Origin of the sequence: Streptomyces asoensis, from assembly GCF_013085465.1 — a bacterium.
GTDB classification, from domain to species: domain Bacteria; phylum Actinomycetota; class Actinomycetes; order Streptomycetales; family Streptomycetaceae; genus Streptomyces; species Streptomyces cacaoi_A.
On record NZ_CP049838.1, the window covers coordinates 741,126 to 798,421 of the forward strand.

General features: G+C 72.8%; 50 protein-coding genes and 1 pseudogene (2 of these 51 cut by a window edge). 36 read left to right on the forward strand and 15 right to left on the reverse strand.

The window, feature by feature from the left end; all coding sequences use genetic code 11:
- From G9272_RS03390 to G9272_RS03445, 12 genes are all read left to right on the forward strand, one after another.
- A protein-coding gene (locus tag G9272_RS03390; RefSeq protein ID WP_171395127.1) for a beta-galactosidase crosses the window boundary here: on the forward strand, positions 1-813 show its 3' end. Its footprint begins 1,323 nt before the window's first position; only the last 813 of its 2,136 coding nucleotides appear in the window; its start codon lies beyond the left edge, outside the window; its stop codon occupies positions 811-813.
- A gap of 100 nt (positions 814-913) precedes the next feature.
- Positions 914-2,665 carry an RICIN domain-containing protein gene (locus tag G9272_RS03395; protein WP_171401821.1) on the forward strand — a complete coding sequence of 584 codons (1,752 nt, stop codon included), beginning with the start codon at positions 914-916 and terminating at the stop codon, positions 2,663-2,665.
- Positions 2,666-2,983: 318 nt separating this feature from the next.
- Positions 2,984-3,358 (forward strand): hypothetical protein, encoded by a 375-nt coding sequence (locus tag G9272_RS03400; protein ID WP_028806388.1) that lies wholly within the window; start codon positions 2,984-2,986, stop codon positions 3,356-3,358.
- Positions 3,359-3,570: 212 nt separating this feature from the next.
- Complete coding sequence (locus G9272_RS03405; RefSeq protein ID WP_171395128.1) at positions 3,571-3,939, forward strand: ArsR/SmtB family transcription factor; 369 nt, start codon at positions 3,571-3,573, stop codon at positions 3,937-3,939.
- A 104-nt stretch (positions 3,940-4,043) separates the two neighbouring features.
- Positions 4,044-5,360 (forward strand): DUF3500 domain-containing protein, encoded by a 1,317-nt coding sequence (locus G9272_RS03410; RefSeq protein ID WP_253267693.1) that lies wholly within the window; start codon positions 4,044-4,046, stop codon positions 5,358-5,360.
- Between the two features lie 159 nt (positions 5,361-5,519).
- Entirely contained in the window at positions 5,520-5,987 is a 468-nt protein-coding gene (locus tag G9272_RS03415; RefSeq protein WP_171395129.1) for a hypothetical protein, read from the forward strand.
- Positions 5,988-6,250: 263 nt separating this feature from the next.
- Positions 6,251-7,693, forward strand: a complete 1,443-nt coding sequence (locus G9272_RS03420) for an ATP-binding protein (protein ID WP_253267694.1) — start codon at positions 6,251-6,253, stop codon at positions 7,691-7,693.
- A complete protein-coding gene (locus tag G9272_RS03425) occupies positions 7,690-8,112 on the forward strand; it encodes a roadblock/LC7 domain-containing protein (RefSeq protein ID WP_171395130.1) in 423 nt (140 codons plus the stop codon). The genes G9272_RS03420 and G9272_RS03425 overlap by 4 nt, the downstream gene beginning before the upstream one ends.
- Positions 8,109-8,474: a DUF742 domain-containing protein gene (locus G9272_RS03430; protein WP_171395131.1), complete on the forward strand. Its 366-nt coding sequence runs from the start codon at positions 8,109-8,111 to the stop codon at positions 8,472-8,474. The genes G9272_RS03425 and G9272_RS03430 overlap by 4 nt, the downstream gene beginning before the upstream one ends.
- On the forward strand, positions 8,443-9,069 hold the full coding sequence (locus tag G9272_RS03435) for a GTP-binding protein (protein WP_171395132.1): 627 nt from the start codon (positions 8,443-8,445) through the stop codon (positions 9,067-9,069). Before G9272_RS03430 ends, G9272_RS03435 begins: the two co-directional genes overlap by 32 nt.
- Positions 9,066-10,310 (forward strand): cytochrome P450, encoded by a 1,245-nt coding sequence (locus G9272_RS03440; RefSeq protein ID WP_171395133.1) that lies wholly within the window; start codon positions 9,066-9,068, stop codon positions 10,308-10,310. Before G9272_RS03435 ends, G9272_RS03440 begins: the two co-directional genes overlap by 4 nt.
- Positions 10,307-11,530, forward strand: coding sequence for a cytochrome P450 family protein (locus tag G9272_RS03445; RefSeq protein ID WP_171395134.1), 1,224 nt, complete (start codon positions 10,307-10,309; stop codon positions 11,528-11,530). Before G9272_RS03440 ends, G9272_RS03445 begins: the two co-directional genes overlap by 4 nt.
- A 115-nt stretch (positions 11,531-11,645) precedes the next feature.
- Here G9272_RS03445 and G9272_RS03450 read toward each other — a convergent pair whose 3' ends face one another.
- Complete coding sequence (locus G9272_RS03450; RefSeq protein WP_171401823.1) at positions 11,646-13,181, reverse strand: helix-turn-helix domain-containing protein; 1,536 nt, start codon at positions 13,179-13,181, stop codon at positions 11,646-11,648.
- A 68-nt stretch (positions 13,182-13,249) separates the two neighbouring features.
- On the reverse strand, positions 13,250-13,489 hold the full coding sequence (locus G9272_RS03455) for a hypothetical protein (protein WP_216377798.1): 240 nt from the start codon (positions 13,487-13,489) through the stop codon (positions 13,250-13,252).
- Between the two features lie 273 nt (positions 13,490-13,762).
- On the opposite strand from G9272_RS03455, the gene G9272_RS03460 reads away from it, so the two are divergent.
- The 4 genes from G9272_RS03460 to G9272_RS03475 all read left to right on the forward strand — a co-directional run bounded on the left by G9272_RS03460 (position 13,763) and on the right by G9272_RS03475 (position 17,400).
- Positions 13,763-14,416 (forward strand): TetR/AcrR family transcriptional regulator, encoded by a 654-nt coding sequence (locus G9272_RS03460; RefSeq protein WP_171395135.1) that lies wholly within the window; start codon positions 13,763-13,765, stop codon positions 14,414-14,416.
- A gap of 9 nt (positions 14,417-14,425) precedes the next feature.
- Entirely contained in the window at positions 14,426-15,046 is a 621-nt protein-coding gene (locus G9272_RS03465) for an L-threonylcarbamoyladenylate synthase (protein ID WP_171395136.1), read from the forward strand.
- Positions 15,047-15,190: 144 nt separating this feature from the next.
- The gene (locus G9272_RS03470; protein WP_171395137.1) at positions 15,191-15,946 is read left to right on the forward strand and encodes a dienelactone hydrolase family protein; all 756 of its coding nucleotides are present in this window, start codon (positions 15,191-15,193) and stop codon (positions 15,944-15,946) included.
- Positions 15,947-16,209: 263 nt separating this feature from the next.
- Positions 16,210-17,400, forward strand: coding sequence for a glycoside hydrolase family 64 protein (locus G9272_RS03475; RefSeq protein ID WP_171395138.1), 1,191 nt, complete (start codon positions 16,210-16,212; stop codon positions 17,398-17,400).
- A gap of 89 nt (positions 17,401-17,489) precedes the next feature.
- Here G9272_RS03475 and G9272_RS03480 read toward each other — a convergent pair whose 3' ends face one another.
- Positions 17,490-19,895 (reverse strand): M4 family metallopeptidase, encoded by a 2,406-nt coding sequence (locus tag G9272_RS03480; RefSeq protein ID WP_171395139.1) that lies wholly within the window; start codon positions 19,893-19,895, stop codon positions 17,490-17,492.
- A 369-nt stretch (positions 19,896-20,264) separates the two neighbouring features.
- Between G9272_RS03480 and G9272_RS03485 the strand changes: the two genes are divergently transcribed.
- Positions 20,265-21,113: a class I SAM-dependent methyltransferase gene (locus G9272_RS03485; RefSeq protein WP_171395140.1), complete on the forward strand. Its 849-nt coding sequence runs from the start codon at positions 20,265-20,267 to the stop codon at positions 21,111-21,113.
- Positions 21,114-21,309: 196 nt separating this feature from the next.
- Entirely contained in the window at positions 21,310-22,137 is an 828-nt protein-coding gene (locus tag G9272_RS03490) for an MHYT domain-containing protein (RefSeq protein WP_171395141.1), read from the forward strand.
- On the opposite strand, the gene G9272_RS03495 is transcribed toward G9272_RS03490, so the two are convergent.
- Both G9272_RS03495 and G9272_RS03500 read right to left on the reverse strand, forming a co-directional pair.
- A complete protein-coding gene (locus G9272_RS03495; RefSeq protein ID WP_171395142.1) occupies positions 22,097-23,497 on the reverse strand; it encodes an NtaA/DmoA family FMN-dependent monooxygenase in 1,401 nt (466 codons plus the stop codon). The two genes, G9272_RS03490 and G9272_RS03495, sit on opposite strands and share 41 nt — an antisense overlap.
- Positions 23,494-24,603: an LLM class flavin-dependent oxidoreductase gene (locus G9272_RS03500; RefSeq protein ID WP_171395143.1), complete on the reverse strand. Its 1,110-nt coding sequence runs from the start codon at positions 24,601-24,603 to the stop codon at positions 23,494-23,496. Before G9272_RS03500 ends, G9272_RS03495 begins: the two co-directional genes overlap by 4 nt.
- A gap of 311 nt (positions 24,604-24,914) precedes the next feature.
- Between G9272_RS03500 and G9272_RS03505 the strand changes: the two genes are divergently transcribed.
- Complete coding sequence (locus G9272_RS03505; RefSeq protein ID WP_171395144.1) at positions 24,915-26,420, forward strand: metallophosphoesterase family protein; 1,506 nt, start codon at positions 24,915-24,917, stop codon at positions 26,418-26,420.
- Between the two features lie 69 nt (positions 26,421-26,489).
- Positions 26,490-27,524, forward strand: a complete 1,035-nt coding sequence (locus G9272_RS03510; protein ID WP_171395145.1) for an LLM class flavin-dependent oxidoreductase — start codon at positions 26,490-26,492, stop codon at positions 27,522-27,524.
- Between the two features lie 6 nt (positions 27,525-27,530).
- On the opposite strand, the gene G9272_RS03515 is transcribed toward G9272_RS03510, so the two are convergent.
- Positions 27,531-28,526, reverse strand: a complete 996-nt coding sequence (locus G9272_RS03515) for a TauD/TfdA dioxygenase family protein (RefSeq protein WP_171395146.1) — start codon at positions 28,524-28,526, stop codon at positions 27,531-27,533.
- 201 nt (positions 28,527-28,727) lie between these two features.
- On the opposite strand from G9272_RS03515, the gene G9272_RS03520 reads away from it, so the two are divergent.
- A complete protein-coding gene (locus G9272_RS03520) occupies positions 28,728-29,558 on the forward strand; it encodes an aldo/keto reductase (RefSeq protein WP_171395147.1) in 831 nt (276 codons plus the stop codon).
- Between the two features lie 63 nt (positions 29,559-29,621).
- On the opposite strand, the gene G9272_RS03525 is transcribed toward G9272_RS03520, so the two are convergent.
- From G9272_RS03525 to G9272_RS03535, 3 genes are all read right to left on the reverse strand, one after another.
- Positions 29,622-31,970, reverse strand: a complete 2,349-nt coding sequence (locus tag G9272_RS03525; RefSeq protein WP_171395148.1) for a SpoIIE family protein phosphatase — start codon at positions 31,968-31,970, stop codon at positions 29,622-29,624.
- A gap of 124 nt (positions 31,971-32,094) precedes the next feature.
- Complete coding sequence (locus tag G9272_RS03530) at positions 32,095-32,562, reverse strand: peroxiredoxin (protein ID WP_301272116.1); 468 nt, start codon at positions 32,560-32,562, stop codon at positions 32,095-32,097.
- Entirely contained in the window at positions 32,559-32,957 is a 399-nt protein-coding gene (locus tag G9272_RS03535) for a DoxX family protein (RefSeq protein WP_171395149.1), read from the reverse strand. The genes G9272_RS03530 and G9272_RS03535 overlap by 4 nt, the downstream gene beginning before the upstream one ends.
- Positions 32,958-33,109: 152 nt before the next feature.
- Between G9272_RS03535 and G9272_RS46355 the strand changes: the two genes are divergently transcribed.
- On the forward strand, positions 33,110-33,607 hold the full coding sequence (locus G9272_RS46355) for a DUF7336 domain-containing protein (protein ID WP_437184249.1): 498 nt from the start codon (positions 33,110-33,112) through the stop codon (positions 33,605-33,607).
- Between the two features lie 113 nt (positions 33,608-33,720).
- Here the strand turns inward: G9272_RS46355 and G9272_RS03545 are convergent, their stop codons facing one another.
- From G9272_RS03545 to G9272_RS03555, 3 genes are all read right to left on the reverse strand, one after another.
- Positions 33,721-34,239 (reverse strand): MarR family winged helix-turn-helix transcriptional regulator, encoded by a 519-nt coding sequence (locus G9272_RS03545; RefSeq protein WP_171395150.1) that lies wholly within the window; start codon positions 34,237-34,239, stop codon positions 33,721-33,723.
- 146 nt (positions 34,240-34,385) lie between these two features.
- The gene (locus G9272_RS03550; RefSeq protein ID WP_171395151.1) at positions 34,386-35,438 is read right to left on the reverse strand and encodes a FecCD family ABC transporter permease; all 1,053 of its coding nucleotides are present in this window, start codon (positions 35,436-35,438) and stop codon (positions 34,386-34,388) included.
- Positions 35,435-36,460, reverse strand: a complete 1,026-nt coding sequence (locus G9272_RS03555; RefSeq protein WP_171395152.1) for a FecCD family ABC transporter permease — start codon at positions 36,458-36,460, stop codon at positions 35,435-35,437. Before G9272_RS03555 ends, G9272_RS03550 begins: the two co-directional genes overlap by 4 nt.
- 143 nt (positions 36,461-36,603) lie before the next feature.
- On the opposite strand from G9272_RS03555, the gene fes (G9272_RS03560) reads away from it, so the two are divergent.
- From fes (G9272_RS03560) to G9272_RS03590, 8 genes and pseudogenes are all read left to right on the forward strand, one after another.
- Positions 36,604-37,947: an enterochelin esterase gene (gene fes, locus G9272_RS03560; protein ID WP_171395153.1), complete on the forward strand. Its 1,344-nt coding sequence runs from the start codon at positions 36,604-36,606 to the stop codon at positions 37,945-37,947.
- Between the two features lie 56 nt (positions 37,948-38,003).
- The gene (locus G9272_RS03565; RefSeq protein WP_171395154.1) at positions 38,004-38,981 is read left to right on the forward strand and encodes an ABC transporter substrate-binding protein; all 978 of its coding nucleotides are present in this window, start codon (positions 38,004-38,006) and stop codon (positions 38,979-38,981) included.
- Entirely contained in the window at positions 38,978-39,757 is a 780-nt protein-coding gene (locus tag G9272_RS03570) for a 2,3-dihydro-2,3-dihydroxybenzoate dehydrogenase (RefSeq protein ID WP_171395155.1), read from the forward strand. The genes G9272_RS03565 and G9272_RS03570 overlap by 4 nt, the downstream gene beginning before the upstream one ends.
- Positions 39,758-39,791: 34 nt before the next feature.
- Complete coding sequence (locus G9272_RS03575) at positions 39,792-40,988, forward strand: isochorismate synthase (protein WP_171395156.1); 1,197 nt, start codon at positions 39,792-39,794, stop codon at positions 40,986-40,988.
- Positions 40,985-42,613: a (2,3-dihydroxybenzoyl)adenylate synthase gene (locus G9272_RS03580; RefSeq protein ID WP_171395157.1), complete on the forward strand. Its 1,629-nt coding sequence runs from the start codon at positions 40,985-40,987 to the stop codon at positions 42,611-42,613. Before G9272_RS03575 ends, G9272_RS03580 begins: the two co-directional genes overlap by 4 nt.
- A gap of 15 nt (positions 42,614-42,628) precedes the next feature.
- Positions 42,629-43,258: pseudogene (locus G9272_RS03585) on the forward strand (isochorismatase family protein); the annotation flags it as partial.
- 6 nt (positions 43,259-43,264) lie between these two features.
- Complete coding sequence (locus G9272_RS45065; RefSeq protein ID WP_253268161.1) at positions 43,265-43,495, forward strand: phosphopantetheine-binding protein; 231 nt, start codon at positions 43,265-43,267, stop codon at positions 43,493-43,495.
- Complete coding sequence (locus G9272_RS03590) at positions 43,492-47,391, forward strand: non-ribosomal peptide synthetase (RefSeq protein ID WP_171395159.1); 3,900 nt, start codon at positions 43,492-43,494, stop codon at positions 47,389-47,391. The genes G9272_RS45065 and G9272_RS03590 overlap by 4 nt, the downstream gene beginning before the upstream one ends.
- Here G9272_RS03590 and fes (G9272_RS03595) read toward each other — a convergent pair.
- On the reverse strand, positions 47,372-48,643 hold the full coding sequence (gene fes, locus G9272_RS03595) for an enterochelin esterase (RefSeq protein WP_171395160.1): 1,272 nt from the start codon (positions 48,641-48,643) through the stop codon (positions 47,372-47,374). The two genes, G9272_RS03590 and fes (G9272_RS03595), sit on opposite strands and share 20 nt — an antisense overlap.
- A gap of 96 nt (positions 48,644-48,739) precedes the next feature.
- Between fes (G9272_RS03595) and G9272_RS03600 the strand changes: the two genes are divergently transcribed.
- Complete coding sequence (locus G9272_RS03600) at positions 48,740-50,452, forward strand: hypothetical protein (RefSeq protein ID WP_171395161.1); 1,713 nt, start codon at positions 48,740-48,742, stop codon at positions 50,450-50,452.
- Positions 50,453-50,555: 103 nt separating this feature from the next.
- A complete protein-coding gene (locus G9272_RS03605; RefSeq protein WP_171395162.1) occupies positions 50,556-51,605 on the forward strand; it encodes a Vgb family protein in 1,050 nt (349 codons plus the stop codon).
- A 79-nt stretch (positions 51,606-51,684) separates the two neighbouring features.
- Here G9272_RS03605 and G9272_RS03610 read toward each other — a convergent pair whose 3' ends face one another.
- Together G9272_RS03610 and G9272_RS03615 are read right to left on the reverse strand one after the other, a co-directional pair.
- Positions 51,685-52,404, reverse strand: a complete 720-nt coding sequence (locus G9272_RS03610) for a response regulator transcription factor (protein WP_171401825.1) — start codon at positions 52,402-52,404, stop codon at positions 51,685-51,687.
- A 76-nt stretch (positions 52,405-52,480) separates the two neighbouring features.
- A complete protein-coding gene (locus tag G9272_RS03615) occupies positions 52,481-53,002 on the reverse strand; it encodes a MarR family winged helix-turn-helix transcriptional regulator (RefSeq protein WP_171395163.1) in 522 nt (173 codons plus the stop codon).
- 327 nt (positions 53,003-53,329) lie between these two features.
- Between G9272_RS03615 and G9272_RS03620 the strand changes: the two genes are divergently transcribed.
- The 4 genes from G9272_RS03620 to G9272_RS03635 all read left to right on the forward strand — a co-directional run.
- Positions 53,330-54,262 (forward strand): SGNH/GDSL hydrolase family protein, encoded by a 933-nt coding sequence (locus G9272_RS03620; protein WP_171395164.1) that lies wholly within the window; start codon positions 53,330-53,332, stop codon positions 54,260-54,262.
- A 126-nt stretch (positions 54,263-54,388) separates the two neighbouring features.
- A complete protein-coding gene (locus G9272_RS03625) occupies positions 54,389-55,429 on the forward strand; it encodes a zinc-dependent alcohol dehydrogenase (RefSeq protein ID WP_216377799.1) in 1,041 nt (346 codons plus the stop codon).
- Between the two features lie 113 nt (positions 55,430-55,542).
- The gene (locus G9272_RS03630) at positions 55,543-56,694 is read left to right on the forward strand and encodes a sensor histidine kinase (RefSeq protein ID WP_171395165.1); all 1,152 of its coding nucleotides are present in this window, start codon (positions 55,543-55,545) and stop codon (positions 56,692-56,694) included.
- A gap of 200 nt (positions 56,695-56,894) precedes the next feature.
- On the forward strand, positions 56,895-57,296 hold the 5' end (the start) of the coding sequence (locus G9272_RS03635; protein WP_171395166.1) for a sensor histidine kinase. 855 nt of this gene lie beyond the right edge of the window; 402 of the gene's 1,257 nt are visible here — the first part of the coding sequence; its start codon is at positions 56,895-56,897; its stop codon lies off the right edge, out of view.

The window sequence follows — 57,296 nt, forward strand, 5'->3', positions numbered from 1 at the left end:
CCGGCCGCCTACCACCGCCTCTTCGACCCCTTCTACCGCGGCGCGTTCGAGGCCGGCCGCCAGGTGCGCATCGTGCACGCCCGCCAGCTGCACGACCCGCGCGGCGAGAGGGAGGGGCTGACGCCCGAGGAGGCCGTCCGCCGTCATCCGGTGCTCGTGGTGCCGGCGTTGTACCTCGCGGCCGACTCGACGCTCGACTGGCTCGCGGCCTACGCCGAGGCCGGCGGCCATCTCGTCCTCGGCCCGCGCACCGGCTACGCCGACCACGAGGCCCGGGCCCGGCACGAGGCGGCCCCCGGCCGGCTGACCGACGTCGCGGGCGTCCGGTACGACGAGTTCAGCAATCTCGTCGGGGAGGTTCCCGTGCGGTCGGCGTCCGGGGGCCCGCTCGACCTTCCCGAGGGTGCGACGGCGACCCGCTGGGCCGACGGCCTGACCGTCACCGACGCCGAGGTGCTGGTCACCTACGACCATCCGCATTTCGGGCGCTGGCCCGCGGTCACCAGCCGTCGGCACGGCGCGGGCCGGGTCACGTACGTCGGCACCGCGCCCGGACGCGACCTCGCCCGGGCGCTGGCCGAATGGCTCGCGCCGGCCGCGCGTCACGCCTGGCGCGACCTGCCGGCCTCCGTCACCGCGACGACCGGCACCGCACCCGACGGACGACGCGTCCACATCGTCCACAACTGGAGCTGGGAGCCCGCGGGCGTCCACGTCCCGCTGGCCCTCTCCGACGTCCTGACCGGCGCCTCCGTCCCCGCGGGCGCCACCCTGGACCTCGGCCCCTGGGACGTACGCGTCCTCGTCGTCTGACCCGACCCCCACGGACATCGCCGTGGCCGTCCCCCGAGGAGGGGCTGTGCAGAGAAGAAGAACAGGCCGAGTGCTGGGAACCGTCGTCGCGGCGTCCGCGATGCTGGCGATCCCCATGACCGGCGCGCAGGCGTACAACCCGACGGGCGGGATCCTCTACCAGCTCGGCAGCGAGCCGTGCCTGAAGGGGCGGGGCAACTGCGCGATCTACCCGAAGTCGGCGGAGCTGCCGGGCGGACGTCTGGTCGCGTCCTTCGAGAAGTCCACGGTCGTGACGGCGACGGGCAGCGCCGACCGGCAGACCCTCCCGGTCTACAAGAGCGACGACCACGGAACGACCTGGCAGTCGCTGTCGGAGGTCAAGGCTCCGGCGTATCTGTCCGGCGATGCCAAGTACGCGAAGTACACGAGCAACTGGACCAACCCGTACCTGTACGTCCTTCCGCAGGACCTCGGGAATCTGAAGGAGGGCACGCTGCTGCTCGCGAGCGTCGTGTCGGGCGACGACTCCTACTACAAGGAGCACAAGGCGGCCGACCCGAACTGGACGCCGACCAACGACGGCGACCGCAAGGACCTGGCGATCGCGCTGTACTCCAGCACCGACGACGGTGCGACATGGAAGGTCGAGAACGTCGTCGCCACCGGCGGCTGGCAGGGTGGCAGCGCGGGCGCGGTGGGCCAGAACATCGCGGCCGCGAACACGAGCCGACAGGTGGATCCCGTCTGGGAGCCGTATCTGATGGTCCACAAGGGCAAGCTCGTCTGCTACTACTCCGACGAGAACGACTACACCGGCTTCAACGCGACCACCGGTGTGCCGACCCTCGACCCCGCCAACGACACCGCAACCGACTCTCAGGGCCAGATCCTCGCCCACAAGACCTGGGACGGCACCGGTGCCCAGTGGAGCGCCCCCGTCGTCGACGTCGCCGGACTGACCCAGAACATGGGCGGCGGCAAGACGGAGATCGGCGGCGGGCGGCCCGGTATGGCGAACGTCGTCCGGACGACCGACGGCAAGTGGCTGCTGACCTTCGAGTACTGGGGCGGAGGCGTCAACACCAAGTACGTGCTCGGCGACGACCCGCTGAAGTTCTACACCGGCTCCGCTACGGGCACGGGCGTCACCGCCCTGCCGCTCGACGCCGGTTCCCACGCGCTCGCGACGGGCGGCAGTCCGGTGCTCGTCAGGCTGCCCGGTGGCCGCCTGGTCTACAACGCCGCCGGCAGCGGCAACGTCTGGGTCAACGACAGCGGACGGAGCGACAGCACCTGGAAGGAGTACCAGACGACCTCACCGGCCGGCTACAGCCGCGACCTCCAGTACGTCGAGGGCACCGGCCGCATCGCGATCCTCAACAACCAGGGCACCTCGACGATCGCCTATGCCGAGGTCGACCTCGGCCACTCGGACGGCGCCTACTACCAGTTGGTGAACCGCAGGACCGACCAGGTGATCGGCACCGGGAACAAGACCAACGACGCGAACATCGGCAACGCGGACGTGCCCGATGTCCGGCTCGAGGCCCCGGGCTCGGCGGCGAACGCGGACACCCAGTACTGGCACGTGACGACCGAGCCGAACGGCGGCGTGAGCCTGCTGAACAAGTCGGGCGGCCGGGCGGCGGCCATCTGGACCGGCAATGCCACAGCCGGCCAGAAGATCGGCCAGTGGGTCGACAACAGCGCCACCGGCAGCTGGAACCTCGTCAGGACCGCCGACGGGTTCTACAAGCTCCAGTCCGTCAGGAACACGAACCTGTACCTGACGGGTGCGTCCGCCGGAACGCAGCTGACCCTCCAGAACGCGCTCACCGACGGCTCACAGGACTGGGAGCTCGTCCCGTAGGGGGTCAGGCGACGCGGGCGGCCGGGACGGCTCCCGACTCGCCGTCGGCGGACACAGCGCGGGCGCCGACCTGACCGCCGGGATTCGAACCCGGGAACACCCGGGAACGACGAGAGGGGATCACGCGTTCCCGCAAGCGCCGCCGATCCGCTCAACTCCCGTACGCGCACGATCAAAAGGGCGCAGGGATCCTCCCGTTCCGAAGTTCCTCGGGCCAGTCCCGAAGCGCGTCACCCCGTCGGGGGACGGGCTCCGTACGTTCGAGTGACCAGCGGGGCCGGAGGAGCCCGACCCCGCGCGAGCGGCAGGAGAAGCGCCGTGGCGAATCTGGAGATCTCTATGAAGGAGACGATGACCGCGATCGAGGGGGCGGTGGGGGTCGCCGTCGTGGACTACACGAGCGGCATGGCACTCGGCACGCTCGGCGGAGGCAAGGACCTCGATCTGAACGTCGCCGCGGCCGGCAACACCGATGTGATCCGCGCCAAGGTCCGCACCATGGAACACCTGGGGCTGAAGGGTGAGATCGAGGACATCCTGATCACGCTCGCCAGTCAGTACCACCTCATCCGGCTGCTCAAGGGCCGGGGCGGCAGCGGGCTGTTCCTCTATCTCGTCCTGGACCGCGGCCGGTCCAACCTGGCCATGGCCCGCCACCAGCTCAAGCGGATCGAGGCCGAGCTCGAGGTGTAGCCGACCGGACTGCCCGCGGCTTCGCACACCCTCGAATTGAAGGTTTCTTCATCTCGACACATCCAGATCAGCGCATCACACGGGTGTGCGGAGCCCGCAGCCACCAGGATCGTGACGCAGCACGTGGCGCGCGGCGGCGTACGGCCGGCCGGGCGGGCCGCCGCGCCATCGCGCACCACGCACCGTACGCGGCAGGGAGCGAGCGAGAGACCATGCAGGTTCCCCTCTACCAGGCCAAGGCCGAGTTCTTCCGCATGCTCGGGCACCCGGTCCGCATCAGGGTCCTCGAACTGCTCCAGGGCGGCCCCGTCGCCGTGCGGGACCTGCTCACCGAGATCGAGATCGAACCGTCCAGCCTGTCCCAGCAACTGGCGGTGTTGCGCCGCGCCGGGATCGTGGTGTCGATCCGGGAGGGCTCGACGGTCAGCTACGCGCTCGCGGGCGGCGACGTGGCCGAGTTGCTGCGGGCCGCCCGCCGCATCCTCACCGAACTCCTCGCGGGGCAGAACGAGTTGCTGGCCGAGCTGCGCCAGGCCGATCTGCCGCTGCCGGTTCCGCAGGGCGGCACCGGACGAGCGTGACGGGGACGGGAGGAGGGCGGGGACGGGACGGGGACGGGGACGGGGACGGGGACAGCGGAGCCGGTTTCAGGTTTCCTTCAGGTAGCTCCTGAAGTTTGGGGCCCATGCACGGACACCGACCACGTACCCCCGCATCCGAACGCAGCCGTCGCTGGTTCATGAACAAGGCGCTGCTCGCCGGCGGTGTCGCCGCGATGGCGACCATGACCGGCTGCTCCTCCGGCTCCTCCTCCGACACCGCGGGCGCCGCCTCGTCCTACGGCGGCCCGGGCGGGATGCCCTCCGGGGGGCCCGGCGGCGGCGCCGGCGGAATGGGCCCCGGAGCCAGCGAGGTCAAGTACGCGGACTTCGTCGGCGTCACCACCGACGGCAAGGTCACGGACGACCTGTACTCGATCCACGCGACGGACGTCTCCACCGACAAGGTCGTCAAGGCCGCCCAGGCGTTCCTGGACGGGCTGACCGCCAAGGAGCGCAAGGCCTCCGTCTTCGAGGTGGACGACGACGAGTGGCTGGCCTGGAGCAACGTCGACGGCTATCAGCGCGAGGGCGCCCGGATGGGCGACCTGACCGACAAGCAGCGCGACCTCGGTTACGCGCTGCTCGGGGTCGCCCTGTCCGCCGAGGGGCTCACCCAGACCCGCAACATCATGAAGCTCAACGCCTTCCTCGGCGACTACAGCGGCGGCAACCGGGACACGCTCACCGAGGGCGCCTACTTCTTCACCTTCATGGGCACCCCGTCGACCACCGCACCGTGGGGCTTCCAGTACGAGGGCCACCACGTGGCCATCAACTACTTCGTGCTCGGCGACCAGGTGGTCATGACGCCCACCTTCATGGGCTCCGAGCCGACTTCGGCCACCTACGACGGCGAGAAGATCACCCTCTTCAAGAAGGAGACGACGGCCGGCCTCACCCTGCTGCGGTCGCTCACGGACGCCCAGCGGAAGAAGGTGATCTCCTCGGAGACCAAGGCCGGGGACAACCTGAAGGCCGGCGCCAGGCAGGACAACCTCGAGCTCGCCCACCAGGGCCTCGTCGCCTCCGGGTTCACCGCCGCCCAGAAGACCGGTCTGCTGGACCTGGTGCGCGTCTACGTCGGCAACATGGACGACGGGCACGCCGAGGTGAAGATGAAGGAGGTGGAGGAGCACCTCGACGACACGTACTTCTACTGGATCGGCGAGACGAAGGACTCCTCGGCCTTCTACTACCGCGTGCACAGCCCGGTCGTCCTCATCGAGTACGACGCCCAGTCGCCGCTCGCCTACGGCAACAAGGACAGCAACGGTGGCGGCGGCATGGGCGGACCGGGCGGGACCCCGACCCAGCAGCACATCCACACCATCATCCGCACCCCCAACGGCGGTGACTACGGCGTGGACCTGCTCAAGCTGCACCTGGAGAACGACCACTAGGGGCAGGCCGGCGGCGCGGGTCCGAACAGCAGCTCGGGTCTCGAACGAAACACACCGAAACGCCACGGTTCGCCACCCCTTCCGCCATGTAGAAATATCTACCAGCATGCATATGCCCGATCGGCATGCGGCCGGGGGCGGACGTGACACGGAGCCGACATGAGCGATGTGATGTGGACGCGCGGCGTGGAGTGGCTCGCCGCCGCCGCGACGGACCCGCGGCTGTGCAAGCGGGAATGGGACCAGGGCGACGGGATCGCCCTGCTGGAGGCGGGCCGTTACTGGGATGTCCTCAGCGTGCCCGACCGGCTGGGCCTGCTCACCCTGGATCTGCTCTGGCAGGCGTCCCGCCCCGTCCCGGGACCCACTCTCGTGGACACCGCGGCACACCGGGTCGGGTTCTTCCTCCCGCCGGATCCCGGCACTCGGTGGATCGGCGCGGGGCTGAGACGCGCGGGCCGCGGCTCATGGGTGGCGGTTCCCCCGCCCTACCGGGCCGCACGGTACCTGGAGTGGCTGGTCCCGCCGGACGGGACCGGCATGCTGCACGCGCCCGCCACGCTGGAGCTGGCCCTGCGACAGGCCAACGGCACACTGGCCGTACTGACCCCGATGTGCGGCCGGTAGCGCGTCACGGGCGGAACGTGCCGTCCTCGTCGCGGCAGAGGCGGCGAACCGAGCCGTCCAACTCACTTATAACGAACGGCAATTCCGACAGTCGACGCAGAAGTGAACAGATACCGAGCACTTTGGGAGGCAAGTCTCGCTCAACCGTGCGGGATCGATCGATGACGGTGTGTACTGTGCTGCGAGTGCCCGGTCCGAGCCCATCGGATCCGCCCCTGCCCTGAGCACCGAGACGACGCCCGACCCTCCCTGGAACCGAATCGATGATGGAACTACCGGACCTGGTGGCCGGCGGCCTGGCCGCCGGCACACTGTCCGCGCTCGCCCTCGGCAGCGGATTGCTGCGACTACGCCGGCAACAGACCCGGCAGCGGGCCGAGATCGCCGCGCTGCGCACCCAACTGGACGGGTCCTTGCGGGCGGTCACGGCGGAGGTCGAGCATCTGGCCGGTCGGCGGGTGCCCGCCGCGGCCCGCCAGGTGGCCCATCCGCACGTGTCCGAACCGGGCCCGCTCCAGCCGCTGACCACCGGCACCCCGCTGGGCATCGCCCTGGAGAACGTGGTGCTGGCGCTCCAGTCCGAGGTGGCCGCCCAGCGCACCCGGGTCGACGCGGCCGCGCAGGCCGGGATGCGCGGCGCCACCCGGGAGATCCAGGCGGCCCTGTACCGGCTCCAGGACGCGCTGCGCGGACTCCAGCAGCGTTACGACGACCCGGAGTTGGCACAGACCCTGTTCCGGCTGGACCACGAGAACGAGCAGTCGCTGCGCCGCGCGCAGGTCACCGCCGTGGTGTGCGGGGCGTGGGTCGGGCTGGCGCGCGAGGAGTCACACCTGGTGGACGCGGTGACCGGCGGCCAGGCCCGGCTCGCGGGCTACCACCGGGTCCAGGTCCACAACCACCTCGAGACCGGTACGGCACTGGTCTCGCACGCCGTCGAGCCGGTGGCCATCATCGTCGCCGAGCTGCTCGACAACGCGCTCAGGCACTCCGCCCCGGACACCGACGTCGTGGTGAGCCTGGAGCACGTCCACCACGGCGTGTGCGTCACCATCGACGACGCCGGTCTCGGCATGACGCGGGACGAACGCGACCGCGCCCAGCGGCTGGTGGCCGGCGACGACCTCATCCTGCTGACCGACCTGGGCGATCCGCCGCGCATGGGCCTGGCCGCCATCGGCCGTCTCACCAGGCAGTTCGACCTCGGCGTCGATGTCTCCTCGGCCTCGCCGTACGGCGGCGTGCGCGCGGTGCTGCGGGTCGACAGTCATCTCCTCAGCCGTCTCGACCCGGTCGACCGGCCGCCGGCCGCGAGCGCGCCGCGCACCACACGGAAGGCCGCGGCCGACCGGCCCGCGCCCTCCCATGCGTACGGCACGGAGACCGGCGCCCCCGAGGCGCCACCGGGGCATCACGAGCTCTCGGACACCGACGGCCTGCCGCAGCGCCGTCGCCGTACCCGGGCCGCCGCACCCGAAGAGAGCCCGGCACAAAGACCCGCGCGACGACCCGCGCGGAGACCGGAGGAGGCAGCGGCCGCGCTCGGCGCACTCCAGTCCGGCACCGCGGCGGCCCGCGCGGCCGCCGAGTACGCCGGAGCCGACGGCCACGGGAGCACCCCGGCCGACCGGATCGACCACACCGGCGAGCCCGACGACACGGACCACACCGACCACACCGACATCGAGGGGGAAGCGGCGAGATGACCAGCCGTAATACGGGCGACACGGCATGGGTGCTGGAACCGATCCTGCAAGTGCCGCACGTGCTGGCCGCCGTCATGCTGACCCGGGACGGACTGGTGACGGGCTATACCGACGCCCTGTCGCAGCCGTCGGCCGAGCGGGTGGCCGCCATCACCAGCACCGTGCAGGGGGCCTGCCGGACGGCGGCGGCCGCGTTCGCCGACCGGGAGCGGGCCGAAGTACGCCAGATCGTCATCGAGTCCGACCACGGCTATGTGCTGATCGTGCCGACCGACCACGGCACCTGCGTGGCCGCGTACGGCGACGGCGAGATGCGGCTGGACCTGCTGGCGCACCGGGTCCACTCCCAGGTGGCGCGACTGGGCGAGAAGGCCATGGCGGCCGCGCCCCGAGGAGCCGACGACAACCCGCCGGCATGACCCGCCGCCCGGCCGGCCGTCCCCTCGTCCCCGCGTATCTGTCGACCGGCGGTGTGGCCCGGCCCAGCCGGCCCCACCTGGAGCGGCTGTCGGTGCTCGCCCGCAGCGAGGAGCCGCTGCCGGCCGGCCTGCCGGCCGCCGAACTGGCCCTGCTGGACACCCTGGAGGGCGGCTCGCTGGCGGTGGTGGAGGCGGCGGCGCTGCTCAGACTGCCGGTCTCCGCGGTACGGGTGCTGGCGGCCGACCTCGTCGACCGGGACCTCGTTCTCGCCCGCGCGCCGATCCCGCCCGCCGAACGGTTCGACCCCGACCTGCTGAAGAGAGTGGCCGATGGCCTCCGCGCCCTCAAACACCACACCTAGCGCCGGCGCGCCCGGCGCCGTCCACCGCCCCGACACCGCCCGCGACCTGGTCAAGATCCTGGTCGCGGGGCCGTTCGGGGTGGGCAAGACGACCCTGATCGACTCGGTGTCCGAGATCCGGCCGCTGCACACCGAGGAACACCTCTCCGAGGCGTCCGCCGAGGTGGACGACCTGGCCGGGGTGCGGGAGAAGTCGACGACGACCGTCGCCATCGACTTCGGGCGGATCAGCCTCCCCGGTGATGTCGTGCTGTACCTGTTCGGCACGCCCGGGCAGGAGCGCTTCCGCGCCCTGTGGGACGACATCGCCTACGGGGCGCTGGGCGCCCTCGTCCTCGTCGACAGCCGCCGCCTCGACGCGTCGTTCGACGTGCTGGGTCTGGTGGAGGAGAGCGGGCTGCCGTACGCGGTGGCCTTCAACGCCTTTCCGGACGCGCCCCGCCACTACGGTACGGACCGGCTGCGCCAGGCGCTGGACCTGGAGCCGGGGACACCGATGGTGACCTGCGACGCGCGGGACCCCAACTCCTCGATCGACGCGCTGCTCGCGCTCGTCGACCATCTGATCGGACGTGACCCCGTGGAGGCCCGGTGACCATCCATCCCCCGGACCGGCGCGACTTCGCGCGCTCCGCGCCCGTGCGGCTGTGGGACGAGAGCTTCGCGGCCGACCCGCTCCGCCACTACCAGGCACTGCGCAATCAAGGGCCGGTCGGCTGGGGCGAGTTGGCGCCCGGGGTACCGGCATACGTGGTCACCGACCGGCGCGCCGCGCTGGACGTGCTGCACGACGAGGAGACGTTCTCGCACGACCCGCGCGCGTGGGAGTCGACCGTCCCCGACGACTCTCCGGTGCTCGGCATGATGCGGTGGCGGCCCAACGCCCTGTTCGCCGACGGGGCCGCGCACGTCCGCTACCGCACCACCCTCATCGACGTCTTCGACCTGGTGGAACCGCACGACCTGCGGGGGCGGGTGCACCGGGCGGTGCGGCTGCTGGTGGGCCGGATCGGGCCGAGGGGCGAGGCCGACCTGGTCGGCGACTTCGCCGAGCCGCTGATGGCGCTGGTCTTCAACGACCTGTTCGGCCTGCCGGAGAGCCAGGGCGACCGGCTGCACTCGGGCGTGGGCAAGATGATGGAGGGCGGCGACCGGGCGACCGTGGGCGAGGCGGAGTACGCCCAGTACGTACTGGACCTCATCGCCGCCAAGAGCGCACGGCGCGGCGACGATCTGCCGAGCCGGCTGCTGGACCACCCGGCGGGGCTGACCCGGGAGGAGGTCACCTGGCAGGTGTTCCTCACGCTCGGCGCCGGATACGGGCCGACCGCCAACCTGCTGTCCAACACGCTGTCGAGGATCCTCGGCAACCCGCTCTACTACTCCACCCTCACCGACGGCGCCCGCCCCGTCATGGACGCGGTGGTCGAGGTGCTGCACCACGAGACGCCGCTCGCGAACTACGGCATCTACTACGTGCGCCGGCCCGTGGCCTTCCACGGGGTGTGGCTGCGCGAGGCGGTGCCGGTGGTGGTGTCGTACGGGGCACTCGGGATCCTCGCCGAGCGGGAGGTCACCGAGGGCCGGCACCCCAACGACGCCTCGCATCTGTCGTGGGGAGCGGGAGCGCACGCCTGCCCTGCGAAGCAGCACACGCTGCTGCTGGTCACCGAGGCGATCGAACGGCTCACCCAGTGGCTGCCCGACCTCGATCCCGTCGTGCCCCGCGACCGGCTGACCTGGCGGCCCGGCCCGTTCCACCGTTCGCTGACCGCGCTGCCCGTCCGCTTCAGCCCCCGCTCCCCCGCTTCCGAACCCTCAGGAGTCCGTTCGTGACCGTGACCGACCGCATCGTCCTCGACCCGTTCGGCACCGATGTGCACGCCGAGAGCGCCCGGCTGCGCGCCCTCGGCCCGATCGTGCCCGTGGAACTGCCCGGCGGCATTCCGGCCTGGGCACCCACCGGGTACGACACCCTGAAGGCACTGATCCTGGACCCGCAGGTCAGCAAGGACCCGCGGCAGCACTGGCGGCAGTGGGCGGAACTCGGCGAGCACCCTTCCTGGGGCTGGATCCTGGGCTGGGTCGGCGTGATCAACATGCTCTCCACGTACGGGACCGACCACGCGCGGCTGCGCAAACTGGTGGCGCCGAGCTTCACCCACCGGCGCACCGAGGCGCTGCGCACCCGGGTGGAGGCGATCACCGCGGAGCTGCTGGACACGCTGGAGAAGGGCGGCGACGCGGTCGATCTCAAGGCCACGTTCGCGCATCCCCTGCCGATGCAGATCGTCTGCGAACTGTTCGGGGTGCCGGACGACCTGCGGGAGGCCAATGTCCGGCTGGTCGCGGCCATCATGGACACCACGGACCCGACGCCGGAGCACGCCGCCAGCGTCCAGGAGCAGATCGGCACGGTGCTGGGCGGGCTGATCGCGTACAAGCGCGAGCACCCCGGCGACGACATGACGACCGAGCTGATCCGCGTGCGCGACGAGGAGGGCGACCGGCTCAGCGACGAGGAGCTGCTGTACACGCTGCTGCTGGTCATCGGCGCCGGTTTCGAGACGACCGTGAACCTCATCGGGAACGCCGTGGTGGCGCTGCTGCGGCGGCCCGAGCAGCTGGCGGCCGTCCGCCGGGGCGAGATCGGCTGGGACGCGGTCGTCGACGAGACGCTGCGGCTGCACCCGCCGATCGCCACGCTGCCGCTGCGGTTCGCCGTCGTCGACATCACGGTGGGGGACGTGACGATCCCGGCCGGGGACGCGATCATCACAACGTACGCGGCGGCGAACGTGGATCCGGCGCACTACGGGGCGGACGCGGACGTGTTCGACGCGGCACGCGCGGCGGACGACCAGCTGGCCTTCGGGATCGGTGTGCACCGGTGCATCGGGGCTCCGCTGGCCCGGATGGAGGCGCTGACGGCGCTGCCCGCGCTGTTCGACCGGTTCCCCGGGCTGCGGCTGGACACCGGGGCCGGAGAGCTGCGGCAGGTGCCCTCGTTCATCGCGAGCGGCTGGCAGGAGATCCCGGTCCGCCTGCGGGACTGAAGCACGGGGGTGCGACCGGTCCCCCGTTCCGGTCGTACCCCCGCCGCTCCTCGAAACTACGTGCCCGGCGAGCGGCTGGGAATCGTGTCGATGCCCGCTCCGGCCGCCGGAGGACTCACCTGTGCACAGGTGAGTCCGGATGGCCCGATTCCGTCCGCTGGGCGGATTCGTGCAGGTCGGGCTGGTCCAGGTCGCCCGCCGCCACATGGGCCAGGACGACCTCGTACAGGTCGCTGCCGGCCGCGAGAAGCTGGCGTTCGAGGACGGGTTCGGCGCTGCGGACGTGTTCGCGGACGGTCTGCGCGTGCACCCCGAGCAACTGGGCGGCGCGTTCGGCGTTGCCGCCGGCGGCGATCCAGGCGCGCAGCGTGCCGCGCAGGTCCCGGCCGTCGGAATCGAGGCGGGCCAGCAGTTCCCGCGCCCAGGCGCGCAGGGCCGGGCCGCCGAGCAGCTCGCCGAGCCGGGCGGGGGCCGCCGGGGTCCCTGTCAGGTGCCCGGCTATGGCGACCTGGGTGTGGAGTGCGAGGTGGACCGCGGCCCGGACGGTGAGGTCGGAGAAGTCCGCGCGCAGCAGGATCTCGACGCGCTCCATGCGGGCGCGGACGGTGTTGCGGCTGACGCCGAGCACCTTCGCCGCGTTGACGGCGGTGAACTCCAGGCCGAGCCGGGTGGTGGCGAGGAGTTCGGCGCGGGTGTGGTGCGGGAGGGTGTCGAGGGGGCGCAGCAGCCGGGTCGTCCAGGTACGCAGGACCTCGGGGTCCATCAGGCGTTCGGGGTGGGTGCGTTCGGCGTAGACAGCCGTCTTGTCGGGGCGGAAGCGGGCGACGGCGAGGGCGCTGACGGCCTGTCCGTAGGCGGTGGCGGTGCGGGCGAGGCTCTGGAGGGCGCTGCCGCCGAGGAACGCGCCGGCGTGCCGGTCGCACAGGGCACGCAGTGCACGGCCCGCGGTGTCGTTCGGGACGACGACGATGACATGGCCGTCCATGGCGGGACAGCGCACCACGAGAGCCTCGTCGTGGGTCGCCGCCACGCAGGCCGCCGCGAGACGGTCGCGTTCCTCGGGGCTGGTCTCGACCACGTAGACACAGGCGGTGTCGGTGTCGAGCAGACCGGGCCACAGGCCGGCGGCGACGCGGCGGGCGGCGACGGTGTCCTCGACCATGAGCAGCTGGAGGATGGCCAGGCGCAGGTCGGCGGTGGCGCGGGCCAGCCGGTGTCCGGTCGCGGCGGTCTCCTGCGCGCGCAGCAGGAGTTCGAGGACGCCCACGGTGTGCGTGACGATGGCGGCGGCGCGCCGGTCGAAGGGACTCGTCCGGGTCACGGCGAGCACGCCCGACGAGACCGGGCGCGGGAGTTCGACCCTGATCAGGCGCACGAACCTGCCCTCGCCCTCCCAGGCGGCGGAGGCGAGCCGGCCGCCGGTGACGGCGGCGACCAGGCTCTCGTCCAGCGGGGTGAGCGGACCGGCGACCGCGGCGCCGGTCTCGTCGCGCAAGGAGACCGTCGCGTCGAGCGTGTCCGCCAGCCAGTCGAGGACTCTGCGGAGGTCGCCGCCGGTGGGGCGCAGATGTCCGAGGAGTTCCTGCGCCCACGCCGAGTCGGCGTCGTCCGCCGCGTCGGTGTGGGGGTTCCCGTCGTCCCGGCCGGCCATCTCGGCGCTCTCCTCGTCCCTCACGGCCCGTGCGGGCCGAACCAGTCATATCGGTCGGGGACGTTACCTCACGCGGGGCGCAACGGCCGCCCGCGGGACCGGGGTGCCGCGGGTGGATCCGTGGCGGTCAGTCGGCGGCGGGCCGACTTCCTGATGCCGACGGCGGCCAGGACGCCTCCCGCGACGCACAGCGGGCCGGTGACCACGGAGGCGGCATGCAGGCCGTTCATGAAGGCCCGGCCGCTGCCCTCGACGACGGCCGCCCGCAGCTGCGCGGGCCTGGCGTCCGAGCCGGGCGCCACGCCCATCGCGAGGGCGTCCGTGGCCTCCTCCAGGCCTGGAGGGCCGTACCGAGCGGCGTGCAGAACAGAAACGGGCGCCGAACCGGCCGGTGGGCGCGGTGCCGAGCGGGGAGGTGTCCCGTCATACCCCTGTCGAACGAGGTACCCGTCTGCCGCCCGTGCCGTCCCCTGCCGCCCCCTGGCCGAAAAAGCCCGGTGTCGTACGATGTGAGCGTCCACCGGGGGGCGCGACCTCGCAGGTCGGCGGCCCCTTCGCAGTCGACCGGGAGGCAGTCTGACGTGGCCGGTCTGCGCGCCGCCCAGAAGGAGATGACCCGTCGGCTGCTGCTGTCGACGGCGTTGGAGCTGTTCGAGGCGCGGGGCTACGCGGGCACGACGGTCGACGACATCGCGAAGGCCGCGGGCACCACCCGGGTGACGTTCTACGCCTATTTCCCCTCGCGGGCGGCGCTGATGAAGGCCCTCGTCGCGGAGCTCGACGAGCTGCTGAAGCGCGGAAGCCCGGCGGAGCCGGGGCTGCCGACCGCACCGGCCCTCGTCTCCGTCGTACGGGCGGGCGAGCGGGCGGGATTCGAGGCGTGGCTGCGCGACACCTCCCGCCGGTGGCCGCGGATCCGTCCCTACGTGCTGGCCGCGCACGAGGCCGCGGCGGTCGAACCGGAGCTGCGCGAGCTGGTCGACCAGTGGTTCGACGAGGTCGTCTCCGCCGTCGAGGCGGGCCTCGAACAGGCCGGCCGGTTCGACCCGGGCTCCCGGCGACTGCGTGGTTTCCTGGCGCTGACCCAGCTCGACCAGCTCGCCCGGCGCTGGATGCGCCACGGCTGGGAGACCGACCCCGCGACGGCACTGGGGCTGCTCACCGACAGCTGGGAGTTCCTCCTCGGCGAACCGCACGGCGGTCCTGCGGGGCCGCCGCCCCGTGGCACGGCATAAGCTCGGCCAATGGCGAAGTACTACGACGTGCACCCCGACAACCCCCAGCCGCGCACCATCACCCAGGTCGCGGCCGCCATCCGGGCGGACGCGCTGATCGCGTACCCGACGGATTCCTGCTACGCGCTGGGCTGCCGGCTGGGCAGCAAGAACGGCATCGACCGGATCCGGGCCATCCGCGAGCTGGACGACCGGCATCACTTCACTCTCGTGTGCCAGGACTTCGCGCAACTCGGCCAGTTCGTACGAGTGGACAAGGACGTGTTCCGCGCGATCAAGGCGTCGACTCCGGGCAGCTACACCTTCATCCTCCCGGCGACCAAGGAGGTGCCGCGCATGCTCCAGCACCCGAAGAAGAAGACGGTGGGCGTGCGCATCCCGGACCATGTGGTCACCCAGGCCCTGCTCGCCGAACTCGGTGAACCGCTGCTGTCCAGCACCCTGTTGCTGCCCGGCGAGGACGAGCCGATGACCCAGGGCTGGGAGATCAAGGACCAGCTCGACCACGTGGTGGACGCCGTGCTGGACTCCGGGGACTGCGGCACCGAGCCGACCACGGTCATCGACTTCTCCGACGGCGAGGCGGAGATCGTGCGGCACGGGGCGGGTGACACCTCCCGGTTCGAGTAGGGCCTTCCGCACCCCGGCACCCTTGCCCGGGGGTCCCGGAGGGCAGGTGGATGGTGCATGCAACGATGGTCGCTGCCCGGCCCCCACCGGGCCGGTCGATCGCTCGCCCGCTCGCCGTAGTGCACCGCGCAGAGAGGCACCCCCATGACCTCCGTACAGGGAACAGCCGTGGACATCCCCACCGAGGACGGCGTCGCCGACGCCTATCTCGCGCATCCCGGTGACGGGACACCCCGACCGGGCGTACTGCTCTACCAGGACGCCTTCGGGCTGCGTCCGCACCTGCGGGCGATGGCCGACCGGCTCGCCGAGGCCGGCTACACGGTGCTGGTCCCGAACGTGTTCTACCGGCACGGGCGCGCCCCCGTCGTGGAGTTGCCCGAGTTCATCGACCCGGGCGCGCGTCCGGAGCTCTTCGCGACCCTGGGTCCGCTCATCCAGTCCCTCACCGCCGACTCGGTCGTGCGGGACGCCGGCGCCTACCTGCGGTGGCTGGCGGAAAGCCCGCTCGTCACGGACGGCCCGGTGGCGCTGACCGGGTACTGCATGGGCGCCCGGCTCGCCCTGTGGACCGCCGGCGGGCATCCGGACCGGGTCGCGGCGGCGGCCGGCTTCCACGGCGGTCGGCTCGTGACCGACGCGCCGGACAGCCCGCACCTGGCGGTCGAGCACATCACGGCCGAGGTGTATTTCGGCCACGCCGACAACGACCACTCCCTGCCGCCCGAGCAGATCGAGCGCTTCGAGGAGGCCCTCACGGCTGCGGGCGTCCGTCACACGTGCGAGGTCTACGCCGGCGCCGAGCACGGTTACACGCAGGCCGACACCACCGCGTACGACGAGGAGAGCTCCGAGCGGCACTGGGCCGCACTGCTGGAGCTGCTGAAGCGCACCTTCTGAGCACCGGGACCGAGCAACGGGCCGGGCAACGGGCCGAGCAACGGGACTGAGCAACAGGACCGGGCAACGGGACGCCCCTGGCACGAGTCGTGCCGAGGGCGTCCTTTCGTTTTCTGTCTCCGCCTCTGTTTCTGTCTCCGCCTCTGTTTCTGTCTCCGCCTCTGTCCACGTTGTTGACATGGGCACAACCTCGATGCGACTTTGAGAGCGCTCTCAACATGGTACGGACCAACCCCACAGGCCTACCCGCACGGAGGTGGAGAGTGCTCTCAAGGATCACGCTCACACTCAGAATCGCCGGAGCCGCCGCTCTCGTCGGCGCGCTGCTCTCCCTCGGCCCCCCGGCCCAGGCGGCCGTCCCCGACACCATCCCGCTGAAGATCACCAACAACTCGGGGCGCGGCGAAGCCCTCTACGTCTACAACCTCGGCACCCAGCTGACGACGGGCCGGCAGGGCTGGGCGGACGCGAACGGCACCTTCCACGCCTGGCCCGCCGGCGGCAACCCGCCCACACCCGCGCCCGACGCCTCGATCGCGGGCCCGGCCGCCGGACAGTCCGCCACCATCCGGATGCCCAAGTTCTCCGGCCGGGTCTACTTCTCGTACGGACAGAAGCTCGACTTCAGACTGACCACCGGCGGACTCGTGCAGCCGGCCGTGCAGAACCCGACCGACCCGAACCGGAACATCCTGTTCAACTGGTCGGAGTACACGCTGAACGACTCCGGGCTGTGGCTGAACAGCACTCAGGTCGACATGTTCTCCGCGCCGTACGCGGTCGGCGTGCAGCGTGCCGACGGGACCACCATCAGCACCGGGCACCTCAAGTCGGGCGGCTACAACGGCTTCTTCAACGCCCTGCGCGGACAGCCCGGCGGCTGGGCGAACCTCATCCAGACCCGGTCCGACGGCACGGTACTGCGGGCTCTCGCCCCGCTGTACGGGGTGGAGACGGGCGCCCTCCCGGCGAACGTCATGGACGACTACGTCAACCGCGTCTGGCAGAAGTACGCGACGAGCACGCTGACCGTCACCCCGTTCGCCGACCAGCCGGGCACCAAGTACTACGGCCGGGTCTCGGGCGGGGTCATGAACTTCACCAACTCCTCCGGCGCGGTCGTGACCAGCTTCCAGAAGCCGGACGCGGCCAGCATCTTCGGCTGTCACGGGCTGCTGGACGCGCCGAACGACGCCGTGCGCGGACCGATCTCCCGCACCCTGTGCGCGGGCTTCAACCGCTCCACACTCCTGGTCAACCCCAACCAGCCGGACACCACGACGGCGAACTTCTACCAGGACACGGTGACCAACCACTACGCCCGCAAGATCCACGCTCAGATGGCAAACGGCAAGGCGTACGCGTTCGCCTTCGACGACGTCGGGCAGCAGGAGTCCCTCGTCCACGACGGCTCGCCGAGCCAGGCGTACCTGACGCTCGACCCGCTGAACTGAAGTGAACTGAGCGCGCACGACGACGTCCCGCACGCGGAGGGAGCCCGCGTGCGGGACGTCGTCGGTCGGAGCGGATCAGCCGGTCGTGATCAGCCGGTCGTGACGGCGGTGTCGTCCACGACGAAGCTGGTCTGGAGCGAGGAGTCCTCGACGCCCGAGAACTTCAGCGCCACGGTGGAGCCCGCGAAGGATCCGAGGCTGAAGGACTTCTGGACGTAGCCGCTGGCGGCATTGAGGTTGGAGTAGGTGGCCAGGGTGGTGGATCCGGCGGTGACCGTCAGCTTGTCGTACTGCGTGCTGGTGGTGGTCTCGGCCGTGTCGACGTGCAGGTAGAAGGTGAACGTGGTGTTGGTGCAGCCGCTCGGGATCGTCACCGACTGCGTCAGCGTGTCGGTGTGGGTCGATCCGTAGCCGTCGAGCCAGGCCTTGTAGGAGCCGGTGCGGGCCGCCTGGCTGCTGGAGTTGGTGATCACACCACTCGTCGCCGTCCAGGTGGTGTTGCCCGACTCGAAGCCCGCGTTGCCCAGCAGCTGCGTGGCGGTGCAGGAGCCGCCGCCACCGGAGGAGCTGACCGTCCAGGTGAAGGCCGCGGTACCGGTCGCGCCGGTGCTGTCGGTCACCGTGACGGTGGTGCTGGAGGAGCCGGCCGTGGTCGGCGTACCGGAGATCAGGCCGGTCGAGCTGCTGATCGACAGACCGGCGGGCAGACCGGTCGCGGCGTACGTCAGCGAGCCGCTGTTGGTGCTGCTGGCGGAGATCTGGAGGCTCACCGCGGTGCCGACCGTGGCGGACTGGCTGCCCGGGTTGGTCACCGAGACGCCCGTCGACGGGACGGTGATGTGGCTGCCGACGTTGATGCCGGCGAAGGCGTTGCCGACCCCGGCGTACTGGGTGGAGCTGGAGCCGTACAGCGCCGTGGCCGCGCTGAGGGCGGCGGTGCGGGCGCCCGCGTAGTTGGTGCTGGACGTCATGTACGTCGTCAGCGCCTTGTACCAGATCTGGAGGGCCGCGGCCCGGCCGATGCCCGCGACGGCGACGCCGTCGGAGGTCGGGCTGTTGTAGGTGACGCCGTTGATGGTCTTGCTGCCGCTGCCCTCGGAGAGCAGGTAGAACATGTGGTTCGCCGGGCCCGAGGAGTAGTGGACGTCGAGGTTGCCGACGCCGGAGTACCAGCTGTCGGCGGAGCCGCCGTCCTTGTCGGGCTCGTCCATGTACCGCAGCGGGGTGCCGTCCCCGTTGATGTCGATCTTCTCGCCGATGAGGTAGTCACCGACGTCGGAGGAGTTGTTCGCGTAGAACTCCACGCCCGTGCCGAAGATGTCGGAGGTCGCCTCGTTCAGACCGCCCGACTCACCCGTGTAGTTGAGGTTCGCGGTGTTGGAGGTGACACCGTGGCTCATCTCGTGGCCGGCGACGTCCAGCGAGGTCAGCGCGTGGGTGCTGCTGGTGCCGTCGCCGTAGGTCATGCAGAAGCAGTCGTCGTCCCAGAAGGCGTTGACGTACGCCGTGCTGTAGTGGACGCGGGAGTAGGCGGCGACGCCGTCGTTCTTGATGCCGCTGCGGCCGAAGGTGTTCTTGTAGAAGTCCCAGGTCGTCTGGGCACCGAAGTGCGCGTCGACGCCGGCGGTCTGCGTGTTGGAGCCGGAGCCGGTGCCCCACGTGTCGTCGGCGTCCGTCATCAGGGTGCCGGTGCCGGACGTGCCGTTGTTGAGGCTGTACGTCTTGTGCGTGCCGCGCGTGGTGTCGTTCAGCTGGTACGTCGAGCCGGACAGCGTGGTGCCGATGGTGACGGTTCCGCTGTACTGGCTGTTGCCGGTGCCGGTCTCGATGCCCTCGAACTGGGAGAGCTTCGCGCCGGTGGCGGCGTCGGTGATGACGTGCAGCTTGCTCGGCGTGCCGTCGTCCTGGAGGCCGCTGACCACGGTCTCCCAGGCGAGCTTGGGCGTGCCTTCGCCGGCCCAGATCACCTTGCGCGCGCTCTGTGCGGCGGGGCTCTCCGCGTCGAGCGCCTTGGCCGCCGTCAGGGCCTTGGTCTCGGCGGCCGCCTTGCTGTACGTGGCGGTCGTGGACTTGACCGAGACGGTGCGGCGGTTGTTGTTGAAGGTCGTGCTCACCGTGCCGGCGGCCAGCGAGGCCGGGGGCGTGTGCACGACGAGGTCGCCGCCGAGGACGGGCAGACCGGCGTAGGTCCGCTCGTAGCGCGTGTGCAGGGTGCCGTCGTTGTCCTTCACGACGTCCTTGACGACCAGCTTCTCCTGGGCGCCGAGGCCGAGGGACTCGGCCGTGTCCGTCGTCTTCGCCTCGGCGCTCCTGATCAGCGTCGTGCGCTGGGCGGGCGTGAGGTCGGCGGGCAGACCACCGGCGCGCACGGGGCTGGGGTGGGGGGCTGCGGGCAGCGCGGTCGCCGGAACCGTCTGGACACCGAGGGCCACGAGTGCGGCGGTGGAGAGCAGGGCCGCTCCGACCGTGGTCCGCTTGCGGGGGTTGGGTCTCACTCGTTCTCCTACTGCGGCGGCCGCGGGGAACGGCCGGTGACAGACCGGGCAGACGGGTGTGCTGTCCGGGACGAGCTGAGTTGTGCGGGACCGTGAGCATGGGAAGACAACTTGCCGCTGGTGCGCGGTAGTTGGGTGGGAGAATGGCAGGCTTGACAGTGGCATGTCAGCCAAAGCCGGACGCTTCGAGGGTTATCCCTCGGTGCCGGGCGGAGACGGAGCCCCCACCCCCCGGCCCCGCTGTGAGAACCCTGTGCGCGGGCTGTCCCGACGGCCGAGGGGCGGGCCGCTCGGGCCGGTGCGCGCCGCCCCGGCCGTGAGATCATCGGCAACCGGAAAAAGGGGATCTGCGCGAGGACGGTGGGCGGCGTGGTGGCCGGGTGGGAGTGGGACGAGACGTTGTTCGCGGGTACCGCCGCGCACTACCGGCGCGGACGGCTCCCCTATGCCCCCGGGCTGGCGGACGCGCTCGCCGAGGCGCTGCGTCTCGACGGACGGGGGCGGCTCCTCGACGTGGGATGCGGACCGGGCATCCTCGCGCTGACTCTGGCCCACCTGTTCGGCGAGGTCGTCGGCGTGGACCCGGACCCGGAGATGATCGCCGAGGCGCGGCGTGAGGCGGCCCGAGGCGGAGTGGCCGGGAAGGCTCGGTGGGTGCGGGCCCGGGCCGAGGAACTGCCCGCGGGTCTGGGCCGGTTCACCCTCGCCACCTTCGGCCAGTCCTTCCACTGGATGGATCGCGAGCTGGTGGCCGCGACCACCAGGGACATGCTCCTGCCCGGCGGGGCGCTGGTGCACATCTCCGACCTGAAGACCGAGACGCTCACCGTCGACGGTCTTCCCCGTCCGGCGGTGCCCGGTGCGGTGATCGAGGAACTGATCAGGCACTACCTCGGGCCGGTCCGCCGGGCCGGCCGGGGCGTGCTGCCGCAGGGCACGCCCGGCGGTGAGGCCGCGGTGCTCACCCGGGCCGGATTCTCCGGCCCGCAGCGCCATGTGGTGCCTGGCGGACAGCCGCTCGAACGGACGGCCGACGACGTCGTGGCGGGGGTGTTCTCGATGTCGTTCTCGGCTCCGCACCTGTTCGGCGCGCGCCGCGACGCGTTCGAGGCGGACCTGCGTCGACTGCTGCGGGAGGCCTCCGCGTCGGGCCGCTTCTCCGAACGCCGGCCGAGCACCGAGGTCTTCGTCTGGGGAAAGAGCGCCTCGCCACGGTGATTGGGCTAGGACCCGGTGGGCACGCCCCTGTCCGCCGTCACCGGCGAGAACAACCCGGCGATGACGGCGGCGGGCTCTCCCGCGCCGGTGTTCACACGGACGTGACCGTCGACTCTCAGGAAACGCTTGCTTTCGCCACTCCCTTACCCGTAGACACGTTCTTCACGAACAGTCGTGACTTCGGGGGGAGTTGATGATGGAAGGCACGATAGACGGATTCCGGTACGGGGTGGTGACCCCCGTGGCGGCTTTTGTGATGGCCTGCATGGGGGGAGCGTTAGGACTGCGCTGCATCGTGCGGACGCTGCTCAACAGCGGCTCGTGGAAGCCTGGTTGGCTGGCGCTGGGGGCCGCGTCGATCGGCTGCGGCATCTGGACGATGCACTTCATCGCCATGATCGGCTTCCAGGTGGAGGAGACCCGGATCGGCTACCACGTCGGTCTGACCGTGCTCAGCCTCGCGGTCGCGATCGTGGTGGTCGGCATCGGTGTGTTCATCGTGGGCTACCGGGGCGCCGGCCGGGCGTCGCTGTCGCTCGCGGGGGTCGTCACGGGCATCGGGGTCGCCGCCATGCACTATCTGGGCATGGCGGCCCTCCAGCTCAACGGCGCCATCGAGTACACGCCGAGCACGGTGGCGCTCTCGGTGCTGATCGCCGTGGTGGCCGCGACCGCCGCCCTGTGGGCGGCCGTCACGATCCGAGGGTTCCTGACGAGCCTGGGCGCCAGCCTGGTGATGGGCGTCGCCGTGTCCGGGATGCACTACACGGCGATGGCCGCGGTCAGCGTCCATGTGCACGGCGCGACCTCGTCGTGGGCCGGCGACAGCCCCACCTCGCTGCTGCTGCCGATGCTGATCGGGCCGGTGATCTTCCTGCTGCTGGCCGGGGTGGTGGTGATGTTCGATCCGCTGCTCGTGCTCGGCGACGGCGAGTGGAACCGGCCCGCCCGGGCGGGGCGGGCCGGTACGGCGGAGGAGGCGGTCAGCCCGCCTGCCGTCCGTCGGTCGTGGAGCGGTGGGTGAGGGGCTCGCGCAGGCCCAGGTGCTCACGGAGCGTGCGGCCCGTGTACTCGGTGGGGTAGACACCGCGTTCCTGGAGTTCCGGGACGAGCAGGTCGACGATGTCGTCGAGGCCGTCCGGGATGAGGTACGGCGTCACGTTGAAGCCGTCGACGGCGCCGTGCCGCACCCAGTGGGCGAACCTGTCGGCGAGTCCGGCGGGGGTGCCGACGTGCCCGCGCTGCGGTCCGAGGGCGATGACGGTCTCGCGCAGCGACCAGCCGTTCGCCTCCGCCTTCTCGCGCCACTCGGCGACCACCACGCGTGGGTCGGCGACGCGCCGGGCGCCGAAGGAGCCGTCGTTCTCGGCGACGACCGGGTCCTCCTTGGGCAGCGGCCCGTCGGCGTCCCGGTCCGAGAGGTCGAGACCCCACAGCAGACCGGCGACACCCAACGCCGTTGCCGGTGTGACCTGTTGGAGGCGGATCCAGCGCTTCTTCTCCAGCGCCTCGGCCTCCGTCGCCCCGATGATGATCTCCGTGCCGGGGAGGATGCGCAGGTCGTCCTCGGGCCGGCCGACGGCGAGCAGCCGCCGTCGGAGGTCCTCGGCGAACGCGAGCGCGTCGTCGAAGTCGTTGCCGTGCGCGGAGAAGACGACGTCGGCGTTGCGGGCCGCGAAATCGCGTCCCTCGCCGGAGTCGCCGGCCTGGAAGATCACCGGATGGCCCTGGCCGCTGCGGGGCAGGGTGGGCGCGAGGTCGACGTCGAACTGCGTTCCCCGGTGCCGGACCCGGTCCACGGCTCCTGGCGCCGCCCAGGCGGGGGCGCCCACGGCGCCGGAGACGGCCCCGTCGGCCCAGCCGTCCCACAGGGCGCGGGCCACGGTGAGGAACTCCTCGGCGCGCCGGTAGCGGTCGGCGTGGTCCAGGTAGCCGCCGCGCCGGAAGTTGGCGCCGGTCCAGGCGTTGTCGGTGGTCACCACGTTCCAGCCGGCGCGGCCCTCGGAGAGCAGGTCGAGGCCGGAGAGCCGGCGGGCCAGGTCGGCGGGTTCGTTGAAGGTGGTGTTGGAGGTGCTGACCAGGCCGATCCGGTCGGTGACCGCGGCCAGCGCGGCGAGCTGGGTGATGGCGTCGGGCCGTCCGGCGACGTCGAGTTCGTGGATCAGTCCGTCGACCTCGCGCAGTCGCAGCCCCTCCCCCAGGAAGAACGCGTCGAACAGGCCCCGTTCGGCGGTCTGCGCGACCCGCCGGAAGTTCGCGGGGGCGATCTGGGAGCCGCTGGCCGGGTCGGACCAGATGGTCCAGTGGTTGACGCCCTGGAAGAAGACACCGAAGTGCAGCTGGGCGTCCGGCCGGGGGACGTCGAGGGGGTCGGTGCGGGTCATCGGGTCTCCTGGAGGGCCTCGATGTCCGGGCCGGCGGCGTAGCGGTTGGCGGGGCGCTCCAGCCCCAGGTGGGTGCGCAGGGACGCGCCGGGCAGCGGGCGCACGGCGAGGCGCCGTTCGAAGAGGTGGGGCAGGACGAGCCGGGACAGCTCCGGCAGATCCTCGTCGAGCACGAGCGGATGCAGGCGTACGCCGTCCACGACGCCCCGCAACCGCCCGAGCAGGACGGCGAGTCCGGAGGCGGAGCCGATGTGGCGCAGCCGTCCGCGGTCGGTCCAGGGCGCGTGCTGTTCGAGGTCGGCGACGCGCTCCTCGGCGGTGGCGTGGGCCGTGTCGAGGGCGACCTCGATCTCGGCGAAGGTGCGGGGCGTTCCGGCGCCGGCTGCGGCCTCGGCGACCGCGGCGAGGTCGCGGCCCTCGACGAGGGCGACATCGAGCTGCCCGGCGGGGACGCGGTCGGGCCGGCCGAGGACGACGAGCTGTCCCTGGGGCGGCCGCGGCACGATGGCCGGGCCCTTCACCGCATAGGCGTCGCCGGTGAAGTCGACGTAGTGCAGCCGGTCGCGGTCGAGGTATCTGCTGGTGGCGACGGAGCGGATGACCGCGTCGTCCTCCCAGGAGTCCCACAGGGCGCGGACGACCTCGACTCCGTCGCGGGACTCCCGGGCACGGGCGGCCTCGCCGTCGACGTGCGGACGGCCCCAGACCCGGGCCGCCTCGGGACGTTCCTCCTCGCCCACCACCCAGCCGCCGCGCCCGACCGAGATGTGGTCGAGGGACGCCAACTGGCTGGAGACGTGGAAGGGTTCGGCGTACGTGACCGGCACGACGGGCGCGATCCCGACGACGCTGGTCGACGCGGCGAGGAACGCGGCCCGCTCGACCGCGCCGATGCGGCCGACGACGTCGGGGGTGCCACCGGGCGGCAGCGCGCCGTCCTCCAGGGTGATCAGAGTGAACCCGGAGTTCTCCGCGGCGGCGGCGACGCGGGCCACCCGGCGTGGGGTGAGCAGATGGTCGGGCGAGTGGGCGGCGCGGCGCCAGGCCGCGGGGTGGGCGCCGTCACCGTCGAGTTCGACGGCGAGCCGCAGGGCGGGACCGGACAACGGGAGTTCCTTCCGGAGGCACGACGAGTCGACCGGCCCGACGGGCCGGCGGGGGTCAGCGGCGTGCGGAAGGACAGACGGCGGAGGCGGTACGGCAGTAGTCGACATGCCGTCGGGTGATCAGCCGCGTGCCCGTGCCGACACCGTGCGGTGTCGTGCCAGGTGCGCGCATCGGGGGCCTCCACCCTTCGTGACAGATCGCTTCAACCTACGTGGTCGGCCCCGGAAAGTGTCAAGGGCATTAGATGCCGGTGCATGAACTCGGCCGGGTGGGCTGCTGCCGCGTTGTGGATCATTGCTACGGTGCACCGGTGTCTGACTCCTCACGCGATACCGCCGAAGGCGCCGGCTGGGTCGGCGCCGACCGGGGCGCGTACCAGCAACTCATGCCGGACAGGACCGAGAAGATCTCGTGGCTCGATCCCAGGATGCTGTGGGCCGCCCGCAACGGCGTGCTGGCGTCGTGGTTCGGGGACCCGACGGGCCGAACCCGCAGCCGCCTGGTGGCGCAGCGGGCGGCGGCCGGCGCACCCGAGGACAAGGTGATCCGACGCACGGACCCGGACAGCTTCTCCTTCATGGTCATCGGCGACACGGGTGAGGGCGACGATCCCCAGTACGCCGTCGTACCCGGCTTTCTGAGGGCCAGTCAGGGCACGTCCTTCGCCGTGCTCGCCAGTGATGTCATCTATCCGGTCGGCAGCGCCGACGACTACGGCACCAAGTTCTTCCGCCCCTACCGGGACTACCCGGCGCCGATATACGCGATACCGGGCAACCACGACTGGTACGAGGACCTGGGCGCGTTCATGCGGGTCTTCTGCGGCGACGCCCCGCCGCCGCCCGCCGAGCCCGCACCGCGCCTGCTCAGCCGCGCGCGGCTGCGTGCCCTGCTGTGGCACCGGCCGCGTGCGCACGACGGTCAACGCCTCGCGGAGGCCCGCGCGTTGAGGTCCGCGACCGGCCAGCAGGCGGTGCAGCCCGGGCCGTACTGGGCGATCGACGCCGGCCCGGTGCGGATCATCGGCATCGACACCGGACTGCTGGGCACGCTCGACGCCGAACAGGGCGCATGGCTGCGTGAGGTGTCCCGGGGCCCACGGCCGAAGATACTCATCACCGGCTCCCCCCTCTACGTCGACGGCGAGCACCACCCGTGCCCCGTCGAAGGCGGCGGCACCGTCGACGACATCGTCAGCGCGCCCGAGCACCACTACGTGGCGGCGATTGGCGGCGACATCCACAACTACCAGCGCTACCCGGTGCGTCTGGCGGACGGGCGGACGCTCCAGTACGTGGTCTCGGGCGGTGGGGGCGCCTTCATGCACGCCACGCACACCATCCCCCGGGTGTCCGTGGCCGGCGTCACCGAGCGGGACTTCCGCTGCTATCCGCTGCGCGGCGACTCCCTCGCCTTCTACAGCCGGCTCTACGGGCGCCGGCTGCGGCTGCGTCGCTTCTTCGCCCTCACCGAGACCGAGGCCCAGGCGGTGGTCGCCGAACGGCTGGGCATCCCGCCGACCCGCACACCGGGCCCGGAGGTCAGGGTGACGCGGCGGATCCGCCTGCTGGCCGGTCTGCTGGGCACCGGGAGCCGTCCGGAGCGCCGCAAGCGGTTCCGGCTTCCGGTGCGCAAGATCTACACCCAGCTCTTCTCGCCGAGCTCGGTGACGTACAGCCCGCCGTTCTTCAAGTGCTTCCTACGGCTGGACGTCACACCGGAGTCGGTCCGGCTGCGCTGCTTCGCGGCCACCGGGAACCGCGCCCAGGAACTGAACCCGCCGGTCGAGGACGAGGTCACGATCCCGCTGGTCTGAGGCCGCCTGCGACAATCGGCGAAGAACACCTGTACGGCCGTACACGCCGTCGAACGATGGAGGAGCCCCGTGTCGTCGACCTCACGCCCCCTGCGCAGGCTGGGCTTCCTCACCATCGGGCTGTTCGACGCGGACGATCCGGGCCGGGGGCACGAGACCACGCTGGAGGTCATCGAGCTGGGTGAGCGGCTCGGCTTCGACAGCGCCTGGGTGCGCCACCGGCATCTCCAGTACGGCATCTCGTCCCCCGTCGCCGTCCTGGCGGCCGCCTCGCAGCGCACCCGGCGCATCGAGCTCGGCACCGCGGTCATCCCGTTGGGCTGGGAGAACCCGCTGCGCCTCGCGGAGGACCTGGCCACCGTCGACATCCTGTCCGGGGGCCGGCTCAACCCGGGGGTGAGCGTCGGCCCGCCGATGCACTACGAGCAGGTCAAGGAGGCCCTCTATCCGGACACCTCCGACGCGGAGGACTTCGGATACGAGCGGGTGCGGCGGCTGCTCGACCTGGTGCGCGGCAGGTCCGCCACCGACTTCAGCGGGGTCGAGGGCTTCGAGGTGTTCTCGGACCGGGTGCAGCCGCACTCCCCCGGTCTCGGCCGCCGCCTGTGGTACGGCGGGGGCAGCCTGGGTTCGGCGCGCTGGGCCGGGGAACACGGCATGAACTTCCTCACCAGCAGTGTCGTCAAGGCCGAAGGCCCGGACGACACCAGGGACTTCGCCGAGATCCAGCTCTCCCACGTCCGCGCCTTCCGCGCCGCCCACCCCGACGGCGAGGCGGCCCGTGTCTCGCAGGGTCTCGTGGTCATCCCTACCGACTCCGCCTCACCCGAACAGCGCGCGAAGTACGAGGAGTTCGCGGCGAAGCGGCTCCCCCGGACGACCTCGCCGCAGGGCCCGGCCCGGCTGCTGTTCGCCCCGGACCTGGTCGGCACCTCGGACGAGATCGCCGAACGCCTGCACGCCCACGCCGCGTTCCGCGAGATCGACGAGGTCGCCTTCGCTCTGCCGTTCACCTTCGGGCACGAGGACTACGTACAGATCCTGACCGACATGGCGACGAAGCTGGGTCCGGCGCTGGGATGGCGGCCCGGCTCCGGAGCGTGAGGACCCTCACCAGCGGCCCGGCTCGGTTCCCGTCAGCGGCTCGGACGGCCTGCCGTCCACGCCGACGGGGACCTCGCCGGTGAGCATCACCCGGTGCATCGTGCGGGGGAAGCGCAGATGCGCGTTGTCGCTCGGCGCGAGGTGGATGGTGGCGCGGTTGTCCCAGAACGCGACGCTGCCCGGTTCCCAGCGGAAGCGGACCGTGTACTCGGGGCGGGTCGCCTCCTCCAGCAGCATGTCCAGGATCGCCCGGCTCTCCGCGCGGGAGAGGTCGGTGATCTGCTCGACGTAGTAGCCGTTGACGTACAGCACGCGCTCCCCCGTCTCGGGGTGGACGCGTACCAGGGGGTGTACCGAGGCGACCTGGTGATCGAGGAGGTGGCGGACGTACGCGTCGTCACCGGGGCGGGGCTGGTAGCCCACGCCGAGCCGGTGCTCGGCGCGCAGCCCGGCCAGGAACTCCCGCAGGGGCGCGGAGAGTCCGGCGTGGGCGGCCGCCAGGTTGGACCAGGTCGTGTCACCGCCGTAGGGCGGTACGGTCTCGGCGCGCAGGATCGTCGCGGCCGGCGGGTCGACACGGGCGCCGTGGTCGCAGTGCCAGCCGCGCAGCAGGGTGTGCCGGCGGCGCCGGAGCCACTCCTCGTGCTCCATGCCGAACTTCCCGCCCAGCTCGAGGCGGTCGGCGGTCGTCTCGATCTCCGGGAAGTCCGCCGGCGACGCGCTGCCGCGCCTGCGCAGGACGACGGGTTCGCCGAACCGTCGCGCGAACGCCACATGTCCCGCGTGGTCGAGGCGCTGCCCGCGGAAGAACACCACCTTCCAGCGCAGTACCGCCGCCCTGACCACGGCGACCTGGGCGTCGTCGAGTCCCGCGGCCAGGTCGACGCCCTCGATCTCGGCGCCGATGTGTCCGGCGACCGGCTTCACCTCCACCCCGGCCGCCCGCGCGGCCTCCTCGGCCGTCGGGTCGTCGAAGGGGGTGGCCCGGCTGTCCGTCGTCATGCGTGCTCCGCTCGTCTTCACTCGTCGTCCGTCACGGCTCCGGGAAGATCGTGACAGCGAAACGACGGCCTGGCGACAGGGCCTCGGACACCCGCGCCGGAGACGGACGCCCCGCCCGTCGGCCTCCGGTTGATCGATCCCCGTCTCATCGGTGAGGCTGGTGGGACGGCACGGACGACACAGTCGAGGAAAGGTCCCCTGGTGAGCAACATCCCGGAGTACACGCTCAACGACGGTACGAAGCTCCCGGCCCTGGGTCTGGGCACCTGGCCGATGGACGACGCGGAGGCGGAGCGGTCGGTGGCCGAAGCGCTCGGCCTGGGCTACCGGCTCGTCGACACGGCGACGAACTATCGCAACGAGACCGGGGTCGGGCGGGGCGTGGCCCGGGGCGGGGTGCCGCGCGAGGAGATCCTGGTGGCCACGAAACTGCCCGGCCGCCACCACGGCTACGAGGAGACCCTCGCCTCCTTCGAGGAGTCCCGGCAGCGGCTCGGCCTCGAGTACGTCGACCTGTACCTGATCCACTGGCCGCTTCCCCGGGTCGACAGGTTCGTCGACTCCTGGCGGGCCATGATCAAGCTCCGCGAGGACGGCCTGGTCCGGTCCATCGGTGTCTCCAACTTCACCGCCGGGCACATCGAGCGGCTGGAGAAGGAGACCGGCGTGCTGCCGTCCGTCAACCAGATCGAGCTGCACCCGCTCTTCCCGCAGGACGAGCTGCGCGCCTTCCACGAGGCCAAGGGCGTCCGCACGGAGAGCTGGAGCCCGCTGGGCCGCGGTTCGGCGCTCCTGGAGGACCCGGCCGTCGTCTCCGTCGCCGAGTCGCTGGGCGTGACACCCGGCCAGGTCGTCCTGCGCTGGCACGTCCAGCTCGGCGCGGTCCCCATCCCGAAGTCGTCCAGCCCCGAGCGGCAGCGCGCCAACCTCGACGTCTTCGGCTTCGAACTCGGGCCGGCCCAGCTGGCGGCGATCGCGGAGCGCCCGCACCGGCGCCTGGGCGGCGACCCCGAGGTGCACGAGGAGTTCTGAGCGGTGCCGGCAGGATCCCGCTCCGTCGGTGCCGCTCCCCGGGGCGGCACCGTCCAGGAGTGATCACTCGGGCTCCAGCGACTGCTCCGCCCAGATCGTCTTGCCCCGGTCCGTCTGCCGGCTGCCCCAGCGCTGGGTGAGCTGTGCGACGAGCAGCAGACCGCGCCCGCCCTCGTCGAAGGCGTGGGCGCGGCGCAGGTGGGGGGAGGTGGAACTGCCGTCGGACACCTCGCAGATGAGGCTGCGGTCGCGGATCAGGCGGAGCCGGATGGGGGGTGCGCCGTAGCGGATGGCGTTGGTGACGAGTTCGCTGACGACGAGTTCGGTGACGAAGGCGGCCTCTTCCAGGCCCCACGCGGTCAGTTGCTCGGTCGCCGCCTGGCGGGTGGCGGCGACCCGGGCGGGGTCCGGCTCGACGTCCCAGGTGGCGACCTGGTCCGCGCCGAGCGCCCGGGTGCGGGCGAGCAGCAGGGCGACGTCGTCGCTGGGCTCTTCCGGCAGGACCGCCTTGAGCACGGTGTCGCAGAGGGCGTCGAGCGTGGCGGCGGGCGCGGTCAGGGCGCTGCACAGCTCACCGGTGGCGCGGTCGACGTCGCGGTCGCGGTCCTCGATCAGGCCGTCGGTGTAGAGGGCGACGACCGCGCCCTCAGGCAGTTCCAGTTCGACCGCCTCGAAGGGCAGCCCGCCGACCCCCAGCGGGGGCCCGGGGGTCATCCGGACCAGTTGTGCGGTGCCGTCGGGCAGGACGAGGGCGGGGGCCGGGTGCCCGGCGGCGGCGAGGGTGAGGCGGCGGCTGACCGGGTCGTAGACGGCGTAGAGGCAGGTGGCGCCGAGCTCCGCGACGTCCTCACCGGCGTCGTCGTAGGCCGCGAGGTGGGTGACGAGGTCGTCGAGGTGGGTGAGGAGTTCGTCGGGCGGCAGATCCACGTCGGCGAGCGTGCGCACGGCCATGCAGAGCCGGCCCATGGTCGCCGTCGACGGGATGCCGTGTCCGACGACGTCGCCGACGACGAGGGCGACCCTGCTGCCGGAGAGCGGGATGACGTCGAACCAGTCGCCGCCGATGCCGGCCGTGGAGCCGCTGGGCAGATAGCGGTGGGCGACCTCGACGGCCGCCTGTCCGGGCAGGCCCCGGGGCAGCAGGCTGTGCTGGAGGGCGAGAGCGGTGATGCGTTCACGGGCGAAACGGCGGGCGTTGTCGATGCAGACGGCGGCCCGGCTGGCGAGTTCCTCGGCGAAGACGGCGTCGTCGGCCTCGTAGTCGTCGGGATGGGCGATACGGACACCGACCAGGACGCCCAGGGTGGTGCCCCGGGCCCGCAGGGGCACCGCGATCACCGAGTGGACCCCGCTGCGGAAGCGGCGGCCCTCGGGAGCGCGCGCGTTGCGTTCGGCGAGCCAGCTCATGAAATCGGGCTCGCCCGCCTGGATACGGACGGCACGCCCCTCCCGCAGGGCGCGCGCGGGCGGACTGAAGGGCGGATGGACGTCGGTCCCGCCGAGGCGGACCGCCGCCTCAGGGGTGCCCTCGTGGGCGGAGCCGTGGGCGACTCGGCGCAGCACGACCTCGCCGTCCGGGACAGGCGGCGGCTCGTCGGCGCCGAGGACCCAGTCCAGCAGGTCGACGCTGACGAAGTCGGCGAAACGGGGAACCAGGAGATCGACCACCTCCTCGGTGGTGCGCACGATGTCGAGGGTCGTACCGATCGAGGCCGCGGCCTCGTTCAGCAGGGCCAGCCGCTGGCGGGCCAAGTACTGCTCGGTGCTGTCGAAGGCGGCCAGGGCGACACCGACGACCTCGCCCGACGGCTCCCGCACGGGCCACATCTCGGTGGTCCACGCGTGCTCCCGGTTGAGGGAGGGGGCGCCGGTCCAGCTCTCGTAGCGGATCGGACGGCCGGTCTCGGCGACATGGCGGAGGTGCCAGTTGAAGCCGCGGCTGTGCTCGGCCTCCTGGACGGTGTCCGGGAAGTGGCGGCCGAGCAGGACGTCCTCGGAGACGCCCATCACCTTGCAGGCGACCTCGTTCAGCCGCAGATAGCGCTGGTGCGGGTCGAAGACGGACATGGACATGGACGCCTGCTGGAAGGCCCGCCCCGCGAGGGTCGGTTCCGGGCCCGAGGACCGTTCGGCGGTGAGGGCCCAGCCGGCGTGCTCCCCCTCGGGGCCGAGCACCGGGCAGGCGGTGACGGTCAGGGTGACGGGCCGGCCGTCGCGGTGGCGTACGAGAGTGGGCCGGGTCCACGCCCGCGCCCGCGCCGGAAGCGGCGGGAGCTCCTCGGCGAGCAGGTCGGCCGCGGCCCGGCCCACGACCTCCTCAGCCGCGTGGCCCGTCAGCAGACGGGCACCCTCGCTCCAGCCCGTCACGATGCCGTGAGCATCGATGACCGCCGCAGCGACGACATGCTCCATATCGTCCAGAATGGTCCCTTTGTCCCGGCGCATCAACCGCGACGGGCCGACCGGGGCGCACGGCGCTCCCCGGCTGCCCGGACCTCGGGGCCTACCGCCCTCGTCGCTCGGGCGCCCTCGTCACTCAGGCGCGGTGGGCGCGCAGTGCGTCGAGGGCGCGGTCGGCGTGGGTGTTCATCCGCAGCTCGCTGCGGACGACCTCCAGGACGGTGCGGTCCTTCGCTATGACGAAGGTGACCCGCTTGGTGGGGGCGAGGGAGAAGCCGCGCTTCACGCCGAACCGTTCCCGCACCGCCCCGTCGGCGTCGGACAGCAGCGGCATGCCGAGCGAGTGCCGGCCGGCGAACTCCTGCTGGCGGTCGACGGAGTCCCCGCTGATCCCGACGGGCCGGGCGCCCACGGCGGCGAACTCGGCCGCCAGGTCACGGAAGTGGCAGGCCTCGGCGGTGCAGCCCGCGGTGAGGGCGGCGGGGTAGAAGAAGAGGACCACCGGTCCGTCGGCGAGCAGATCGGTCAGGCTGCGCACCGTTCCGGTCTCGTCCGGCAGCGCGAAGTCCTCGACGAGGTCGCCGGTCTCCAGGGCCTTGGTCATGACCGTCCCTCCGTGATCTTCGCGGTGCCGGCGCCGTCGGCGACGCTGCGGGCCCACAATACGAGGGGCACCTGGAAGGGAAGCCGGGCCACGGCGGCGGCCTTGAGCGGGGTGGGGCGGTGCCGCCAGTCCCACGCCATCTTGACGTTGGCGGGGAAGACGCCGACGAAGAGCCCGGCCGCGGCCAGCGCGGCCGTCCTGCGGGTCCGGGGCAGGGCCACTCCCGCCGCCAGCGCCAGCTCGGCCACACCGCTGGCGTGCGTCCAGGCCCTGGGCGAGCCCGGGAGGCTGCGCGGGATGATCGCGTCGAACGGGCGCGGGACGGCGAAGTGGGCTACGCCCATGCCGGCCAGCAGGCCCGCCAGGAGCAGGGGTGAGCGTTCGGACCGGGACACGGTTCCTCCTCTGAATGACCTGGCGCCCGACATTACTGGAGGGTAGGCGGGGGTCCGGAGGCAGGGTCGCGGGGCGGGACCCGGGGGCGGGCCTCCCGCCAACTCGGCCGGGGCGCAGCGAGGTTGCCGACGGCGAGGGATAGCCTGCCGGGATGACCGTCTATCTGCTGTGGCACATCGGGCACCGGAACGAAGCCGGTGAAGGCGGTGCGACCCTGCACCTCGACGGGGAGACGGTGCACATCGACGAGGAGGAGGGCGACGACGCCAAGCTGCTCGGCGTGTACTCCACAGCCGAGAAGGCGGCGGAGCGCAGGCGCCGGGCCCGGCTGCTGCCGGGCTTCGCCGACGAGCCGGACTGTTTCGTCATCGACGAGCACACCCTCGACGAGGACGAGTGGACCGGCGGTTTCGTGCGCGTCCAGGACAGTTCCAGGACGCGTCCCGGGCCCGCCCGTGGTGCCGGCCGGGGTGTATCCGTACGCCCTGCGGAACACGTCGACGAAGGCGCCGGCGGAGGACCCGCCGCAGCGGTGGGCGACCGTCGTGACGGGCGTGCCGTCGGCCGGCAGGCGCAGGGCGCGGTAGAGCCGGGGCTGGGCGCGCTCGCGGACTCCACGTCCCTGCGGACAGTCCGCTCCCCCTGCTGATACCGCCGGTGGTGGCCTGGTTCCTGCTGCGCTGGTTGCGCGAGCCGGTCCCCGCCACCGCTCCGTCGGCCGTGACCGGCTCGCGCGTCCGAGGGTCAGGCACGTCCCGAGGGTCAGGCGCGTGGGACCGCGGCCGGCTGCTCGGTCTCCTCCTCGATGGAGTGAGAGAGGAAGTCGTCGACCATGCGGTGGAAGAGGGTGGCGAGCTGCCCCAGCTCCTCCGGGGACCAGTCGGCCAGCGCCAGCTGCATCCCCCGGGCGCCCGCGTCCCGGACCCGGCCGACGGCCGCGCGGCCGGCCTCGGTGAGCTGGATCCGCTGGGCCCGGCCGTCGTCGGGGTCGGGGACCCGGGTGACGTATCCGGACTTCTGGAGCTGCTGCACCGTGCGGGTCACATGGGAGGCCTCCACGCCCAGCCGCTGCGCCAGCTCCCCCGGCCGCAGCGGCTCCGAGTCGGCGACCTGCCGCAGCAGCGCCACGGCGGCGCGGTCCAGGGGGACGCCGGCCAGTGTCATCAGCCGGTCGTGCTGGCGGGCGCGGGTGCTCAGGTAGGTGATGCGAGTGAGCGCGCGCTCGATCTCGATCACCTCCGGAGTCGCGACGGAGGGCAACGGGAACGGTTCGGTGGACATGCGACCCACTTTACCATCTTGTTGCGTAACTCAAGTAAGTTACTGCGTACGTGTACCGCGCCTACTGCGGAGGGACGACCCGCGTACGCCACCCCTGCCGTATCCGGATGGTACGCGGTCGCCCATACCCGGCGGTATGCCCCGGCTCATATCCGGCCCGCGCCACGCTCCCCCCTGAGCAGCCACGCCAGGTACGCGCCGCCCGCCACGCCCGTGACCACGCCGACCGGCAGCAGCGCCGAGCCGGTGAGGCGCTGGGTGGCCAGGTCGGCGGCGGAGACCAGCAGGGCGCCGGTCCACGCGGCGGGCAGGAGGTTGGGCCCCGCGGCGCGCGTGACCCGGCGGGCGAGCTGCGGTGCGGCCATCGCCACGAACGGGATCGGTCCGGCCGCGGCGACCGCCATCGCGGTGAGTCCCGTACCGGCGCACAGCAGGACGAGCCGGCTGCGTTCCGGGGGCACGCCGAGCGCGGCCGCGGTGTCGTCGCCCATCTCCAGGAGGGTCAGCCGCCGGGCGTACACCAGGACGAGCGGGACGAGCGGGACCAGGCCGAGGGCGGCGATACGGACGTCGGTCCAGTCACGGGCGTTGAGCGAGCCGATCATCCAACTCGCCGCCTGCGCGGCCCTGCCGATGTCGGCGCGCACGTACAGGAAGCTGGTCGCCGAGCCGAGCACGGCGGAGGCGCCGATGCCGACGAGGACGAGCCGGTAGCCGTGCACACCTCGCCGCCAGGCGAGGAGATAGACGGCCGCGGCGGTGGCGAGGCCGCCGCACACGGCACCGAGCGCCGTCTGCGGTCCGCCCGCGTCGAAGAGGATGATCGCGACGAGCGCGCCGGCCGAGGCGCCGTTCCCGAAGCCGATGACGTCCGGGCTGCCGAGCGGGTTACGGGTGAGCGACTGGAACACCGCTCCCGCCAGGCCCATCCCGAAGCCGACCAGCAGGGCCACCAGGGCCCGGGGCAGCCGCAGGTCCGTCACGATGAACCCGGCGCCGGGCGGGCCGCCGCCCGCGAGGGTGTCGAGCACCTCCGCGGGGGTGAGCCCGTAGCTGCCCGTACCGAGCGCGAGCACCAGCGTGCACGCGGCGAGGAGGGCGAGCACGGCGCAGGTCAGCAGCGTGCGGCGGGCGTAGCGCAGGGACCAGCGACCGGTGCGCACCACGCCCGCGGTGCCACGGTCTTCGAGCAGGCTCACAGCCGGGTCGCCTTCCGCCGCCGGACCAGGTGGATGAAGAGCAGGCCGCCGAGGAACGCGGTGACCGTGCCGACCTCGATCTCCGAGGGCGCCGCGACGATCCGGCCGAGCACGTCGGAGCCCAGGAGCAGGACGGGCGCGTAGAGCGCGCAGTACGGCAGGAGCCACCGCGGGTCGGGGCCGCAGAAGGCCCGGGCCGCGTGCGGGATCATCAGCCCGACGAAGCCGATCGGGCCACAGAGGGCGGTCGCGCCGCCGCACAGCAGCGTGATGGCGACGACGGACAGCACGCGGGTGCGGCGCACCCGGGTGCCGAGGGCGCGGGCGTGGTCGTCGCCCAGGGCGAGGGCGCCCAGCGGGCGGGCCAGGGCGAGCGCGAGGGTGGCTCCGGCGACGAGCAGCGGCAGCACGGTGAGCAGCAGGTCTGCGTCGCGTTTGGCGAGGGTGCCGACGGCCCAGTACCGCATCTCGTCCAGGGTGCCCAGGTCCCACTGCTGGAGTCCGTTGACGTAGCCGAACAGGGCCGCGTTGACGGCGGTTCCGGCGAGGGCGAGGCGGACCGGGGTCGCGTACCGGCCGCCGCCGAGGGCCTGGACGGCGGTGGCGGCGAGGGCGGCACCGGCGAGCGCGAACCACAGGTAGCCGGTGAACGAGGTGATGCCGAGCACGCTGATCGCGGTGACCACGGCGGCCGCGGCACCCGCGTTGACGCCGAGAAGGCCGGGGTCGGCCAGGGGGTTGCGGGTCAGGGTCTGCATGAGACCGCCGCCGAGACCCAGCGCTGCCCCGACGGCCACGCCGGTCAGCGTGCGCGGCAGCCGCAGGTCCCGCACGATCGCGTCGTTCTCGGTGCCGGTGGGCGCGAACAGGCCGGACCAGACCTGGTGGAGCGGTATCTGCTGGGTGCCCACGGCCAGCGAGAGGGCGGTCGCCGCGAGCAGCAGCACCAGGCCCAGCAGCAGTCCCGCGGTGCGGACGGGTGGCCGTTTTCTTCCGGCGCGGGGGTGCGATCCAACGAACATGTGCTTAGCTTAGGCTAACCTAACCAAGGTTGTTGACGATTTTGTCGACCGAGTGCTGTCGTATGCCCAACTGCCCCTGGAAGCAAGCCTGTCGGCCTGATCCGGGGCGAGAAACGAGGGGGAGAGATGTCCGGAGGACCCAGATGATCGCGGGCCCACCACCAGCCCTGCACCCCGCCGCCGCACCGGTGTGCACCCACGACTCGGTACGGCCTGCGCGTGTCACCGGCCCGCGGGTCGCGCGGCTCCTGGAGGACCTCGAGGGCCTGGAACCCGCCGACGCCGTACGGCGGACCGCGCTGACGGCCGCCTTCTGGAGCGAGGCCGAACGGCTCGGCACCCCGCTCGTCGAGGAGCTCGACGGGTGGCCCGCACACCGGGCGGTGACGTTTCTGTGGCGCGGGCACCGGACCACCCGTCAGGTGCTGCTGCACGCCAACCGCATCGTCGACCGCGACCGGCTCGCCGACTCGCTGCTGGAGCACGTGCCCGGCACCGACGTCTGGCACCTCGGGCTGCGGCTGCGGGCCGACCACCGGGGCTCCTACCGGATGGCGGCCGACGTCTCGGCCAAGGAACCGCCCACGGATCCGGGCCTGTTGCAGCAGCGGCTGCGGTCGCTGTCCGTGCACGCGGCCGCTGACCCGCTCAACCGACGGCGGGTGCCGACCCGTTGGAACGGGGCGGACGGCTCGGTCTTCGCCCTGCCCGACGCACCGCCCCGGCCCTGGGCCGAACGGCCGGGCGGTGGGCCGAAGGGACGGGTGGAACGGCACCGGGTGAGCGCCCCGGCGCTCGGCGGCGACCGCGACACCTGGGTGTACCTGCCGCCGGGACACGACGGCGGGGACCGGCCTCCGCTGCCCGTCCTGGTGCTGTGCGACGGCGACATGTGGTTCGGCCGGCTCGGCCTCGGCCACACCCTGGACGCGCTCGTCGCCGACGGAACGCTGCCCCCGCTCGCCGTGCTCGCCCCGGACGCGGTGGACCGGGACACCCGCCGGCGCGAACTGGGGGCGCGCGAACCGTTCGTGACCTTCCTCGCGGACGAACTGCTGCCCTGGGCGGCGGGTCGCTGGCCGCTCACCACGGACCCGACACGGACCGTCGTCGCGGGCCAGAGCCTGGGCGCGGTCACGGCGCTGCACGCCGCGTACCGGCGGCCGGAGCGCTTCGGCAACGTCCTCGCCCAGTCCACCTCCCTGTGGTGGCGGCCCGGTCTGCCGCCGCCCCGGGGCCCCAAACCCCGGGTGTTCGGGGTGCCCTGGCTGGTCTCGCGGTACGCCGCCTCGGGTCCGCGGTCGGTCGCCGTCCACCTGGACGTCGGCCTGCACGAGGGCCCGATGGTCGACCACAGCCGCGCCCTGTACCGGGCGCTGCGCCGGGCAGGCCACCGGGTCTCCTACGCCGAGTACAACGGCGGCCACGACTACGCCTGTTGGCACGGCGCGCTGGCCGACGGCCTGGCGCGACTGCTCGGCGCCTGACTCCCTTCCCGCTCCCCTCCCTTCCCGCTTCCCTCCGTCTTCAAGGAGCTCATCCGATGTCCTCTGCACGTACCTCCCGCCGGGCGGTCCTGACGTCCGCCGCCGCCGTCGCGACGGGAGCCCTCCTCCTGTCCGGCTGCGGTGACGACGGGAAGGACGCAGGCACCGGCGACGCGGCGGCGGGCACCCGTGCGATCACCGACGCGACCGGCCGCAAGGTCGAGGTGCCGGTCGCGCCGACGAAGGTCGTCGCCCTCAGCGAGCCCACCCTCGACGCGGCGCTCGCCCTGGGCATCACGCCCGTCGGCGCCACCGCCGGACGCGGACAGCAGGGCGTCTCCACCTACCTCGCCGGCAAGGCGGCCCAGGCGCAGGTGGTCGCCACCGTCGCCGAGGCCGACATGGAGAAGGTGGCCGCGCTGCGGCCCGACCTGATCCTCCTCGACGAGACGACGGCCGTGAAGAGCGAGGTCTCCAAGCTCCAGGCCATCGCCCCGACCGTGGTCACCGCCGAACTGAACGAGGACTGGAAGAAGGCGTTCACCGCGACCGCCGACGCCCTGAACAAGAAGGCCGACGCCGAGCGGATCCTCACCGGCTTCGACGCCGACGTGGCCGCCGCCAAGGCGAAACTCGGCACGAACGCGGGCGCCGTCGTCAGCGTGGTGCGCTGGCAGAACGGGGCACCCTCCGTGGTGGGCAAAGGCGTCGGCCACGTGGGGTCCACGCTGACCTCCCTGGGGCTGACGCGCCCGGCGGACCAGCAGGGCGCGAGCGCGGGGCACAGCGAGCCGGTCAGCCTGGAGAAACTGTCCACCGTCGACGGGGACTGGCTGTTCTTCGGCACCCTCGGGGACCGGGCGGACGGCGAGAAGGCGTACGCCGAGGCGGAGAAGGTGCCCAACTTCGGCCGGCTCAAGGCCGAGCAGGCCGGCCAGGTCGTGGTCGTCCAGGGCTCCGCGTGGAACAGCGCGGGCGGCCCGCTGGCGGCCGGGATCGTCCTGGCCGATCTCACCAAGGCGCTGGCCTCGTGAGCGCCGGGCTGGACGGCCGGTTCGCCCTGGTGACGGGCGCCGGCCGGGGCATCGGGGCCGCCGTGGCCGCCGCCCTCGTCGAGGAGGGCGCCCGGGTCCTGGCCACCGACCTGGACCCGGCCGGGGTGCGCTCGCTCGCCGCGAGGTACCCGGGCCGGGTGACCGCCCGCGCGCTGGACGTCACCGACGCGGCGGCGGTGGACACCCTGGTCGACGCGGCGGAGCAGGAGTCCGGTCCGCTGGACATCGTCGTCAACGTGGCCGGGATCCTGCGGAGTTCGGAGGTCGTGGACCTGACCGAGGAGGACTGGGCGGCCACCTTCGCGGTCAACACGAACGGTGTCTTCCACGTCTCGCGCGCGGCCGCCCGCCGGATGACCGAACGCGGCGCGGGCAGCATCGTCACCGTCGCCTCCAACGCGGCCGGTGTCCCCCGCGCGGGTATGGCCGCCTACGCCGCCTCGAAGGCCGCCGCCGTCATGTTCACCAGATGCCTGGGCCTGGAGGTGGCCGCGCGGGGCGTGCGCTGCAACACGGTCTCCCCCGGCTCGACCCTCACCGACATGCAGCGCGCCCTGTGGAACGGCGACGCCGAGGCCGCGGCCCGGCGCGTCGTCGAGGGCGACCTCGCCACCCACCGCACCGGCATCCCGCTGGGCCGCATCGCCGAACCGGCCGACGTCGCCGACGCCGTCGTGTTCCTGGTCTCCGACCGCGCCCGGCACATCACCATGCACGACCTGTACGTGGACGGCGGCGCCACCCTCCGGGCCTGATCCCGCCCGCACGTCCCCCCACTGGAGACACACCATGTCTGCCTCACTGCGTGACCATCCCGCTCCCGCTCTCCTGTCCCCCGGCGCGGCCACGGCCCTCCTGGAGGCCTACCGACCCGCCACGGACCGTTTCCTCGCCTCGCCCCGGCACACCCTGCTGGGCCGCGGCAGCGCCGCCGGGATACCCCACGGCACGAGCCCGCTCGCGCATCGCGTCCGGGACGTCCTCGACGCGCTGCGCCGGCCGGACGCCCCGCCGCCCGTCGTCATGGGTTCGCTGCCCTTCGCCCCCGACGCCCCGCCCGCGCTCGCGGTGCCCGACATGGTGCACTGGGCGCCGCCACTGCGCGAGGACCCGCTGATCGCACTGCCCGTGCCCCGCGACGAGCACCGGCCGGACTGGCGGGTGCGGGAGGTGCCCTCGCCCGAGCGGTACGGCGAGGCGGTCGCCACCGCCGTGGCGCGGATGCGGGCCGGGGAGTTCGACAAGGTCGTCCTCGCCCGCACCCTGGAACTGGCCTCCTCGCGCGAGCCGGACCTGCCGGCCATGCTGCGCTGGCTCGCCCGACGCGACCCGGACGGCTACTCCTTCGCCGTACCGAGCGGCCCCGGCCGCACCCTGATCGGCGCCAGCCCCGAACTCCTCGTCTCCCGCCGCGGCAACCTGCTGACCGCCAACCCCCTCGCGGGGAGCACGCCCCGCAGCACCGACCTCGCCGAGGACGTACGCCGGGCGGCGGCGCTCCTGGAGTCACCGAAGGACCTGCACGAGCACGCCGTCGTGGTGACCGCCGTACAGGAGGCGCTCGCGCCGTTCTGCACCCGTCTGAAGGTGCCGACGCGGCCCACACTGGTGCGCACGGCCGCGCTGTGGCACCTGTCGACGACGGTCACCGGGGAGCTCCGCGACCCGGACGTGACCGCGCTGGACCTGGCGTCGGCGCTGCACCCCACGCCCGCCGTGTGCGGTACGCCCACGGACGTCGCCCGTGCGGTGATCGCCGCGTCCGAGCCGTTCGACCGGGGCCCGTACACGGGCATGGTGGGGTGGCAGGACGCGGACGGCGACGGCGAGTGGGTCGTGACGATCCGCTGTGCCGAGGCCGAGGGCCGCACGCTGCGGCTGTTCGCGGGCGCCGGCATCGTCGCCGAGTCGACACCGGAGGCCGAGACGGCGGAGACCGCCGCCAAGTTCCGCACGTTCCTGCACGCCGTGGGGGCCGGGCTGTGACGCTCACCCCGGGCGTGGACGCCCCCACCTGGCCCGACGGGTTCGCGGCACGCTACCGGGCCGCGGGCCACTGGCGAGGCGAGACCTTCGGCGGCGTGCTGCGCGCCCGGGCCGCCGCGCACCCCGACCGCGTCGCCCTCGTCGACCCCGCCCCGTGGCGCCGTACCTGGACGTACCGGGAGCTCGACGAGCGCGCCGACCGGCTGGCCGCCGGGTTCGCGGCGCGCGGGATCGGCCGCGGCGACCGGGTCGTCGTCCAGCTGCCGAACGTCGGCGAGTTCGTCGAGGTGGTGTTCGCGCTGTTCCGGATCGGCGCGCTGCCGGTCTACGCGCTGCCCGCGCACCGGTACGCGGAGGTCTCCTGGTTCTGCTCCTTCACCGAGGCCGTGGCGTACGTCGTCCCCGACACCCACGCCGGCTTCGACCACCGGGAGCTCGCCTCCCGGGTACGGAAGGCAGCCCCGGGACTGCGGCACGTGTTCGTGGCCGGGGAGCCGGGTGAGCACACCCCGCTGTCCGAGGTGCCGTGCGCGCCGGACGGGCGACCGGTCGGACCCCGGCCGCACGAGCTGGCGTTCCTTCAGCTCTCCGGCGGTACGACGGGCGTGCCGAAGCTCATCCCCCGCACCCATGACGACTACCTGTACTCGCTCCGGGGGTCGAACGAGATCTGCGGCGTGGACGCGGACACCCGCTTCCTCGTCGTCCTTCCGGCGGCGCACAACTTCCCGATGAGCTCGCCCGGTTGGCTGGGCGTGCTGTACGCCGGGGGTACGACGGTGCTGTGCCCGAAGCCCGATCCGGCGACCGCGTTCCCGCTGGTCGAACGGGAGCGGATCACCATGACGGGGCTGGTGCCACCGCTGGCGCTGGTGTGGACGGAGGCCGCCGCCGCGGGCCGGCACGACCTCTCCAGCCTGGAGCTGGCGCTGGTGGGCGGCGCGAAGTACAGCGCCGAGGCGGCCCGTCGCCTCGAACCCGCCCTGGGGTGCCGGCTGATGCAGGTCTTCGGGATGGCCGAGGGGCTCGTCAACTACACACGGCTGGACGACGATCCGGAGACCGTCGTCACCACACAGGGGCGGCCGATCTCTCCGGACGACGAGGTCCGGATCGTCGACGACGCCGGACACGACGTCCCCGAGGGCGAGTTCGGACAGCTGCTGACCCGGGGCCCGTACACGATCCGCGGCTACTGGAAGGCGCCCGAGCACAACGCGAAGGCGTTCACCGAGGACGGGTTCTACCGCACGGGAGACATCGTGCGGCGCACGCCGAGCGGTCATCTCCTCGTGGAGGGACGGGCGAAGGACCAGATCAACCGGGGCGGCGAGAAGATCGCGCCGGAGGAGATCGAGAACATCGTGCTCGCCCATCCGTCGGTGCACGACGTGTCGGTGGTCTCCGTCCCCGACCCGTACCTGGGTGAGCGTTCCCTCGCCTACGTGATCCTGCGCTCGGGCGCCGAACCGCTGAAACCGGCCGCCGTGAAGCGGTTCGTGCGTGAGCGCGGTGTCGCCGCCTACAAGGTCCCCGATCTCGTCGAGTTCGTCGACGCCTTCCCCCACACGGGCGTCGGCAAGGTCAACAAGAAGCAGCTGCGTTCGTCCGCCGAGCAGCACTGAAAGGCCCGTGTTCCCATGGCACTTCCCGCCATCTCCCCCTATCCGCTGCCGTCCGCCCACGAGTTGCCCGCGAACCGGGTGACCTGGAAGGTCGATCCCGCCCGCGCCGTCCTGCTCGTGCACGATCTCCAGCAGCACTTCCTCTCCGCGTTCCCGGCCGGCGAGCAGCCGCTGACCGGTCTGCTCGCCAACACCGCCCGGCTGACCAGGGCGGCCCGCGGGCTCGGCGTGCCGGTCGTCTACTCGGTGCAGCGCGGCGGCCAGAGCCCCGAGGAGCGCGGGCTTCAGCTCGACTTCTGGGGCCCGGGCGTGGCGGACGACCCCGTGGCGCTCGCCGTGCCCGACGCGGTGGCGCCGGAGCCGGGCGACACCGTGCTGACCAAGTGGAAGTACAGCGCGTTCGTGCGCACCGAGCTGGCGGAGCTGCTGCGCTCCACCGGCCGCGACCAGCTGGTGATCGCCGGCGTGTACGCGCACATCGGCGTGCTGATGAGCGCCTGCGACGCGTGGATGCGGGACATCCGGGCGTTCGTGGTCGCCGACGCCGTCGCCGACTTCTCCCGTGCGGACCACGACATGGCCCTGCGCTGGGCGGCGGGCCGCTGCGCGTGCGTCACCACCACCGACGCGCTGTTCGAGGAGATCGCAACGATGCCCCTGACCCTGGAGCGGATCCGCGCCGACGTCGCCGACGTGCTCGGCGAGGACCCCGCGGACATCCCCGTCGACGACAACCTCCTCGACCTCGGCCTGGACTCCGTCCGGATCATGGCCCTCCTGGAACGCTGGCGCCGCGAGCACGCCGTCACCGCGGACTTCGCGGACCTGGCCGAGCGGCCCGCCGTCGAGGCGTGGGCCGCGCTGCTGGGGGCCACCGCATGAGCACCGCACCTTCCCGTACCGCGGACGTGCCGGGGGATGTGCTGCCGCTCACCGCGGCCCAGTCGGGCATGTGGTTCGCGCAGGCCCTGGACCCGCTCAGCCCCGCCCAGAACACCGCCGAGTGTCTGCACCTGGACGGACCGATCGATCCGACGCTGTTCGCCGACGCGCTGCGGCGGGTCGCCGAGGAGGCGGAGTCGCTGCGGGTACGGATCGAGGACACGCCCGACGGGCCGCGCCAGCGCGTCGTGGACGCCGTCGAGCCGCCCCTCACGGTGCTCGACGTGTGCGACGAGGAAGAGGCCGGGGCGTGGATGCGCGCGGACCTGGCCGAGCGTTGCAACCTCGCGGCCGGGCCGCTGTTCCGGCACGCCCTGTTCCGGGTGGGCGGCGGCGAGGAGCGCTGGCTGTGGTACCAGCGCATCCACCACCTGGTCATGGACGGCTTCGGCTACTCCCTGCTGGTGCGCCGTACCGCCGAGGTGTACTCGGCGCTGGCGCGCGGGGAGGAGCCGCCCGTCCGCTCCTTCGGCCGGCTCGCCGACCTGGTCGCGGACGACGCCGCCTACCGTTCCTCGGCGGCCTTCGCGGCGGACCGCGCGTACTGGACGCAGGCGTTCGGGGACCGCCCGCAGGCGCCCCGGCTCGCGGGGCGCGGGGCGCTGCCGTCACGGACGTTCCGCCGCCGGACGGCGCATCTCTCCCCCGAGGTCACCGAAACGCTGCGTGGTGTGGCGGCCCGGCTCCGGGCGACCTGGCCGGACGTGCTCATCGCCGCGCAGGCGCTGTACACCTCGCGGGCGACCGCGCAGTCGGACGTGGTGCTGGGCCTGCCGCTGATGGGCCGGATGGGCTCGGTGGCACTGCGCGTGCCCGGCATGGTGATGAACGTCGTGCCGCTGCGGCTGACCGTCACCCCCGAGGCGACCTTCGCCGACCTGGTGCGGCAGGTCGTGCTGGGCATCCGCGAGGTGCGCCGCCACCAGCGCTACCGGTACGAGGACATCCGCCGCGATCTGGGGCTGCTCGGTGAGAGCCGGGGTCTGGTGGGCCCGCTCGTCAACGTGATGCCCTTCGACTACGGCGTGGACTTCGCGGGCACACCGGCCCGGGCCCGCAACCTGTCCGCCGGTCCGGTCGACGATCTGACCGTCAACATCTACGACCGCGCCGACGGCCGCGGCCTGCGCATCGACCACGACGGCAACCCGGCCCTGTACGGCGACGACGATCTCGCCGCCCATCAGGAGCGGTTCCTGCGGCTGCTGGAGCGACTCGCCACGAGCGACCCGCACCTGCCGCTCGCCGCCCACGCCATCGCCACTCCCGCCGAACGGGCCCTGGTCCTGGAGGAGTTCAATCGCACGGACCAGCCGGTCCCCGCCACCACCCTCGTCGGGCCCATCGAGGCACAGGCCGCCCGTACCCCCGACGCGACCGCGCTCGTCCACGGCACGACGTCTCTCACGTACGCCGAACTCGACGCCCGAGCCAACCGATTGGCGCACCACCTCCAAAGCCTCGGCGCCGGGCCGGGCGCGTCGGTCGCGGTGTCGGTGCCCCGGTCGACGGAACTGATCGTCTCCCTGCTCGCCGTGCTGAAGGCGGGTGCCGCCTATCTGCCCCTGGATCCGGACTACCCGGCGCCCCGGCTGGCGTACATGCTCGACGACGCCTCCCCGGTGTGCGCCGTCGCCGACCGCGCCGACCGGCTGCCCGACGGGAGGACGCCGGTCGTGTCCCTGGACGGACTGGACCTCTCCGCGTGTCCGGCCGTGACCCCCGCGCGGGCGCTCACCCCCGCCCACCCCGCGTACATCATCTACACGTCCGGCTCCACGGGCCGGCCCAAGGGCGTGGTCGTGTCACACCGGGCGATCGACAACCGGCTGCGCTGGATGCAGCACGAGTACGCCCTGGAGGCAGGTGACCGGGTCCTCCAGAAGACGCCCTCCTCGTTCGACGTGTCCGTGTGGGAGTTCTTCTGGCCGCTCAGGACGGGCGCGACGCTGGTCGTGGCCGAGCCCGGCGGGCACCGGGAACCGGCGTACCTGGCCCGGCTGATCCGCGAACAGGCCGTCACCATCTGCCACTTCGTGCCGTCGATGCTCCAGGTCTTCCTGGCCGAGCCGGGCGCGGCCGACTGCGGTGCGGCGCTGCGCCGGGTGTTCGCCAGCGGCGAGGCACTCCCCCGCGAGACGGCGAACGCCTTCGGGCGCGCGCTGCCGGGAGTCGGGCTGCACAACCTGTACGGGCCGACCGAGGCCGCCGTCGACGTCAGCTTCCACGCGTGCGCACCACAGGGTGCGGGCCCGGTGCCGATCGGGCGGCCGGTGTGGAACACCCGGCTGTACGTCCTGGACGCGGCCCGGCAGCCCTGCCCGCCCGGGGTGCCGGGTGAACTGTTCCTGGCCGGACGGCAGTTGGCGGACGGCTATCTCGACCGCGCCGAGCTGACCGCGTCCCGGTTCGTCGACGACCCGTTCGGGCCGCCCGGCAGCCGGATGTACCGCACGGGCGATCTCGCCCGCTGGAGCGCCGACGGCGAGGTGGAGTACCTCGGGCGCACCGACCACCAGGTCAAGCTGCGCGGACAGCGCATCGAACTCGGCGAGATCGAGGCCGCGTTGGCGGCGCGGCCGGGGGTCGACGGTTCCTGTGCGGTGGTCGTCGAGGACCGGCTGGTCGGCTATGTCACCGGGGACGTCGACGCCATGGCCGTACGGGCGGCGCTGGCGCGGGAGCTGCCGGAGCACCTGGTCCCGGCCGTCGTGGTGGTCCTGGAGTCGTTCCCGCTGAGCCCCAACGGCAAGCTGGACCGGCGTGAGTTGCCCGCCCCGGTCTTCTCGGGCGGGGCGGGAGGCGAGGGACGGCGCCCGGCGAGCGGGTACGAGGAGGTCCTCACCCGGCTGTTCGCGGAGGTGCTGGGCGTCGGGCGGGTCGGCCCCGACGACGCGTTCTTCGATCTGGGCGGCACGTCGCTGCTCGCGGTGCGGCTGGTGGCGCGGGTCCGGGAGGAGTGCGCGGCCGAGCTGACCATCGGTTCGCTCTTCGAGGCGCCGACCCCGGCCGCGCTCGCCGGCCGGATCGAGGCGGCGGGACCGGCCGCGCGGGACGCCCTGGACGTCGTCCTGCCGCTGCGGGCGCGGGGCGGGCGGGCCCCGCTGTTCGCGATCCATCCGGCGGGCGGGCTGTCCTGGTGCTACGCGGGGCTCGCCGCGCGCCTCGGACCCGACCAGCCGGTGTACGGCATCCAGGCGCGCGGTCTGTCCGGGGACGAGCCGCTGCCGGCCACCCTGCTGGAGGAGGCGGCCGACTACGCCCGGCGGATCCGGGAGGTCCGGCCGCAGGGCCCGTACCGGCTGCTGGGCTGGTCGGTGGGCGGGATCCTCGCGCACGCCGTGGCCGTCCTGCTCCAGGAGGCCGGCGCGGAGGTCGAACTCCTGGCGCTGCTCGACGCGTTCCCGGCCGAGCAGTGGCGGGAGCGACCCGCGCCCGAAGAGGGCGACGCCCTCACCGCCGTCCTACGGATGGCGGGCTTCGACCGCACTGGGGAGCGGACCCGCGAGGACGTCCTGGCCACCCTGCGCCGGGCCGGCAGCCCGCTGGCGGGGCTGGCCGACCACACGCTCTCGCGGATCGTCGACATCGTGCCGAACCACGCCCGCATGATGCGCGAGCACCGGCACCGGGTCTTCGAGGGCGACCTGCTGTTCTTCACGGCCGCCGCCCCGCGCGCCGAGGACTGGCTGACCCGGGAGGCGTGGCGGCCGCATGTGGGCGGCGTGATCGTCAACCACGACCTGGACTGCACCCACCCGCAGCTGATGGCCGACCGCCACCTGGACGAGGTCGCCGTCCATCTCACCGCCCGTCTCAAGGAGCTGGACGCATGAGCTCCACCAGTCCGTCGGCCAGTTCCGTGCGCCAGCAGAGGTAGTCGTGACCACCGTTGAACTCCCGGTAGGTGGAATCGTGACAGCCGAGGGCCTGGAGGGCGTCCCTCAGTCGGCGGGCCGCGGGCAGCGCCACCCACTCCTGCTCGCCGAAGGAGAGCCGCAGACGCACCGGTGGCCGGGGGCCCTCGGCGAGGGTCCGGGTGAGCCACTCCGGCTCCGGCCCGACGGGCCACCAGAACGAGCCGGACTGCACCAGGGCGTTGCCGAAGCGGTGCGGGGCGGCCAGGGCCGCGTAGGCGGCGGTGAGCCCGCCGAGGCTCTGGCCGGCGATGACGGTGCGTGCCGGATCGTCGGAGAGGGGGACGGACTTCGCGGCCCACGGCAGGAGTTCGTCCGTGAGGAAGCCGAGGTATTCGGGGCGGCAGGCGAGTTCACGCCAGCGGGTGGGCTCGTCCACGGCCTCCGGCAGGACGGCGGCCGTCGGCGGGATCCGTCCGTCGGAGATGAGGGTGTCGAGAAGCCGGGACACACCGAGCCGCGGCTGCCAGTGCTCACCGTCGAGCAGCACCAGCACCGGAAGCCGCTCCGGCCGGCCCTCCGTGCCCGCCGGCCGGTACAGCCAGCACCGGCGGGTACCGCCCAGCAGGGCGCTCGGCACCGTGTGCTCGGTGACGGTGCCCCGGGGCACGTTCGGCCGTGGCTCCCAGTCGACCGCCCGGGGAGCAGCGGGCAGTTCGGCGTACGGGACGGGGGCCGCGCCCCAACGATGGGGCAGCGAGCGGGGGTTGAACGGATCGGGGCGGCGACGGGTGCGCAGCCACTGCCAGTGGGCCGGGCTCCCCGGCGGGTCCTGCTCCGGTCCGTCGCCCTCGTCGACGTAGAGGTCGTAGGTGCCGCGCCAGTCGTGGCGCAGGCGGAGCGTCCAGTGCCACACGTCGGTGCCGGGGACACGCTCCATCAGGTTGTCCTCGGGCGCGCGCGGATCGCCGAGCTTGTTCGGCAGGACCTGCACGGCCCGGGTGGCCGGGGTGCCGCGCCACAGCCAGGTGACGGCGTGGTGGTCCTCGCTGCCCCGCGGGTCGGGGCCGACGAGCGGGGTGCCGCGCCGGCGGACCTCGGACCAGAACTCCTCGACGCCGTCCGGGCCGGGCAGCGCGCAGACCGGTCGTGCGAGGCGCGGGACCGGGTCCGGTCGCGGCAGCCGGGGCGGACGGTGCGGGGTGCCCTCGGGCGGCGCGGACCAGGACATACCAACAGACTCCCTCATTCGATAAGGCAAGCCTAACTTCACCTTCATTGCGCTTGCCGTGCGGCACATCTCCCTCATCTGCCAGGAGCAGTTCTCATGACCTCTCACAGAATCGGCGGCCGGGTGCTCGCACTCACCGCCGGAACCGCCCTCGGGCTCGGCGCACCGGCCATGGCCCTGCCCGTCGCCGGGAACGGGCACGCCACCGTGGCGCTCGCCGCCGAGGCGGTCTCGCCCGCCGTCACGCTCGGCGCGGACACCGTCCAGGCGGGCGGCGAGGTGTCCTTCACCGTCGCCGGGTTCCCGGCCGGCGGGACGCTCAGCGTGAAGTTCGACGACGCGACCCTGCTCAAGCAGTTCACGATCGGCGACGACGGCACCGTCACGGGGGCGGTGACCGTTCCGGCGGGCACGAGCGCCGGCGCCGGGCACTGGCTGCGGTTCCTCGCCCCGCAGACCAGCGTCAGGAGCGCCGACCTCACCGTGACCACGGCTTCCTCCTCCCCCTCCCCTTCGCCCGGCCCGACCGCCGAACCCGCGGTGAAGCTCACCGGCGGCGCGTCGGTCACGGCGGGCGACAAGGTGGCGTTCAGCCTGTCCGGGTTCGTCGAGGGCCAGACGGTCACGGTGAAGCTGGACGACACGTCGATCCTCACCCGGTTCGGCAAGGCGGTCGCCGCGGACGGCACCTTCTCGGGTTCGGTGACGATCCCCGCGTCCACCTCTGCCGGTGACCACTGGTTGCGCTTCCTGGCCCCGGACCCGGCGACCAGCCTCAAGGCCGACCTCAAGGTGACGGCGGCGGCCACCAGCGGCGGCGGAGGCGGCGCGGGCGGAAGCAGCAGCGGGACCGACTCGAGTTCCGGTGGCAGCGGTTCCAGCGGTGGCTCGGGCTCCACGGGCGGCTCGGGCTCTACCGGCGGCTCGAGTTCCGGTGGCGGATCCGGCTCGTCCTCCCCGTCGGTCTCCCTCACCGCGGGAACACGTGTCGCCGCCGATGGCAAGGTCTCCTTCCGGGTGACCGGCTTCCCTGCCGGGCAGCAGCTGACCGTCAAGCTGGACGACGCGGAGATCATCGGTCAGTGGCAGGGCGGCATCGGCTCGGACGGGACGTTCTCGGGCACGGTCACCGTCCCCTCGGACACCCCGGCCGGCGCGCACTGGCTCCGCTTCCTCGCCCCGAACCCGGCGACCAGCCTCAAGGCGTCCTTCACCGTCACGTCCTCGTCGGCCTCCACGACCGCCGCCGCCGGCGGCGGTACGACGGGCGCGTCCGCGACGCCCGTACCGGCCGCGTCCGGTGAGCCGGCCTCCGCCACCAACGCGGCCGGCGCGAAGGCCGAGATCACCGCCGGCCAGGTGCAGGCGGGCGGGACGCTGCACTTCGAGGTGACGAAGTTCCCGGCCGGCGAGACCGTCACCGTCAAGCTCGACGACGAGGACATCCTCGGCCAGTGGAAGGCCGACGCGCAGGGCTCGTACGAGGGTGACGTCGCCGTCCCCGCGGGCACCTCCACCGGCGCGCACTGGCTGCGCTTCCTCGCCCCGAACCCGCCGACCTCGCTGAAGGTCGCGTTCACCGTGACCGGCGCGGCCGGCACCGGTTCCGCGGCGTCCTCGTCGACCACCGCGCCGGGCCCGACGGAGGAGAAGACCCTCGCGGCCGCCGCCTCGGTGCAGGCCCCCGTCTCCTACGCCACCATCGCCTGGTCCGCGGCCGCCGCGGCGGCCGGCGGCGCCGGCGGGGCCGCGGCCACCACGCTGTTCGTGGTGCGCCGTCGCCCCGCCGCGGCCGGCTCCGGCGACTGACGGGCCCTCAAGGTCCGCACAAGCTCCGGCACGTTCCGTGCCGGCTGGGGTGGAACCCCGGATCTCTCATCATCAACGCTGCACACAAGGGAGCACATCCATCATGACCACCCGTATCAGCCGTCGTCGCACCCTGGCCTCGGCGGCGATCGCCGTGGCCCTCACCGCCGGCAGCACCCTGGCGCTGGCGGGGACCGCGTCGGCCCACTCGACGGCGTTCTCCGCGACGACCCTGCCGCTGGCGACCGGGCAGTACCAGTCCGCGTACTCCGAGCGCAACGACGCGCTCTGGGTGACCACCGCCGTGGGTCGCGCGGCCACCAGCACCACTCTGCTGAAGGTCGACCCCGAGACCCTGACGGTCGAGCAGACCGTCCTCCCGCCGGTCCTCGACGCCGCCACCGGCGCCCGCGAGGCCGTGTACGGCGTGGCCGTGGACGACGAGCACAACACCGTCTGGGTGACCAACACCCGCAGCAACACCGTCGCCGTCTACAGCCAGAAGACCGGCGCGCACCTGGCGACGCTGCCGAACGTGGCGCACGCCCGTGAGATCGTCGTGGACGAGAAGCACAACACGGTGTGGGCCTCCGCGTTCGGCGCCGGCTCGCTCGTCGCGTACGACTCCAAGACGCTCACCGAGAAGAAGCGCGTCACGGTCGACGGCTCCGGCCCGGCCGGTCTCGCGGTCGACGAGAAGACGGGCACGGTGTACGCCACGGACCTCTCCAACGACCGGATCATCGAGGTGAACCGCGCCTCCGACACCCCGCGTCTCATCCCGACCGGTGACGGACCGATCTCCATCTCGCTGTCGAAGAACGGCCGTACGGCGTACACGGCCGACCAGACGGCGGGCGGCGTCTCGGTCGTCGACCTGCGCACCGGCACGGTGACCAAGTCGGTCGCCACCGGCGCGGGCACCCTGTCGGTCGCCACCGACGACCGCTCGGGCGATGTCGTCGTGGTCAACCGCACCGCCGCCACCGCGACCGTGGTCGACCCGCGCAAGGGCGTCGTCGAGGAGACCGTCGCCACCGGCACCAACCCCAACCACGTGGAGGTCGCCGACGGCGTCGCCTACGTGGTCGACAAGTCGGGCGCGGGCGCGAACGGCGAGGACCAGGTGACCGTGATCCACCTCGGGCACTAGCCACGGCTGGGCCCCGGCAGGTTCGCACCGCCTGCCGGGGCCCTTCGCCCGCTCACGCGGCGTGGATCACATGGGGAGTTCAGCCCTCGCCGTTCTCCTTGCCCAGCCAGTAGCCGAAGCCCCGCCGGGTGTGGATCAGGACGGCCGCCTCCTGGTCCACCTTGCGCCTGAGCCGGGAGACGAGTTGCTCGATCGCGTTGTCGCCACGGAATTCGCCCCAGACGTACCGGCCGATCTGCTCCTTCGACAGCACCCGGTGCGCGTTGTCCAGGAGGTGACGCAGCAGGCGGTACTCGGCAGGTGTGAGGTCGAGGTCGCGGGTGCCGCGCCGGGCCCGGCAGAGGGTGTCGTCGAGGACCAGGTCGCCATAGCCGGGGGCGTCGCCCCCGGCTCCCGGGCGGCCGGGGGCGGTGCCGCGCAGAAGCAGCCGCATGCGGGTCAGCACCTCGGGCACCCGCAGGGGCTTGGTCACGTAATCCTTCTGCCCCAGGTCGAGTTCGGGCAGGAGCCGGTCGAGAAAGTCGTCGGAGGCGAGGTAGAGGACCGGAGGCCGGTGAGCGATCACCGGGCGGCCCACCGCGTCGACCCCGGTCAGATCCGGTCGGGCTGTGTCGACGACCAGCAGATCGAACCGGTGGGCCCCGAGCCGGGCCAGCGCTTCGGTGGCCGTGCCCGTGAGGCCCACCCGGTAGCCGGCCGGCTCCAGGCTGGTGACGAGCAGTTCGGCGAGGTCCGGTTCACCCGTGATGACCAGGACCGACCGGCCCGCGCCGCGGGTGAGTGGCGGTTCGCTCCTCAGGGGGGAGACGGGACGGGCCGACGGTGCGGCGGGGGCCGCAGCGCCCCTGGGGTCCCCGAGAGCGACCCGACCGTCGTCACGGCGTGGGTGTCGTCGTGCCGGTGTCAAAGGCGTGCCCTTCGTCGGCGGGATGGGCCAGGAAGACGTCCACCAGACGGTGGACCAGGTCGGCGAGCCGGCGCAGTTCGCCCGGCGACCAGTCCGCCAGGACCAGCTGCATACCGCGTGCGCCCGCTTCGCCCAGCCGCGCGACGGCGTCCTCGCCGAGCGGAGTGAGCCGGATGCGCCGGGCGCGGCTGTCGTCGGGATCGGCGACCCGGGTGACATAGCCGGACTTCTGTAGCCGCTGCACCTGGCGGGTGACATGGGAGGCCTGCACGGCGAGCACCTCGGCGAGCTCCCCCGGGCGCAAGGGGTCGTGGTCGGCGATCTGGCGCAGCATCGCGACGGCGGCCCGGTCGAGCGGCACGCCCGCCACGGTGATCAGCCGGTCGTGCTGCCGGGCACGGGCGCCCAGGTAGGCGACCCGGGTGAGGGCCCGTTCCAGCTCGACCGCCGCGGGCGAGGCGGGCGGCACCGCCGGCTGCGCGTGGGACATGATCTCACCCTACCCTTCTGGTTGCCTAACTCAAGTAAATCATCTCGTTTGCTTGACTCAAGTAATCCAGATGTGTTTGCCTAACTCAAGCAATCCGGGAGTCGCCTTGAGCGGAGGCGGCCCCCGGCCGCCGAACCCGTGGGGACGGGGATCGGCGCGGTCCCCGGGCCCGGCAGCCGGCACACCCCGCCCGGCGCCGGGCCCCGGGACGCCTCCGACCTTCCACGCACGCTCGGCCGCCCCGGCCGCTTCTCCCCCGGCCGAGCACAGCTCCACGACACAGCTGCACGGCGTGGATCACCCGGGACGACAGACAGGACTCCTGCCATGAAGAACTCCGTACGAGCCGCGCTGGCCGGCGCGCTCGCCTGCGGCGTGCTCACCACCGCGATCGTGATCAGCAGGCACGACGGCTCTCCCGGATCCGCGCCGCCCGGCGGCCCGTACGTGGCGCTCGGCGACTCCTACACCGCCGGTCCCGAGATCCCGGGCCAGGGCGGCAGCCCCGCCGGCTGCGACCGCTCCGACCGCAACTACCCGGCGCTCGTCGCCCGGCGGCTTGACCTGCCCGCCACCGACTTCCGTGACGTCAGCTGCACCGGCGCGACCGTCGCCGACCTGACCTCGGCCCAGTCAACGGACCGGGGCACCAACCCGGCGCAACTGGCCGCCCTGTCGGACCGGACCCGGCTGGTCACCCTCGGCATCGGCGGCAACGACATCGGCTTCGCCCCGCTGGTGAAGAGCTGCGTGAAGTCCGGAGTGCTGCACTTCGCGCTGAGCGGCCTGACGGACGGGAAGGACGCCACCGGGGACGCGCCCTGCCGGGCCCGGTACGTCTCCGACGGCACCGACGAGGTGCAGCGGCGCATAGCGGCGGCGGACCGACGGCTGGCCACGGCCCTCGCCGAGGTCGGCCGACGCGCGCCGAAGGCCCGCGTCTACGTCGTGGGCTATCCCGCGATCCTGCCGCCGCACACCACCGGTTGCGGTGGCGAGATGGGCCTCGCCGCCGGCGACATCACCTACCTCCACGACAAGGAGCAGCAGCTGAACAGGATGCTGCGCGAGCGGGCCGACAAGGCGGGGGCCGGCTATGTCGACACGTACACGCCCTCGGTGGGGCGCGACGCCTGCGCCGACCGCCAGGTGCGCTGGGTCGAGCCGCTCGTGCCGCGAGCCCCGGCCGCCTCCGTCCACCCCAACGAGCGCGGCGAGCGGGGCATGGCGGACGCCGTGCTCAAGACCCTCGGCGTCTGACGTGCGCGGCCTCCTGACTTCGACCCTCCGGGTGGGTCGCGGTCCCCCGGATTCCGTCAGGGCTTCCCCGAGCCCGGCAACACCTGTCTCCAGCAACCGAGTTCCCCCAGCGAGAAAGGCTCCCTCATGAGCACGATGAAGTCCGTCCGGACCGGCGGGGTCGACAAGATCGACGTCGTGGACGTCGAGCGACCGGTGCCCGGTCCCAAGGACGCGCTCGTACGGATCCGCGCCTGCGGCATCTGCGGCACCGACGTCACCTTCCTGCACATGGGCGGTATCCCCGCCCGGGCCCATCTGGGCGGTGAGCTGATCCCCGTGGCGCTCGGCCACGAGCCGGCCGGTGAGGTCGTGGAGGTCGGCGCCGAGGTGGACGGCCTGAAGGCGGGCGACCGCGTGGTGGTCAACCCGCAGGACGCGCCCACCGGCATCATCGGCTGCGGCGGAAAGTTCGGCGGGATGAGCGAGTACCTGCTGATCGAGAACGCCGAGGTCGGAAAGAGCGTCGCCGTCTTCCCCGACACCGTGCCGTTCGACGTGGCCTCCCTCAACGAGCCGATGGCCGTGTCCCGGCACGCCGTCAACCGCTCCGAGGCGGGGCCGGGCGACAAGGTCGTCGTGTTCGGCGCCGGGCCGATCGGACTGGGCGCGGCGATCTGGCTGAAGCTGCGCGGTGTGGAGCACGTGGTGGTCGCCGACGTCATCCCCTCCCGGCTGGAGAAGGCACTGGCCGTCGGGGCGGACGCCGTCATCAATTCGGCCGAGGAGGACGTGGCCGCGCGGCTGACCGAACTGCACGGGCAGAGCGCCAACGCCCTCGGCCAGCCCCGGCCGGGCACCGACATCTTCATCGACGCGGCCGGCGCCCCGGTCGTCTTCAACACCGTGGTGCAGTCCGCGAAGTGGCACGCGAAGCTGGTCATGGTGGCCGTGCAGAAGAAGGGCGAGATCGACCTCGGCGGCATGCTCCGCAGCGAGCTCACCCTCATCGCCTCCCAGGGCTACCCGACCGAGATCTTCGAGGTGACCCCGGAACTGGTCGAGCACCAGGAGCGGTTCGCCAAGCTGATCAGCCACCGCGTCCCGTTCACCGAGGCCGCCCGTGCCTTCGAACTCGCCCTGACCCCGGGCGCGGCGGAGAAGGTCGTCGTCACGCTGGACGACTAGGACCTCCGCACACGGGTCCGCCGGTCCGAGCGTGTCCGCCGGCCGGCGGCCCGTGTGGTTCTCCCCCCACCGTCCCCCTCCCCCGCTTCTCTTCACGAGAGGAACGGCACTCCATGCGCGCGACCCTGCGACAGGCGGCGCGGGCCACGGTCCATCTCTTCCTGGCCGCCGCCATGGCCTTCGGGTCGTACCTCTTCATCACCGTCCTGCTGATCGCCGCCACCGGCGCGGTCTCGGGGGTCGGGATCTGGCTGCTGCCCGAGACCGTGCTGCTGATCCGCCGGATCGCCGGGGCCAAGCGGCGCTTGACGGCGTCCTGGACCGGCCGGGAGATACCGGAGGCGTACCGAACGGTCACCGGCCCGCTGCGCGAGCGGCTGCGGACGGCCGTCGGGGATCCCGGCACTCTCACCGATCTGCGCTGGATGGGGGCGTACTACGCCTACGGCTGGCTGACGTTGTTGATGCTGCCGCTGTGGCCGGTGGGCCTCCTCGTCGACGGTGTGCGGCGCGCCCTGCTGGGCCGCGAGGCGCTGGTCCTGCCGTTGCTCGTCCGGCTCGCCGACCTGGAGGCGGGCTGGTCGGCCGCCCTGCTCAGACCCTCCCCCCAGGCGCTGCTGGCCGGTCGGGTCGAGCAGCTCACCGCGACCCGGGCGGACGCGGTCGCCGCGCACGGCGCCGAACTGCGCCGGATCGAACGGGACCTGCACGACGGCGCCCAGGCGCGGCTGGTCGCGCTGTCGATGCGGATCGGACTCGCCCAGCGGGCGTACGGGGCCGACCCCGACACCGCGCGGAAGCTGCTCACCGACGCGCAGGACCAGGCCGAGGAGGCCCTGACCGAACTGCGGCACGTGGTACGCGGCATCCATCCGCCGATCCTCACCGACCGGGGACTCGAGGGGGCCGTACGGGCGCTGGCGGGCAGCAGCGGACTCGGGGTGACCGTGCGGACCGACCTGCTCCCGGACGGCCCACGGGCGCCGGCCGCGGTGGAGGCGGCCGCCTACTTCGTGATCGCCGAGGCGCTGACCAACGCCTCCAAGTACAGCGGGTCGGACCGGGCCGAGGTCGTGCTGGCCCGCTCCCGGACCGGGCTGAGCGTGCGGGTGTGCGACGAGGGGTGCGGCGGCGTCGACGAGAGCGCCGGATCGGGGCTGCTGGGCATGCGGCGCCGGGTCGCCGCGCTCGACGGGACGGTGCGGGTGACGAGCCCGGTGGGCGGGCCCACGGTGATCGAGGTGGAGCTGCCGTGCGTGTGGTGAGCGCAGACCCGGGCGACCCGCCGTACGACGGTCACGGCGGCCCGTACCGCGCCGCGCGGAGGCCGACGCCGGCGGGAGTCCGCCCTCCGCCCTCCCCGGTGGGCGACCGCCCGGCAGGGAGCGCCGGGGCGGCGGCCCGCGCCCCTCGTGCGCGGCGGGTCCCGTCCGCGCCGGGTCCACGCCCCCACCGGAGTCAGCCCATGTGCATCCCCTGGCAGCGCTACGCGGACGACCACACCCGCACCGTCGACACCATGACGGCCGTCCTGCTCTTCGCGGCCTTCCTCTTGGGCAGCGAGATCACCGTCCTCGGCGCCGGCCGGCCGGACACCGCGGGCCCGACGATCGCCCTCGGGCTGCTCTCCTGCGGCACGCTGCTGCGGTGGCAGCGCACCCGCCCCGGCGCTGTCGTGGCCTTGACGACCGGCGGCGCGGCCGGCGCGATCGCGCTCGGCCACCTCATCACCCCGCTGCTGCTGGGCCCCCTCATGCTCGCCCTCTACCGGTTGACCGTGCGCGCCGGCCGCCGTTCGTCGCGCCGCCACTACTGCGCCGCCCTCGCGGTGATCGTGCCGGCCGCCCTGCTGGCGGACCCCGTCGCG

Coding starts and splice junctions, on each gene's coding strand:
- G9272_RS03465 (WP_171395136.1), top strand. CDS start 14,426: ATGGCGAAGTACTACGACGTGCACCCCGACAACCCCCAGCCGCGCACC.
- G9272_RS03545 (WP_171395150.1), bottom strand. CDS start 34,239: ATGTCCACCGAACCGTTCCCGTTGCCCTCCGTCGCGACTCCGGAGGTG.
- G9272_RS46355 (WP_437184249.1), top strand. CDS start 33,110: ATGACCGTCTATCTGCTGTGGCACATCGGGCACCGGAACGAAGCCGGT.
- G9272_RS03515 (WP_171395146.1), bottom strand. CDS start 28,526: ATGACGACGGACAGCCGGGCCACCCCCTTCGACGACCCGACGGCCGAG.
- G9272_RS03455 (WP_216377798.1), bottom strand. CDS start 13,489: ATGGGCGTGGCGCCCGGCTCGGACGCCAGGCCCGCGCAGCTGCGGGCG.
- fes (WP_171395160.1), bottom strand. CDS start 48,643: ATGTCCTGGTCCGCGCCGCCCGAGGGCACCCCGCACCGTCCGCCCCGG.
- G9272_RS03470 (WP_171395137.1), top strand. CDS start 15,191: ATGACCTCCGTACAGGGAACAGCCGTGGACATCCCCACCGAGGACGGC.
- G9272_RS03625 (WP_216377799.1), top strand. CDS start 54,389: ATGAGCACGATGAAGTCCGTCCGGACCGGCGGGGTCGACAAGATCGAC.
- G9272_RS03430 (WP_171395131.1), top strand. CDS start 8,109: ATGACCCGCCGCCCGGCCGGCCGTCCCCTCGTCCCCGCGTATCTGTCG.
- G9272_RS03525 (WP_171395148.1), bottom strand. CDS start 31,970: ATGGAGCATGTCGTCGCTGCGGCGGTCATCGATGCTCACGGCATCGTG.
- G9272_RS03450 (WP_171401823.1), bottom strand. CDS start 13,181: ATGGCCGGCCGGGACGACGGGAACCCCCACACCGACGCGGCGGACGAC.
- G9272_RS03410 (WP_253267693.1), top strand. CDS start 4,044: ATGCACGGACACCGACCACGTACCCCCGCATCCGAACGCAGCCGTCGC.
- G9272_RS03590 (WP_171395159.1), top strand. CDS start 43,492: ATGAGCACCGCACCTTCCCGTACCGCGGACGTGCCGGGGGATGTGCTG.
- G9272_RS03605 (WP_171395162.1), top strand. CDS start 50,556: ATGACCACCCGTATCAGCCGTCGTCGCACCCTGGCCTCGGCGGCGATC.
- G9272_RS03415 (WP_171395129.1), top strand. CDS start 5,520: ATGAGCGATGTGATGTGGACGCGCGGCGTGGAGTGGCTCGCCGCCGCC.
- G9272_RS03490 (WP_171395141.1), top strand. CDS start 21,310: ATGGAAGGCACGATAGACGGATTCCGGTACGGGGTGGTGACCCCCGTG.
- G9272_RS03530 (WP_301272116.1), bottom strand. CDS start 32,562: ATGACCAAGGCCCTGGAGACCGGCGACCTCGTCGAGGACTTCGCGCTG.
- G9272_RS03630 (WP_171395165.1), top strand. CDS start 55,543: ATGCGCGCGACCCTGCGACAGGCGGCGCGGGCCACGGTCCATCTCTTC.
- G9272_RS03555 (WP_171395152.1), bottom strand. CDS start 36,460: ATGTTCGTTGGATCGCACCCCCGCGCCGGAAGAAAACGGCCACCCGTC.
- G9272_RS03600 (WP_171395161.1), top strand. CDS start 48,740: ATGACCTCTCACAGAATCGGCGGCCGGGTGCTCGCACTCACCGCCGGA.
- G9272_RS03405 (WP_171395128.1), top strand. CDS start 3,571: ATGCAGGTTCCCCTCTACCAGGCCAAGGCCGAGTTCTTCCGCATGCTC.
- G9272_RS45065 (WP_253268161.1), top strand. CDS start 43,265: ATGCCCCTGACCCTGGAGCGGATCCGCGCCGACGTCGCCGACGTGCTC.
- G9272_RS03420 (WP_253267694.1), top strand. CDS start 6,251: ATGATGGAACTACCGGACCTGGTGGCCGGCGGCCTGGCCGCCGGCACA.
- G9272_RS03425 (WP_171395130.1), top strand. CDS start 7,690: ATGACCAGCCGTAATACGGGCGACACGGCATGGGTGCTGGAACCGATC.
- fes (WP_171395153.1), top strand. CDS start 36,604: ATGATCGCGGGCCCACCACCAGCCCTGCACCCCGCCGCCGCACCGGTG.
- G9272_RS03575 (WP_171395156.1), top strand. CDS start 39,792: ATGTCTGCCTCACTGCGTGACCATCCCGCTCCCGCTCTCCTGTCCCCC.
- G9272_RS03615 (WP_171395163.1), bottom strand. CDS start 53,002: ATGTCCCACGCGCAGCCGGCGGTGCCGCCCGCCTCGCCCGCGGCGGTC.
- G9272_RS03395 (WP_171401821.1), top strand. CDS start 914: ATGCTGGCGATCCCCATGACCGGCGCGCAGGCGTACAACCCGACGGGC.
- G9272_RS03435 (WP_171395132.1), top strand. CDS start 8,443: ATGGCCTCCGCGCCCTCAAACACCACACCTAGCGCCGGCGCGCCCGGC.
- G9272_RS03620 (WP_171395164.1), top strand. CDS start 53,330: ATGAAGAACTCCGTACGAGCCGCGCTGGCCGGCGCGCTCGCCTGCGGC.
- G9272_RS03565 (WP_171395154.1), top strand. CDS start 38,004: ATGTCCTCTGCACGTACCTCCCGCCGGGCGGTCCTGACGTCCGCCGCC.
- G9272_RS03495 (WP_171395142.1), bottom strand. CDS start 23,497: ATGACCCGCACCGACCCCCTCGACGTCCCCCGGCCGGACGCCCAGCTG.